This window comes from Spiroplasma endosymbiont of Danaus chrysippus (assembly GCF_902809815.1).
GTDB lineage: Bacteria > Bacillota_I > Bacilli_A > Mycoplasmatales > VBWQ01 > Spiroplasma_E.
Genome location: NZ_CADDIL010000004.1, coordinates 115343 through 173013 on the forward strand (window position 1 = coordinate 115343; position 57671 = coordinate 173013).

General features: G+C 24.3%; 67 protein-coding genes, 8 tRNA genes and 1 pseudogene (2 of these 76 running past the window's edge). 30 read left to right on the forward strand and 46 right to left on the reverse strand.

The genetic code is table 4. The features are described from left to right. A protein-coding gene (locus tag SPIRDC1_RS05815; RefSeq protein WP_174480972.1) for an IS3 family transposase crosses the window boundary here: on the reverse strand, nt 1-310 show its 5' end (the start). It extends 686 nt beyond the left edge of the window; the window shows 310 of its 996 coding nt (coding positions 1-310); the start codon lies at nt 308-310; its stop codon lies beyond the left edge, outside the window. Between the two features lie 94 nt (nt 311-404). On the opposite strand from SPIRDC1_RS05815, the pseudogene SPIRDC1_RS10515 reads away from it, so the two are divergent. Beyond that, nucleotides 405-738: pseudogene (locus SPIRDC1_RS10515) on the forward strand (transposase); the annotation flags it as partial. A gap of 93 nt (nt 739-831) precedes the next feature. Here SPIRDC1_RS10515 and SPIRDC1_RS05825 read toward each other — a convergent pair. Together SPIRDC1_RS05825 and SPIRDC1_RS05830 are read right to left on the reverse strand one after the other, a co-directional pair. Then, a complete protein-coding gene (locus tag SPIRDC1_RS05825) occupies nt 832-1038 on the reverse strand; it encodes a hypothetical protein (protein ID WP_174480974.1) in 207 nt (68 codons plus the stop codon). A 143-nt stretch (nt 1039-1181) separates the two neighbouring features. Beyond that, nucleotides 1182-1583: a hypothetical protein gene (locus SPIRDC1_RS05830; protein WP_174480975.1), complete on the reverse strand. Its 402-nt coding sequence runs from the start codon at nt 1581-1583 to the stop codon at nt 1182-1184. A gap of 882 nt (nt 1584-2465) precedes the next feature. Here SPIRDC1_RS05830 and SPIRDC1_RS05835 point away from each other — a divergent pair. From SPIRDC1_RS05835 to SPIRDC1_RS05875, 9 genes are all read left to right on the forward strand, one after another. Then, a complete protein-coding gene (locus SPIRDC1_RS05835) occupies nt 2466-3461 on the forward strand; it encodes an IS3 family transposase (RefSeq protein WP_174479968.1) in 996 nt (331 codons plus the stop codon). Nucleotides 3462-3692: 231 nt separating this feature from the next. Continuing rightward, the gene (gene rpmE, locus SPIRDC1_RS10520) at nt 3693-4022 is read left to right on the forward strand and encodes a 50S ribosomal protein L31 (protein ID WP_174480976.1); all 330 of its coding nucleotides are present in this window, start codon (nt 3693-3695) and stop codon (nt 4020-4022) included. A gap of 178 nt (nt 4023-4200) precedes the next feature. Continuing rightward, on the forward strand, nt 4201-6171 hold the full coding sequence (locus SPIRDC1_RS05845) for an ATP-binding cassette domain-containing protein (protein ID WP_174480977.1): 1971 nt from the start codon (nt 4201-4203) through the stop codon (nt 6169-6171). A 17-nt stretch (nt 6172-6188) separates the two neighbouring features. Next, on the forward strand, nt 6189-7214 hold the full coding sequence (locus SPIRDC1_RS05850; RefSeq protein ID WP_174480978.1) for a DHH family phosphoesterase: 1026 nt from the start codon (nt 6189-6191) through the stop codon (nt 7212-7214). A gap of 24 nt (nt 7215-7238) precedes the next feature. Continuing rightward, on the forward strand, nt 7239-7829 hold the full coding sequence (locus SPIRDC1_RS05855; RefSeq protein WP_174480979.1) for a thymidine kinase: 591 nt from the start codon (nt 7239-7241) through the stop codon (nt 7827-7829). Between the two features lie 15 nt (nt 7830-7844). Beyond that, nucleotides 7845-8942 carry a peptide chain release factor 1 gene (prfA, locus tag SPIRDC1_RS05860; RefSeq protein WP_174480980.1) on the forward strand — a complete coding sequence of 366 codons (1098 nt, stop codon included), beginning with the start codon at nt 7845-7847 and terminating at the stop codon, nt 8940-8942. Nucleotides 8943-8959: 17 nt separating this feature from the next. Continuing rightward, nucleotides 8960-9352: a hypothetical protein gene (locus tag SPIRDC1_RS05865; RefSeq protein WP_174480981.1), complete on the forward strand. Its 393-nt coding sequence runs from the start codon at nt 8960-8962 to the stop codon at nt 9350-9352. 26 nt (nt 9353-9378) lie between these two features. Next, nucleotides 9379-10218: a peptide chain release factor N(5)-glutamine methyltransferase gene (gene prmC / locus SPIRDC1_RS05870; RefSeq protein WP_174480982.1), complete on the forward strand. Its 840-nt coding sequence runs from the start codon at nt 9379-9381 to the stop codon at nt 10216-10218. Between the two features lie 425 nt (nt 10219-10643). Continuing rightward, nucleotides 10644-11360, forward strand: a complete 717-nt coding sequence (locus SPIRDC1_RS05875; protein WP_174480983.1) for a hypothetical protein — start codon at nt 10644-10646, stop codon at nt 11358-11360. Between the two features lie 456 nt (nt 11361-11816). Here SPIRDC1_RS05875 and SPIRDC1_RS05880 read toward each other — a convergent pair whose 3' ends face one another. The 11 genes from SPIRDC1_RS05880 to SPIRDC1_RS05920 all read right to left on the reverse strand — a co-directional run bounded on the left by SPIRDC1_RS05880 (nt 11817) and on the right by SPIRDC1_RS05920 (nt 17208). Beyond that, nucleotides 11817-13055 carry an IS256 family transposase gene (locus SPIRDC1_RS05880; protein WP_174479940.1) on the reverse strand — a complete coding sequence of 413 codons (1239 nt, stop codon included), beginning with the start codon at nt 13053-13055 and terminating at the stop codon, nt 11817-11819. Nucleotides 13056-13103: 48 nt separating this feature from the next. Continuing rightward, complete coding sequence (locus tag SPIRDC1_RS05885; RefSeq protein ID WP_174480984.1) at nt 13104-13970, reverse strand: hypothetical protein; 867 nt, start codon at nt 13968-13970, stop codon at nt 13104-13106. 3 nt (nt 13971-13973) lie between these two features. Beyond that, the gene (locus SPIRDC1_RS05890; RefSeq protein WP_174480985.1) at nt 13974-14231 is read right to left on the reverse strand and encodes a hypothetical protein; all 258 of its coding nucleotides are present in this window, start codon (nt 14229-14231) and stop codon (nt 13974-13976) included. A 303-nt stretch (nt 14232-14534) separates the two neighbouring features. Further along, nucleotides 14535-14675, reverse strand: coding sequence for a hypothetical protein (locus SPIRDC1_RS05895; protein WP_174480986.1), 141 nt, complete (start codon nt 14673-14675; stop codon nt 14535-14537). Between the two features lies 1 nt (nt 14676). Next, nucleotides 14677-15501, reverse strand: a complete 825-nt coding sequence (locus SPIRDC1_RS05900; protein WP_174480987.1) for a RecT family recombinase — start codon at nt 15499-15501, stop codon at nt 14677-14679. After that, nucleotides 15494-15622, reverse strand: coding sequence for a hypothetical protein (locus tag SPIRDC1_RS10310; RefSeq protein WP_255495922.1), 129 nt, complete (start codon nt 15620-15622; stop codon nt 15494-15496). Before SPIRDC1_RS10310 ends, SPIRDC1_RS05900 begins: the two co-directional genes overlap by 8 nt. 9 nt (nt 15623-15631) lie before the next feature. After that, entirely contained in the window at nt 15632-15823 is a 192-nt protein-coding gene (locus tag SPIRDC1_RS05905; RefSeq protein WP_174480988.1) for a hypothetical protein, read from the reverse strand. Between the two features lie 103 nt (nt 15824-15926). Beyond that, nucleotides 15927-16217 carry a hypothetical protein gene (locus tag SPIRDC1_RS05910; RefSeq protein WP_174480989.1) on the reverse strand — a complete coding sequence of 97 codons (291 nt, stop codon included), beginning with the start codon at nt 16215-16217 and terminating at the stop codon, nt 15927-15929. After that, the gene (locus tag SPIRDC1_RS05915) at nt 16210-16860 is read right to left on the reverse strand and encodes a PD-(D/E)XK nuclease family protein (protein WP_174480990.1); all 651 of its coding nucleotides are present in this window, start codon (nt 16858-16860) and stop codon (nt 16210-16212) included. Before SPIRDC1_RS05915 ends, SPIRDC1_RS05910 begins: the two co-directional genes overlap by 8 nt. Then, a complete protein-coding gene (locus SPIRDC1_RS10315) occupies nt 16853-16975 on the reverse strand; it encodes a hypothetical protein (protein ID WP_255495898.1) in 123 nt (40 codons plus the stop codon). Before SPIRDC1_RS10315 ends, SPIRDC1_RS05915 begins: the two co-directional genes overlap by 8 nt. Nucleotides 16976-16998: 23 nt before the next feature. Then, the gene (locus SPIRDC1_RS05920) at nt 16999-17208 is read right to left on the reverse strand and encodes a hypothetical protein (protein WP_174480357.1); all 210 of its coding nucleotides are present in this window, start codon (nt 17206-17208) and stop codon (nt 16999-17001) included. A gap of 761 nt (nt 17209-17969) precedes the next feature. Between SPIRDC1_RS05920 and ftsY the strand changes: the two genes are divergently transcribed. From ftsY to metK, 5 genes are read left to right on the forward strand one after another with little or no spacing between them, the layout of a single operon-like run. Then, entirely contained in the window at nt 17970-18938 is a 969-nt protein-coding gene (gene ftsY, locus SPIRDC1_RS05925; protein ID WP_174480991.1) for a signal recognition particle-docking protein FtsY, read from the forward strand. Between the two features lies 1 nt (nt 18939). Beyond that, nucleotides 18940-19260, forward strand: coding sequence for a YlxM family DNA-binding protein (gene ylxM / locus SPIRDC1_RS05930; RefSeq protein WP_233214991.1), 321 nt, complete (start codon nt 18940-18942; stop codon nt 19258-19260). 15 nt (nt 19261-19275) lie between these two features. Then, on the forward strand, nt 19276-20103 hold the full coding sequence (locus SPIRDC1_RS05935) for a TIGR00282 family metallophosphoesterase (RefSeq protein ID WP_174480992.1): 828 nt from the start codon (nt 19276-19278) through the stop codon (nt 20101-20103). 30 nt (nt 20104-20133) lie between these two features. Further along, the gene (locus SPIRDC1_RS05940; protein ID WP_174480993.1) at nt 20134-21120 is read left to right on the forward strand and encodes an alpha/beta fold hydrolase; all 987 of its coding nucleotides are present in this window, start codon (nt 20134-20136) and stop codon (nt 21118-21120) included. Nucleotides 21121-21131: 11 nt separating this feature from the next. Further along, nucleotides 21132-22307, forward strand: coding sequence for a methionine adenosyltransferase (gene metK / locus SPIRDC1_RS05945; protein ID WP_438363302.1), 1176 nt, complete (start codon nt 21132-21134; stop codon nt 22305-22307). Nucleotides 22308-22430: 123 nt separating this feature from the next. Here metK and SPIRDC1_RS05950 read toward each other — a convergent pair. The 3 genes from SPIRDC1_RS05950 to SPIRDC1_RS05960 all read right to left on the reverse strand — a co-directional run. Further along, the coding region (locus SPIRDC1_RS05950) for a DDE-type integrase/transposase/recombinase (RefSeq protein ID WP_233214992.1) at nt 22431-23312 on the reverse strand (882 nt) is incomplete at its 5' end. A gap of 43 nt (nt 23313-23355) precedes the next feature. Beyond that, a complete protein-coding gene (locus SPIRDC1_RS05955; RefSeq protein ID WP_174480995.1) occupies nt 23356-24594 on the reverse strand; it encodes an IS256 family transposase in 1239 nt (412 codons plus the stop codon). Nucleotides 24595-24652: 58 nt separating this feature from the next. Then, nucleotides 24653-25378, reverse strand: a complete 726-nt coding sequence (locus SPIRDC1_RS05960) for an ankyrin repeat domain-containing protein (protein WP_174480996.1) — start codon at nt 25376-25378, stop codon at nt 24653-24655. A 225-nt stretch (nt 25379-25603) separates the two neighbouring features. Between SPIRDC1_RS05960 and SPIRDC1_RS05965 the strand changes: the two genes are divergently transcribed. Then, nucleotides 25604-25951 (forward strand): hypothetical protein, encoded by a 348-nt coding sequence (locus SPIRDC1_RS05965; protein ID WP_174480997.1) that lies wholly within the window; start codon nt 25604-25606, stop codon nt 25949-25951. Beyond that, the gene (locus SPIRDC1_RS05970; RefSeq protein WP_174480998.1) at nt 25921-26598 is read left to right on the forward strand and encodes a DDE-type integrase/transposase/recombinase; all 678 of its coding nucleotides are present in this window, start codon (nt 25921-25923) and stop codon (nt 26596-26598) included. Before SPIRDC1_RS05965 ends, SPIRDC1_RS05970 begins: the two co-directional genes overlap by 31 nt. A 207-nt stretch (nt 26599-26805) precedes the next feature. Here the strand turns inward: SPIRDC1_RS05970 and SPIRDC1_RS05975 are convergent, their stop codons facing one another. The 3 genes from SPIRDC1_RS05975 to SPIRDC1_RS05985 form a co-directional block, all read right to left on the reverse strand. Further along, the gene (locus tag SPIRDC1_RS05975; RefSeq protein WP_174480999.1) at nt 26806-27777 is read right to left on the reverse strand and encodes a 3'-5' exoribonuclease YhaM family protein; all 972 of its coding nucleotides are present in this window, start codon (nt 27775-27777) and stop codon (nt 26806-26808) included. Between the two features lie 14 nt (nt 27778-27791). Then, nucleotides 27792-29474, reverse strand: a complete 1683-nt coding sequence (locus SPIRDC1_RS05980; protein ID WP_174481000.1) for a phospho-sugar mutase — start codon at nt 29472-29474, stop codon at nt 27792-27794. Between the two features lie 168 nt (nt 29475-29642). Beyond that, complete coding sequence (locus SPIRDC1_RS05985) at nt 29643-29972, reverse strand: hypothetical protein (RefSeq protein ID WP_174481001.1); 330 nt, start codon at nt 29970-29972, stop codon at nt 29643-29645. 915 nt (nt 29973-30887) lie between these two features. Between SPIRDC1_RS05985 and SPIRDC1_RS05990 the strand changes: the two genes are divergently transcribed. Further along, a complete protein-coding gene (locus SPIRDC1_RS05990; RefSeq protein WP_174481002.1) occupies nt 30888-31115 on the forward strand; it encodes a hypothetical protein in 228 nt (75 codons plus the stop codon). Beyond that, nucleotides 31115-31312, forward strand: a complete 198-nt coding sequence (locus tag SPIRDC1_RS05995) for a hypothetical protein (RefSeq protein WP_174481003.1) — start codon at nt 31115-31117, stop codon at nt 31310-31312. Before SPIRDC1_RS05990 ends, SPIRDC1_RS05995 begins: the two co-directional genes overlap by 1 nt. A 53-nt stretch (nt 31313-31365) precedes the next feature. Here the strand turns inward: SPIRDC1_RS05995 and SPIRDC1_RS06000 are convergent. From SPIRDC1_RS06000 to SPIRDC1_RS06010, 4 genes are all read right to left on the reverse strand, one after another. Next, a tRNA-Gly gene (locus tag SPIRDC1_RS06000) sits at nt 31366-31439 on the reverse strand. 69 nt (nt 31440-31508) lie between these two features. Further along, nucleotides 31509-31976 (reverse strand): hypothetical protein, encoded by a 468-nt coding sequence (locus SPIRDC1_RS06005; protein ID WP_174481004.1) that lies wholly within the window; start codon nt 31974-31976, stop codon nt 31509-31511. A gap of 47 nt (nt 31977-32023) precedes the next feature. Next, nucleotides 32024-32152, reverse strand: a complete 129-nt coding sequence (locus SPIRDC1_RS10320) for a hypothetical protein (protein ID WP_255495923.1) — start codon at nt 32150-32152, stop codon at nt 32024-32026. Between the two features lie 5 nt (nt 32153-32157). Further along, complete coding sequence (locus tag SPIRDC1_RS06010; protein ID WP_174481005.1) at nt 32158-33702, reverse strand: sodium-dependent transporter; 1545 nt, start codon at nt 33700-33702, stop codon at nt 32158-32160. A 486-nt stretch (nt 33703-34188) separates the two neighbouring features. On the opposite strand from SPIRDC1_RS06010, the gene SPIRDC1_RS06015 reads away from it, so the two are divergent. Next, nucleotides 34189-35217: a hypothetical protein gene (locus tag SPIRDC1_RS06015; protein ID WP_174481006.1), complete on the forward strand. Its 1029-nt coding sequence runs from the start codon at nt 34189-34191 to the stop codon at nt 35215-35217. Nucleotides 35218-35290: 73 nt separating this feature from the next. Here the strand turns inward: SPIRDC1_RS06015 and SPIRDC1_RS06020 are convergent. The 8 genes from SPIRDC1_RS06020 to SPIRDC1_RS06055 all read right to left on the reverse strand — a co-directional run bounded on the left by SPIRDC1_RS06020 (nt 35291) and on the right by SPIRDC1_RS06055 (nt 37262). After that, nucleotides 35291-35372, reverse strand: a tRNA-Leu gene (locus tag SPIRDC1_RS06020). A 61-nt stretch (nt 35373-35433) separates the two neighbouring features. After that, a tRNA-Leu gene (locus SPIRDC1_RS06025) sits at nt 35434-35521 on the reverse strand. Nucleotides 35522-35527: 6 nt separating this feature from the next. Then, nucleotides 35528-35602 (reverse strand) — tRNA-Lys (locus SPIRDC1_RS06030). Nucleotides 35603-35618: 16 nt separating this feature from the next. Next, nucleotides 35619-35693: transfer RNA gene (locus SPIRDC1_RS06035), tRNA-Gln, on the reverse strand. 10 nt (nt 35694-35703) lie between these two features. After that, nucleotides 35704-35788, reverse strand: a tRNA-Tyr gene (locus tag SPIRDC1_RS06040). Between the two features lie 11 nt (nt 35789-35799). Further along, a tRNA-Thr gene (locus tag SPIRDC1_RS06045) sits at nt 35800-35876 on the reverse strand. Nucleotides 35877-35883: 7 nt separating this feature from the next. Next, a tRNA-Val gene (locus SPIRDC1_RS06050) sits at nt 35884-35959 on the reverse strand. 307 nt (nt 35960-36266) lie between these two features. After that, on the reverse strand, nt 36267-37262 hold the full coding sequence (locus SPIRDC1_RS06055; RefSeq protein ID WP_174481007.1) for an IS3 family transposase: 996 nt from the start codon (nt 37260-37262) through the stop codon (nt 36267-36269). 227 nt (nt 37263-37489) lie between these two features. On the opposite strand from SPIRDC1_RS06055, the gene SPIRDC1_RS06060 reads away from it, so the two are divergent. The 4 genes from SPIRDC1_RS06060 (at nt 37490) to SPIRDC1_RS06075 (ending at nt 39370) form a co-directional block, all read left to right on the forward strand. Next, complete coding sequence (locus tag SPIRDC1_RS06060; RefSeq protein ID WP_174481008.1) at nt 37490-37681, forward strand: hypothetical protein; 192 nt, start codon at nt 37490-37492, stop codon at nt 37679-37681. 119 nt (nt 37682-37800) lie between these two features. After that, complete coding sequence (locus SPIRDC1_RS06065; RefSeq protein WP_174481009.1) at nt 37801-38118, forward strand: hypothetical protein; 318 nt, start codon at nt 37801-37803, stop codon at nt 38116-38118. A gap of 9 nt (nt 38119-38127) precedes the next feature. Then, entirely contained in the window at nt 38128-38754 is a 627-nt protein-coding gene (locus SPIRDC1_RS06070; protein WP_174481010.1) for a cysteine hydrolase family protein, read from the forward strand. A gap of 238 nt (nt 38755-38992) precedes the next feature. Next, a complete protein-coding gene (locus SPIRDC1_RS06075) occupies nt 38993-39370 on the forward strand; it encodes a hypothetical protein (protein WP_174481011.1) in 378 nt (125 codons plus the stop codon). A 172-nt stretch (nt 39371-39542) separates the two neighbouring features. Here SPIRDC1_RS06075 and SPIRDC1_RS06080 read toward each other — a convergent pair whose 3' ends face one another. The 3 genes from SPIRDC1_RS06080 to SPIRDC1_RS06090 all read right to left on the reverse strand — a co-directional run bounded on the left by SPIRDC1_RS06080 (nt 39543) and on the right by SPIRDC1_RS06090 (nt 42894). Continuing rightward, nucleotides 39543-40853 carry a glucose-6-phosphate isomerase gene (locus SPIRDC1_RS06080; RefSeq protein WP_233214993.1) on the reverse strand — a complete coding sequence of 437 codons (1311 nt, stop codon included), beginning with the start codon at nt 40851-40853 and terminating at the stop codon, nt 39543-39545. 170 nt (nt 40854-41023) lie between these two features. Next, nucleotides 41024-41401: a S1 RNA-binding domain-containing protein gene (locus SPIRDC1_RS06085; RefSeq protein ID WP_174481012.1), complete on the reverse strand. Its 378-nt coding sequence runs from the start codon at nt 41399-41401 to the stop codon at nt 41024-41026. Nucleotides 41402-41898: 497 nt separating this feature from the next. Continuing rightward, nucleotides 41899-42894, reverse strand: coding sequence for an IS3 family transposase (locus SPIRDC1_RS06090; RefSeq protein WP_174479968.1), 996 nt, complete (start codon nt 42892-42894; stop codon nt 41899-41901). Between the two features lie 170 nt (nt 42895-43064). Between SPIRDC1_RS06090 and SPIRDC1_RS06095 the strand changes: the two genes are divergently transcribed. Then, the gene (locus SPIRDC1_RS06095; RefSeq protein ID WP_174480336.1) at nt 43065-43688 is read left to right on the forward strand and encodes a DDE-type integrase/transposase/recombinase; all 624 of its coding nucleotides are present in this window, start codon (nt 43065-43067) and stop codon (nt 43686-43688) included. 53 nt (nt 43689-43741) lie between these two features. Here SPIRDC1_RS06095 and SPIRDC1_RS06100 read toward each other — a convergent pair whose 3' ends face one another. From SPIRDC1_RS06100 to SPIRDC1_RS06110, 3 genes are read right to left on the reverse strand one after another with little or no spacing between them, the layout of a single operon-like run. Further along, nucleotides 43742-44296 (reverse strand): 5-formyltetrahydrofolate cyclo-ligase, encoded by a 555-nt coding sequence (locus tag SPIRDC1_RS06100; RefSeq protein ID WP_233214994.1) that lies wholly within the window; start codon nt 44294-44296, stop codon nt 43742-43744. Beyond that, the gene (gene sufU / locus SPIRDC1_RS06105; RefSeq protein ID WP_174481014.1) at nt 44286-44744 is read right to left on the reverse strand and encodes a Fe-S cluster assembly sulfur transfer protein SufU; all 459 of its coding nucleotides are present in this window, start codon (nt 44742-44744) and stop codon (nt 44286-44288) included. The genes SPIRDC1_RS06100 and sufU overlap by 11 nt, the downstream gene beginning before the upstream one ends. Next, nucleotides 44731-46014, reverse strand: coding sequence for an aminotransferase class V-fold PLP-dependent enzyme (locus SPIRDC1_RS06110; protein ID WP_174481015.1), 1284 nt, complete (start codon nt 46012-46014; stop codon nt 44731-44733). The genes sufU and SPIRDC1_RS06110 overlap by 14 nt, the downstream gene beginning before the upstream one ends. 311 nt (nt 46015-46325) lie before the next feature. On the opposite strand from SPIRDC1_RS06110, the gene SPIRDC1_RS06115 reads away from it, so the two are divergent. The 5 genes from SPIRDC1_RS06115 (at nt 46326) to SPIRDC1_RS06135 (ending at nt 52055) form a co-directional block, all read left to right on the forward strand. Further along, complete coding sequence (locus SPIRDC1_RS06115) at nt 46326-48359, forward strand: hypothetical protein (RefSeq protein ID WP_174481016.1); 2034 nt, start codon at nt 46326-46328, stop codon at nt 48357-48359. Nucleotides 48360-48375: 16 nt separating this feature from the next. Next, nucleotides 48376-50088, forward strand: coding sequence for a hypothetical protein (locus SPIRDC1_RS06120; protein ID WP_174481017.1), 1713 nt, complete (start codon nt 48376-48378; stop codon nt 50086-50088). 51 nt (nt 50089-50139) lie between these two features. Then, nucleotides 50140-50559: an HIT family protein gene (locus tag SPIRDC1_RS06125; RefSeq protein WP_174481018.1), complete on the forward strand. Its 420-nt coding sequence runs from the start codon at nt 50140-50142 to the stop codon at nt 50557-50559. Between the two features lie 23 nt (nt 50560-50582). Then, on the forward strand, nt 50583-50945 hold the full coding sequence (locus tag SPIRDC1_RS06130) for a hypothetical protein (protein ID WP_174481019.1): 363 nt from the start codon (nt 50583-50585) through the stop codon (nt 50943-50945). A gap of 114 nt (nt 50946-51059) precedes the next feature. After that, on the forward strand, nt 51060-52055 hold the full coding sequence (locus tag SPIRDC1_RS06135) for an IS3 family transposase (protein ID WP_174479968.1): 996 nt from the start codon (nt 51060-51062) through the stop codon (nt 52053-52055). Nucleotides 52056-52125: 70 nt separating this feature from the next. Here the strand turns inward: SPIRDC1_RS06135 and SPIRDC1_RS06140 are convergent, their stop codons facing one another. From SPIRDC1_RS06140 to SPIRDC1_RS10725, 8 genes are all read right to left on the reverse strand, one after another. After that, nucleotides 52126-53250 (reverse strand): hypothetical protein, encoded by a 1125-nt coding sequence (locus SPIRDC1_RS06140; RefSeq protein ID WP_174481020.1) that lies wholly within the window; start codon nt 53248-53250, stop codon nt 52126-52128. 276 nt (nt 53251-53526) lie between these two features. Beyond that, entirely contained in the window at nt 53527-54246 is a 720-nt protein-coding gene (locus SPIRDC1_RS10695; protein ID WP_174481021.1) for a hypothetical protein, read from the reverse strand. 43 nt (nt 54247-54289) lie between these two features. Further along, nucleotides 54290-54637, reverse strand: a complete 348-nt coding sequence (locus tag SPIRDC1_RS10700; protein WP_174480563.1) for a hypothetical protein — start codon at nt 54635-54637, stop codon at nt 54290-54292. A 3-nt stretch (nt 54638-54640) separates the two neighbouring features. Continuing rightward, a complete protein-coding gene (locus tag SPIRDC1_RS10705; RefSeq protein ID WP_174480564.1) occupies nt 54641-55120 on the reverse strand; it encodes a hypothetical protein in 480 nt (159 codons plus the stop codon). Between the two features lie 8 nt (nt 55121-55128). Further along, a complete protein-coding gene (locus SPIRDC1_RS10710) occupies nt 55129-56040 on the reverse strand; it encodes a hypothetical protein (RefSeq protein ID WP_174481022.1) in 912 nt (303 codons plus the stop codon). Continuing rightward, nucleotides 56040-56867 (reverse strand): hypothetical protein, encoded by an 828-nt coding sequence (locus SPIRDC1_RS10715; protein ID WP_174481023.1) that lies wholly within the window; start codon nt 56865-56867, stop codon nt 56040-56042. The genes SPIRDC1_RS10710 and SPIRDC1_RS10715 overlap by 1 nt, the downstream gene beginning before the upstream one ends. Then, on the reverse strand, nt 56830-57123 hold the full coding sequence (locus tag SPIRDC1_RS10720) for a hypothetical protein (protein ID WP_174481024.1): 294 nt from the start codon (nt 57121-57123) through the stop codon (nt 56830-56832). Before SPIRDC1_RS10720 ends, SPIRDC1_RS10715 begins: the two co-directional genes overlap by 38 nt. 2 nt (nt 57124-57125) lie before the next feature. Continuing rightward, nucleotides 57126-57671, reverse strand: partial view of a hypothetical protein gene (locus SPIRDC1_RS10725; protein WP_174481025.1) — the 3' end only. 774 nt of this gene lie beyond the right edge of the window; the window shows 546 of its 1320 coding nt (coding positions 775-1320); its start codon lies beyond the right edge, outside the window; its stop codon occupies nt 57126-57128.

Genomic DNA, 57671 nt, shown 5'->3' on the forward strand with positions numbered 1-57671 from the left:
ATGCTGAAAAAATTCGTAAATAGCCATAAATTTGTCCTTTTCTTGTAAAATGAAATTCAAGTAAAAGTTGGCATAATTCTTGATATTTATGTGTACAATTACTAATTTGATTTTTTTCTTTTTTAATAGGGTTTTGTTTGTTTTTTACAAAATAATATGTTGATCGGTTTAGTTGAAGATGTTGGCAAAGATATCTAATTGAATATTGGTTTTTGCTATCATCAATAATTTGAATTTTTTGTTTGATATTTAACTTGTTAATTACTAATGCTATTTGTTTAATTTTATCCATTATTAAAAATCCTTTCATGTCAAAATTAGTGTTAATTGTATAACACAATTGTTTTTCGAATACATTCAAGTTTTTTTTAAATTAATGGTCTAGTAAAAAGGGCTAAGTAGCNAGCTTTAGAATCATTTGAAAGTAAATGAAATAAACAATATCCACAAATTGCTAAATCTTGATATAAAAATTGAGAAAATTTAATGGTTTTTATTAGTTATCCAGCAGAAATTAAAAGGGTAATTTATACTACAAATGCTATTGAATCTGTTAATAGCCAATTACGAAAAGTTATTAGAAATAAAAAAGTTTTTCCTAATGATATGGCAGTTTTTAAAATTTTTTACTTAGCAATTGAAAATATCACAAAAAAATGAACATTGCCTATTCAAAATTGAAATACAGCAATTGCTCATTTTATGATAAAATTTGAAGACAGAATTAATCTGAACTAGTACTTTGTAAAACAAAGAAACACAGATTACTAAAAAGCCTCTCACATGAGTTTATAAATAAGTAAAAATGCCTATTAAAGGCATTTTTTAATATTAATAAATACTTTTTACTTCTGTTTGTTTATTAATAGAATTTAATTTAGTTTGTAATTTATTAATTTTATTTTGTTTTTTTAGTTCTTTTTTATTAGGGTCTGTTAAAGATTTACCAAATGCAACTAATGCTTTTCCAAATTTAATTAAAACATAACCCCCATTAATACATAAATTAGCAACTATAATAATTGTTGTAGTATCCATATTAATCACCACCTTTCTAAAATATTTGATTAATTTTTAATACAATTTTTACTATAATAAATATAATTAAACCGGCAATAGCCGAAGATAATAAAACTCCAATTAAACCTAAAATAATCTTTATAATTTTAAAAAACATAATATTATTCCTGTAATTCTTTTAATTTTAAAAGTTGGCCAAATCTTGTAGGGTCACTAACGATAGCAATGGTATCATTTTGCATTTGTAAAGAAATTATTATTCTATCATTAACTTTATCTCAATCCAAAGTTTGAACCTCTTTATTTAACTCACCATATAAAAATTCTTTACACATAAAAGCAAATTTCTTATTACTTGATTGACTTTCAAAATTATAATAAATTTTATATTTAGTATTTGATTTAAAAGTATATTTAATATGATTTATATTAATTTTTGTTCCTACTTCTTTTCATTTTGGAATACTTGGAATTGGATTATTTTTTAATTCAATATCTCAACAATTTTCTTCAATTTCATTTGTTTCTAAATTATTAGAAATAATTTTTATTGGTTTATTCATATTAATTTTATTTGGTGAAATAATATTTAATGTATTACTAGTAATTTTATAAATATTTTCATTTTTTTCTTCTAATTCTTCTAATTTTCATAAATTACCGTTTCTTGTATTTCCAGCTAATCAAGTAAATATTGGAGTATTTGTTCTATTACAAATTAAATAAGGTTGAGAATGATTTATATCAAATGTTAATTCAGTATTACTTCCTTTTGAATAAATAAATTCTTCATAAATATAAATATCAGATAATATTAATGTTTGTCTTCTAATACCATAATTAAATCATATACGATATCTTTTATTTTCTTTACAATCATATGTAATAGTTTGATTAACTCCATTTATAACACTTGTAGCAACTATTAATCACTTTTCTTTATCTTGCTTTTTATCTAATAAATTATCAACATATTGTTTTGTAGTTGCATCTTTTTCTTGTTCTGGTTCACCTATATCAACAATTCTAGTATTATTTGAAGTAATAATTCTTTTTTCTTTAGGTTGAATAATATTTGGACTATTAGGGTCTACTTCTCATAATGATTCACTACTACCACCAGTAGCACTAATAGTATTAGTTTATTTATCAATAGTAATATTTTCACCAGCAATTAATTTATTTTGTTTTTTATCTAATAAATTATCAACATATACTTTAGTTGTAGCATCACTTAAAAATGTAGGAGTACCAACATCAATAATTCTTCTCCCATTAACATCAATACCTTTATCATCTTTTGGTTTAATAAAATTAGGATTATCTTTATTAACTTCTCATAATGGCTACTTGCTACTTAGCCCTTTTTACTAGACCATTAATTTAAAAAAAACTTGAATGTATTCGAAAAACAATTGTGTTATACAATTAACACTAATTTTGACATGAAAGGATTTTTAATAATGGATAAAATTAAACAAATAGCATTAGTAATTAACAAGTTAAATATCAAACAAAAAATTCAAATTATTGATGATAGCAAAAACCAATATTCAATTAGATATCTTTGCCAACATCTTCAACTAAACCGATCAACATATTATTTTGTAAAAAACAAACAAAACCCTATTAAAAAAGAAAAAAATCAAATTAGTAATTGTACACATAAATATCAAGAATTATGCCAACTTTTACTTGAATTTCATTTTACAAGAAAAGGACAAATTTATGGCTATTTACGAATTTTTTCAGCATTTAAAGAATGATTAAAACAATACAAACATATTATTTTAAATCTAGAATTATCAACAAAACAAATGCGAAAAATTATGAAAGATCACAATCTTCAAGGATTAAAACAAACTAAAAATAACTATCCTAAAAACAAAAAAAATCCAAATAAGTGAATACCTACAATGGATAAAGTAAACAAAGATTATAAAAGTACAACCTCTTCAAATCAAATTTGATCAATGGACACTAAACAAATAAATACTAAAGAAGGTTGATTATATCTTTTTGTAATTATTGATTTTTATTCAAATAATATTGTAAGCTATAATACATGTTCAAACAAATCCTATCAAGATTTAATCCTTCCTGCACTTGAAAAAATAAATCAACAATTCTCTTGAAACCAAGTAAAAAACGTTATTTTACACTCAGATAACGCCAACGAATTTTATTGTCAAGACATCACAAATTGAGCTGCTGATAAGCAAATAATTTTAAGCAAAAAACAACCTTATGATATTGGTGGCAATGTAATATCTGAAAACTGATTTTCTCATTTATCTCAAGAATGACTACCTAAAGGTTCAAATCAATATTTTTCTCTCAATGAAGCTATAAATGATGTAAACCAATATATTATGTTTTATAATTACGAAAGAATACATTCTAAATTTCTAAAACCACCAATTTCACAAATAAAAATTTAAAACTGTCTATCCAAAAGTGGTCCAGTATTTAGGGCTAACCACCTAAAAGAAAAACGTTACTTAATAAAATTCATGATATCTAGTTAATTGAATTAGAACACATTTTTACAATATAATCTATCAAAATAAAAACTTTATCTATCATTAATATTTATTTGCTTTTTTATATTGTTAATGATATTATTTTTAAGTACTTTTTATTAATAGTAATTTTATAAGTGAGGTGAAACCATGGCAAAAGCAAGCATCCATCCAGAGTATTTTCAAACTAAAGTAACATGTATAACATGTATCAATAATTTTATAAGTGGTTCAACTAAGGGTAAAGAAATCCGTGTTGATACATGTTCAAGTTGTCATCCATTTTATACTGGAAAACAATCATTTGTTTCAGCAAAAGGAAGAGTTGAACGCTTTAATACAAAAGCAAGTAAACAAGTTGAAACAAAATCAAAAACTGTTGAAATAAACAAACCAAAACCACAAAATACTAAAACTATTGTATTAGAAACAGCAAAAGATGTTCTAAAACTAACTGATACTAAACAAGTTAAAAAATAATTTTAATTAAACTAGAAACTAATAATAGTTTCTTTTTTTTATACTCTAAAAATAAAATTATTTACAGACATATTTACCATTAATTAAGTTAAAATATTGTATGTATACAACCCAATAAATATAGAATATAATTTTAATAGTATATGAAATAAAAAACTTTAAGGTAGGGAATGGTTTTATGGAAAAATCATCTGATTTTAATAAATTGGTAATAAGTAAAGATATTAGATATAATACTGAGCAAACTAGTAACTTTAATTTTAGTATTATTAATTTATCCGTTGAAAAAGCCGTAAAAGATTGAAGTTTTGAAGGAAAATATCCTAGTTGCTTGGCAATTTTTAGTAATGATGAAGATAATATTGAAAAATTAATTAATGCTCTAGCAGGTTCTTCTGCTATTATGGAGGGTAAAATTTTAATTGATGATATTGATGTTACTTATAATAGTATTGGTTTTGAACGAAAAATGGTTTATGTTAGTATGCATTTACAGAGTTGAAATAAATTATTTAGTATTCAACGTAACTTAGCAAGAACAGCAATTACTAATAAACCCTTTTTACAAGAAATAAGCAATATTAATCAAAAAATTAAGACTGATATTGAAAACTTAAAAAATACAGGTTTAAATTTAGACAGTGGTTATTTTAAAGAAAAATTAATTAATATTATTAAAAATTTTATTAATGAAACACAAAGCACTCGTAATAATTTTATTAAAGAATATCAATATCAAATTAATCATTTTCATAAAAACTTTGCTCAAGAGAAATTTAATTTTGCTGGAAGTGAAAAATTAACAGATATTCTAATTAAAAAATTTACTGCCGAAGAAAAAAATATTACTGCAAATAATAACTTATTATTTTTACAATCTTTGCAAGATCGTATTTCTAGTTTGGAAAGTTTAGTGGGACCATGTTTTTGTGGATGTAATCCACCAAAAGAAAGAAAATGAGAGTTTCAACTACGAGAAATTAGTTTTGTTATTAAAGAAATAAATAATTATTTAAATAGAGAGATTAGTACTACTAGAAGTGAAATTAGAACTACGTTAAAAACTTGTAATAATCATAATCAAAATTTTAATAGCGAACTTAATCATTTAGTTTCATATCAACAAATTAAATGTACTCGTAGTCAAATTGATCAAATTTTAGACCAGTGAATTGACTTAGCAGAAGTACAAAGAATTAAATTTAATATGAAACAAGATTTTGTGGCAATGCAACTTTTACCAGATGAAATGCATTTACTTTTAAAAAATATTAAAGATGAAATTAAAATTTATCATGATAAAATTTTAAAAAATCCACAGTTACAAGATAAAAAAACATATCAACAACAATTACAAACTTTATATTCACAGTTAATTGATGTCCGTGATTTAATTAGTGAAAATATTGTTATGATATTTAAACATTTAGAACTAAGTCATTTATTGTCACTACGTTTAACACAATTAACAATAGTAGAGCGACAAATAATAAAAATCATTCAACAATTAATTGTACCTACTAAAATTTTAATTTTACATAACCCATTTGAACTTTTAAATGTTGATAATAAAGAACAATTAGCAAATTGAATTAAAAAATTACAAAAATTTTTGAAAATAATTATTATTTTTACAACTAATAATCAAGTTGATATTAATTTATTAGCGACTAATGTTACTGTTATTGAAAATGAAATAATTATTCAACAAGGAAATGTTAGTGAAATCACTGATAAACCATTATCTTTAAATTTATTGAAAGAAATAAATGAACAGCATATTAATATTGCAAAGGGAGAATGAAATGCTCATAATTTATATTTTTATAATGTAAATTTAGGTAAGTTTGATGTTAAAACTGCTTCTACTATTGCTTTTAAATCAAATGCCATTTTGTTTAGTGCAAAGAAACCACGATTTACTTTTTTAAAAAATTCAATTATTATTAATGGTGTTATTAAAAATATTACTAAAGTTGATGATAAAAAAGCATATTTATTGGTTGAAACTACTAAATCAGAACAATTTGAAGTTTTAACAAATAATAATGATAATTTAGAAGTGGGAACTGTTGGTTGAATTAGTATTACTAAAAATTCAATTTTTGTTTTTGATGATGAAACAAAGCAATTAATTGGTACATGATAAAAGAAAGGATATATAATATGAATAAGTTTAAAAAAGAAGCACAAGCAATTTATGAATTAATAAAAATCAGTAATCCAATTATTATTCATCGTCATATTAATCCTGATGGAGATGCTTTGGGTTCACAATGAGGATTAAAAAAAATTATTGAAGATAATTTTCAAAATAAAAAAGTACTTGTTCCAGGTGAAACAAATGAACATATGGCATCATTATTTCCACAACCAACTTTTGTTAAAAAAGAAGATTATGAAAATGCACTAGTAATAGTCACTGATACAGCTAATCGTGAACGAATTAGTGGTCAATTTTGAGAAGAAGGAAAAAAGATAATTAAAATTGATCATCATCCAATTGTTGATAAATATGGTGATATTGATTTAATTGAAGAAAAGGCTTCTGCTGCTTGCCAAGTAGTGGCAAAATGAGCACAAGTATTGAATTTAAAAGTTTCAGCTTTAGCAGCTAGAAATTTATTTCTTGGTTTAGTTACTGATTCTGGTAGATTTTTGTATCGCTCTGTTAATGAAGAAACTTTTCAGGTTGCTAGTTTTTTAGTTAAACAAAATTTTAATTTATTAGACTTATATCAAAGTTTATATATTCAAAATTTAAAAATCGCAAGATTGAAAGGATATATATTATCAAATTTTAAAATTACTGATAATGGTGTTGCTTATATAATATTTAACGATAAAATAATTACTGACTTACAAACAAAAATTATTAGTCAAAATAAAATATTAAATATTAAAGGCGAAGTTGTTTTAACTAGAGAAGATTTAACTAGCCAAGTTAATGTAATGTCAAATATTGATGGTATTAAAATTTGATTAATTGCTGCTTATGATCAAATGAATAGTAAAATTAAAGTTAGTGTTCGTAGTGCAAGATGAATAATTAATGATGCTATTGCAAAGTTTGGTGGTGGTGGACATCAGACAGCAGCTGGTGCATATTTACAAAATATTAATGAAGTTGAAAAATTGATTGATAGTTTAGATAAAATTGCTAGTAAATCACCAGAATTAACAAACAATTAAAATTAGAGATGGAGTTGGATATAAATGTATAGTCGTTATAATGAGGGATGAATTGAAGTAATTACTGGTTGTATGTTTGCTGGAAAAACCGAAGAGTTTATGCGACGTATAAATCGTTTACAGTATGCTAAACGCAAAGTGCTAGTTTTTAAACCCAAGGTTGATATTCGTTATGATGCTAAAAAAGTAGTAAGTCATAAAGGAGTATCTATCACAGCGATAGTAATTGATGATCCAATGCAAATATTAAAACATATAGATAAAGAAATAGAAGCAGTTGCAATTGATGAAGTACAATTTTTTAAACCATCAATTATTGAAGTGATTAAAACATTAGCAAATCAAAATAAGCAAGTTATTGTTGCAGGTTTAGATCAAGATTTTCGTGGTGAACCATTTCCTGTTACTAAAGAATTATTAGCTTTAGCAGAATTTGTAACTAAATTAGATGCTGTTTGTGTAAAATGTGGTAAAGCAGCAACAAGAACACAACGTATTATTAATGGCCGGGAAGCTAGATATGATGATGAAATTATTTTAATTGGTGCGCAAGAACAATATGAAGCTCGATGTCGTAGTGATCATCGTGTCTTAACAAATAATCAGAATAGATAAATCAGGTGTGATATTATGAATGAAAAAACATTAGAACAGTTAATGCAACTTACTAAAAAATATAGTGAAATTGAAAAGCAATTAGAAAATCCCGAATTAATTCCTCGTGATAAATACACTGAATTAACAAAAGAACATAGTAGATTAGAACCAATTATTGAACAATATTGAAAATATGAAAAAATTAACAAAGAAATTATTGAAGCAAAAAAGGCATTAGCAACCGAACAGGATCAAGAACTTTGTGAAATGCTTAAAATGGATATTAAAGCAAATGAAATTGAATTAGAAAAAGCAGAAAATGAATTAAAACTAACACTAATTCCTAAAGATATAAATGATGATAAAAATGTTATTATTGAAATTAGAGGAGCTGTTGGTGGCGATGAAGCAAATATTTTTGCTGGTGATTTATATCGTATGTATAGTAAGTATTGTGAAATTCAACGATGAAAAATTGAAACTATTGAAGCAAAAGAAGCAATAAATGGTGGATTTAGTTATATTGCTTTTATGATTAAAGGTAAACATGTATTTGCTAAATTAAAGTTTGAAGCTGGTGGACATCGTGTTCAGAGAATTCCAAAAACCGAATCACAAGGACGAGTTCATACTTCAATTGCAACGGTTGCTGTATTGCCAGAAGTTAATGAAGTTGAAATTAAAATAAATAATTCTGATTTAAGAATTGATACTTATCGTTCTAGTGGTGCTGGTGGTCAACATGTTAATACTACCGATTCAGCAATTAGAATTATTCATATTCCAACAGGTGTTGTTGTAACTTCACAGGACGGACGAAGTCAACATGATAATAAAGATAAAGCAATGCGGGTATTAAGAGCTAAACTTTATGAAAAAAAAGTTGAAGAAGAACAGGGAAGAATTGGTAGTTTAAGAAAAACAGCTGTTGGTAGCGGTGATCGTTCAGAAAAAATTAGAACATACAATTATCCACAAAATAGAGTAACCGATCATCGAATTGGATTATCTTTATTAAAGTTAGATCGTATTATGGAAGGTAATATTGATGAAATTATTATTGCTTTAATTAGTAGTGAACAAAAAGAAAAATTAGAAAATATTGATGAAAATATTACAGTATTAAAGTAAAAAAGGAAGAAATTATTATGGATTTTAAGATTTTAGACTCTAGAACAAAAATTTTGTTTTTAATATCAGTTATTTTTTTATATGCGGCATTAGGAACGTTTATTACATTAACTTTTAGTAGTGGTATTATTCACATTTTATTTTTAGTTTTAACATTATGATTTGCTAGTGCATCTAGTTTAATTTTTCATTATTTATTATGAAAAAATTTAGAATTTTTACGAAATATTAATATTAATAATTTTGGTTTTATTATTAGTATTTGTAGTTACATTATTCTTTTTCCAATTATTTGTTTATTAACAATTAGTTTTTTATTTATTTTTAGTATTATTGTTTTAATTCTCGTTGTTAATAATTTAATAAAAAAAACTTCAAGAAATAATAATTCATCTGTTAATTTTCAATAAAATATTTATTTTTGGAGTATAAATTAATGACTTATAGAGATTATCTTTTATTAGCAAAAAAAATTAATAAAAAAAATGAACAAATTAATAAGATAATTTTATTAAAGTTTATTAATAAAGATTTATCTTGATTATATGCAAATCTTAGTCAAACAATAGCAATAGATTTTTTAGAATCATATTTACAACTAGTTAAAAAATTTGTTGCTGGCTATCCTTTACAATATATTATTGGTTATCAATGATTTCTTGATCATAAGTTTGTTGTTGATAATAGAGTATTAATTCCTCGTAATGAAACTGAAGAACTAGTTAAAAATGTTTTTGTCTATGCGCAAAACATTTTTAATAATGATAATTTAAAAGTATTAGATTTAGGGACAGGCAGTGGTGCTATTGCTATTAGTTTAGCGTTAAAGAAACCTAATTGAAATATAGTAGCAAGTGATATTAGCAAAGATGCATTAACTATTGCTAAGATTAATAACGATAATTTTAACCTAAAAAATATTAATTTTGTTGAAAGCGATATATTTACAAATCTTAAAAATCATAAATTTAATATTATTGTTTCAAATCCACCATATATTGATGAGACAGCAAATACTTTTTCAAAACATAATTTACAATATGAACCAAAATTAGCTTTATTTGCTGATCATAAAGGATTATATTTTTACGAAGTAATTTTTCAACAATGTCATGCAGTTTTAGAAAAATCTTTTTTATTAGCATTTGAATTTGGTTTTGATCAAAAAGAAGCACTAACTATTCTTATTAAAAAGTATTTACCACAATATAATTACAAATTTATTAAAGATATTAATAATAAATGAAGAATGCTATTTATTTGGCGAGCATTATAACATATAAAAATAATTTAAGAACAATAATTTTGTCACTCAAAAGGTGACTATTTTATTTTTTGAAAAGGAAAATTTCATTTAATCTTTCAATTAGGATAACGGGGGCAGTTTTAATGTGGCGTATCATTGAAATATTAAAATATTTTCAGTATTCTTGTTCGGTTAATATAGCATTTCTAATGAAAAAATTTAATGTTACATTTCGAACTTTACAAAGAAATATTACTTTTATTAATACAATGTTAATAAAAATTAGTAATTGTAATATTTCCAGAAAGCAAGATTACTTTGTAATTAATGGTGACAATGAAATAATAGCAATAAATACTTTGCTTACACAGTTTATCCACATATCCAATGAATATCCTTTTGTTAGAATGAGTAATTTGTTCTTAATATGTGTATGACAAAAAAATATTTAAGTAGTGAGTGACTTTATCAATATAAGTAACACAAATAAGTATAATTTAAAAAAAGACATTATTTACTTGAATAACTTTTTCTTTGAACAAAATTTAAGATTAAAATTAAAATTTGAACATAATAAAGGGTTTCAATTAGATGGTTATGAATGACATTTAAGATTTATAACCGCTATTATTATTATAAAACTTATTAGTAAAGATAAAAAAATTCTCTTAACTAATGATAAAGTCCTAACCTATATATACAAAAAAATAGAAATTATAATGATCAATATCGGTTATAAAAAATATTATGATGATCAACTAATATGATTTTTAACAATTCATGTATGAAAGATTAAACTTAATTTTTTTCTTGAAAAAGATGAACAAATTGAATTTAATTTAAACTTAAGTATAAAAAAAGAAGTCGAACATTTTAGATTAATAATTGCTAAAGAGTTTGCTATCGAGTTTGATAAGTTTGAAACCAATTATTTTAATTTCATTTGTTTACTTAATATTAAAGTTGACAGTCAATTATTTCCAAATATAACTTCAGAAATTAGTAACATTACTCAAAAAATATTTTCTTTTATTACTTATGAATATCAGGTGTCTTTATATTCAAATACTTTTAAAAGTATTTGAATAGTTTTCTTAGTGATAATTGATTTAAATTACAATTTAATTATTATAGTGATATTAGTTTTGCCTTGGATGATACTTTTAAAATAGAAAGTGAGTACCAATGAGGGCAACAACTCCTTTTTATTATAAATTCGCAATTAAAAAATAATTATTTTCCCAATCTTAATCTTTTACAAAATAAATTTTTAATAATTACTTTTCATAAAAGTTTTATAGCAAATGAGAACTGAAACATTCCCTTATATATATTCTTAATTGATGACTCCTATGCTAATAAAATTCAAATAACTTCATTTATAAAAGTAAATTTCCCTAATATTTTAATTATTTCCCTAAAAAATAACTTAAGTAATAATTTTAAGCTTCATTTACTAAATCAAAAACCTTGTATATTAATTGAAAAGGTAAATATCTATAGTAATTATAATTTAGATAAATATAAGAATATTTCTGTCATTATTATTAATGAAAATTCATGAAATTATGAATTAGAAAAAAATATGAGGCTTTTTAGTAATCTGTGTTTCTTTGTTTTACAAAGTACTAGTTCAGATTAATTCTGTCTTCAAATTTTATCATAAAATGAGCAATTGCTGTATTTCAATTTTGAATAGGCAATGTTCATTTTTTTGTGATATTTTCAATTGCTAAGTAAAAAATTTTAAAAACTGCCATATCATTAGGAAAAACTTTTTTATTTCTAATAACTTTTCGTAATTGGCTATTAACAGATTCAATAGCATTTGTAGTATAAATTACCCTTTTAATTTCTGCTGGATAACTAATAAAAACCATTAAATTTTCTCAATTTTTATATCAAGATTTAGCAATTTGTGGATATTGTTTATTTCATTTACTTTCAAATGATTCTAAAGCTTGCATTGCTTGTTCTTCACTACATGCTGTATAAATTGGCTTTAAATCGATAACTAGAGACTTTCGATGTTTGTATGAAACATATTTTAAGCTATTTCTAATTTGATGAACTATGCATAATTGATGTTCAGTTTTAGGATAAACTGATTGTATTGCCTCTGACATGCCTGTTAAATTATCACTACAAGCAATAAGAATATCATTTAAGCCTCGATTTTTCATTTCTGTAAAATTATTTAATCAGAATTTAGCACCTTCATTTTCACTAATTCATAAACCTAAAACATCTTTTTTACCTTCTAAATCAACTCCTAAAGCTATATAAACTGATTTGTTAATAATACGTTTATCCTGACGTACTTTAACTACGATACAATCAAAATAAATGATTGGATAAACACTATCTAATGGACGATTTTGCCATGCTTTGACATCATCAATGACATCATCAGTAATTTGACTAATTACGCTTTCGCTAATATCTGCGCCATCATATAACTCTTGCAACTGCATTCTAATATCTGATAAAGTCATACCTTTTGCATATAGTGAAAGAACTTGTTGATCAAAACCATCAAATCTTCTCTGTCTTTTTGTGATTATTACTGGTTCAAAATTACTATTGCGATCTCTTGGTACATCAATTTCAATTTTACCTTGTTGAGTTATTAATTTTTTTGATGTTGTACCATTACGAACATTGTCATTATTACTGCGTTGATTTCTTTCGTGTCCTAAATAATTTTGCATCTCAGAATTCAACATTTTTTCTACCAATCGTTTAGTTAATTCTTTATATAAGCCTCCCTCTTTAAAAACTGTTGTTAAATCCTCAGTATTTTCTAATAATAAATCTACTGCTTTTGATATTGGATCATTGTTATTAAGATTATCTTTTTTAGCCATCTGTAACTCACTCTTTCTAGATATATAAATTATATTTACTAGAATTAATTAAACATAGTTATTTTTGTAAGTCACACAGATTACTAAACATTCCCTCATGTGATTATAATCTCAATTTAATGAAGCATTATCATTATTTAATGGTACTTCGCTCATATTATCACTACCATATTGACTAGTTGTTTCACTATTAATTGTGAATCTATTATCATTAATTAATCTTGTAGTTTCATTATTAAATGGTGTTTCTTGCATTTCTTCAATATGATTAGTTGTTTCCATAGGTAATAAATTATGAATAATTTCACTTGCACCAGCAATTATGGTAGGTACTGCATAAGCATTCATAAAATCATTATTTATACCCATTGCTACACCACTACTAATCAAACAACCACCAGTAGCCATATTACATATCTTTCTTATTGCTTCAAATTTATTAGGTATTAACTCAGTAATTCCAGCAACCAAATTGGCAATACCATATGAATTTAAAGATATATATGTATCTCAATCCATTAAATGATTATCAATAGTATCATGATTACTAAATAATAAATCTGGTGGAAATGGGTCAACAGTAGTAGTTGTTATTACATTTTCTGTTGGATTAGGATTAATATCTGCATTAGTAAATTTTGCATAATTAACTAATCCAATTGTTCCTAACCCTAATCCTATTTTTTTACTTGAATTTAATAATTTACTTTTTAAACTTGGAATTTGATTAATATTTCAAATATCAATTCCAAGTTTTTTACTAAATAATAAAGCATTTATACTTCCTAAAATAGGATTATCTATTAATTGACCATAATATGAAGATGTTCCTATCATTGCACTTAATGGTGCAATTCCAGTTCTTATTAATTTTAATAAAGTATAATTTGAGTTTTGGTTTTCTGTATTTGGCATTTTCTATTCTCCTTTTATAAATTTAAATTGCATATTTCCAATAGTATCTCTATTATTTCCAACTATACTTAAATATCCAGTTTGATTATTTTCTAATATTCATGAATAATAAATATATTGTGGATATAATTTTGGATATAAATTTAATGCTAATAAATAACATAAAGCATCTTCTTTATTTTTTAATAATGCTACTGTTGGACATTTGATTTCTTTTGGACTTTTTTCATTATAAAATCATTCAGTTCTAATATTTCTCATTATTTCACATCCTTTTATGAACTCATCAGCACCGTAACAAACGGTGGACTATAGAATTATAATGTTATCCAAATTTTAATAATTCTATAGTTTCGTTCTGTATAGGTATAAAATTATTAGGACTTACATTGACATATTTTAAGCAAGAATAAAAAATAGGGAATAGGAGTTAGAAAGGATATATGTCAAATGCCTAAATATTAATTATTTTCAATGTTAATATCTTCAATTTTTATATTTATAGTTATTCCATCTAAGTTTTTTAATTCTTTTAATTTATCTATTATTTCTAAAATATCTTGTTTAGTCATTATCAAATTCACCTTTTTCTATAAATTCAAGTATTTTATAATAAGCAGTAAGTTTACCTGCTTCTTTTAAAGAGTCACATAAACAAATATTAATTTGCTTATTTAATCAAATAATTAATTTTTCTTTATTCATACTACACTTCAAAATTTTCTATAATTTCTTCTTCTTTTTCTAATTCTTTTAATTTTGATAAAGTAGAATTTATATCAGTATTATCAATATTATTATTTGAATTAATAATTTTAACTTCATCACCAGTATTATCTTTATAAGCAATAGTTTCTTCATCAATTACTACACCTTGGTCTAATTGAAGTGCTAAATTAATATCATCTTGATTATTTAATACTATAATTGGTGTTTTATTAATTTCACGAATAAGTGCTTTAACTACAGTTTTTAATGCCATTTGGTCAAAACTAGTATTTCAAGGACTATCTTCACGCTTAGTTTTACTAAATTTTTTTCTTCATTCTTGACATTCTTCAACAGTCATTCCTTTATAAAAATTATTAATTTTACCATTTTTATCTAAAAGTGAAATATAACAATAATAACCAATTGTATTAATAGTTTTTCTTTCAAAAATTAATGCTGGATTAATTTCCCATTTATTATTTTCTTTATTAAATTTATGTGCTGATGTTATTTTTTCTCTTTGAAAATCAACAACTAATCCAGTTCTTTGTAATAATGTTAATCAACCATCTTCTTGAATTTGAACTTGTAATTCATCACCATAAGGAATTAATGCTAATTCTTTTTTAATAGGATTAATTGAAAGATTTAATTTATATAAATTAAATAAAGCATTAAATAAACTTTGTTGATTCATATTTCTTAAATCTTTACTAGAATTTCTAATTATTTCATAATAATTTCTAAATTTTAATAATTCTTCTTTATTACTTTTAATAAAATTAGGAATTTTTAATTCATTTTTATTATTATTACTCATTATTTTCTTCTCCTTTTTTATTTAATAATTCTAAAATTTCATCTAATTTTTTATTAATTTTTCCTATATGTTTTAATAAAATTAAAATTGATTTATCCATACCAGAACTTTTTTTATCCATAAGTTACTCCTATCATTTTTTAATTGTTTTAAATCTATTATCTAAATGTACTTCAATATTTTTACTAGGATTAACTATTAAATGACTATTAATTTCAATTCAATTATTTTGATTACTATCTAATTTTTTAGGTAATTTATCAAATTCAATTGAATTACAAGAATAAATAGTTTTTTCTTTAATTGTTTTTTCATTAATCATTTTTATTTCTCCTTATTAATTTATTTTTTTACAATCTCAACATAAATTATTTTGACAACATTCGTATTTTTGATGTTCATAGCAATAATATAAAAAATTACATTTATTGATTATTTTCTTCTTTTTGCATTTCTTTGAATTTAAGTCAGTTTAAATCTTCGCAATCATTATTAAAGTCTATAAATATTCTTTCTCTATAAAGGTTTATTTGACTTTTAATAAACTTAATATCTTCTTGTAAATCTTTAATCATATTTCAAATAAATATATTTTGTTCTGGTTCATTATCTTGAAAAGTAAATAAAAAATATTTATGTAAACACATTTCTTTATATTTTAAATCTTGTTTTAAAATTCTCATTTTTTCTTTATTCTCAGGTATTTTTTTAATCATTTTCATCTTCTCCTTTAAAATATTTTGTTTTTGCATTCATTCATTCGATTATTAATTCATTTGTTATTTCTATTTTTATTTCTTGCTGATTATTTTTATTACTTAAATAAACATAGGTTTTATTAGATGGATTTATATCATTAAAAAGTAACATACAATAATAAGCAGTTAATTGTAATTTAATTCTTTTTAATTTATCTTCATCAATAAAAGCATAAGTTTTATAATCTACTAAATAATATTTATTTTCTTTTTTATCTAAATAAACTAAATCTGGTGTTCCAGCAACTAAATTATCAGCAATAGGTTTTTCTATAATAAATTCATAATAATTTTTATCTTTAAATTTTTCTTTTAAAAACATAAGTGATTTTTTACAATAAAAATAATTTATTGAATTTGTTATTGGTTTTAATTTTTTTAATAAATTATTAATAATATTTTCTTGATTAATATTTTGTAAATATAATTCATTAAGTTTATGAACTCATTTACCACGATTTGAAGCATTTTTTAATACTTCTGGTGATATATGACTATATCCAAAACCTAAATAATTATCAATAATTTTAGAAACTGATATTAATTCTTTATCATCTAAAAAATATTGATGAGTTTCTTTTTTAAAAATTAATTTACTCATATTTTTTTCTACCTATTAATATTCAAAAACATTTATTACATAATCTATTACCAATTGAAGATTGTTTTCTACATCTATCACAAGAACCAACCATTCTATATTCTCTACATTCCATAAATATTTTTACCTTTCATTAATTTAATTAAGTTTTTTATTTAATTCCTTATTATTAAAATTTATGTCTAATTCCATTACTAATATTTCATATTTTTCAATATAAGCATCTTTGAATAAATGATGTTTATAATTTCTATGAAAGTTAGTAGCATTTTCAACTGTAGAAAAAGCCTTATATTTTATTTGACCAGTATAATTAACTTCATATTTTAATAAGTAAATATATTTCATATTTATTTTTCTCCTTTATTTTTTTTATTGTGTTATGATATTGTTAATGAGGTATGTATTTATATATAAAACCCCCTATTTTTTTAAATAATACAAATGTAATTGTTAATTAGATTAATGGGGTATTTACTGAGCCATAGTGAGGCTATTCAAATTAATCTATAATTACATTAAGCGATACAGTGTAACATTTTAACTTACTTAACATTAAATGCTCTTTTATTCTGATATAGAAGTATTTACATAAAGTACTCACTATTAGACTTCTACGACAGTTTTATTAAGTTTTAATCTTNCCCCTATTTTTTTAAATAATACAAATGTAATTATTAATTAGATTAATGGGTTCTTTACTGAGCCATAATAAGGCTATTCAAATTAATCTATAATTACATTAAGCGATACAGTGTAACATTTTAACTTACTTAACATTAAATGCTCTTTTATTCTGATATAGAAGTATTTACATTTCGTACTCACTATTAGACTTCTACGACAGTTTTATTAAGTTTTAATCTTTTAACAAAAAAAGAACGATATAACTATCGTTCTTTTTTATCCAATTATGATTCCAAGGGTTAAAGTTATGCGCCCGAAAAAATTGATTGATATTTTTTGGATTTATTATTAAATTAAAATATAATAAATTACTTATTAAATAAAACTTTTAAATCGTACTATTAATATTTTAATAAAATTAAAGTATTAATGTCATAAATAACTAGTTATTTATTGGTATAATAAACAATGTAGGTGAAAATATGGCATTTTTTAAAAATTTAAAGACAAAATTATTTGGTCAAAAGACAACTAAATATGATCAGGGCCTTAAAAAGTCAAGAACATTATTTGCATCTAAAATTAAAGCATTAGCAGCGCGTTATCATCAACTTGATGAACAATATTTTGAAGAATTAACTGAAGTATTAATTTTAGCAGATGTTGGATACAAAATGGCAGAAACTATTACTGATGAAATTCGTCATGAAGCTAAAATCCAAAAATTAACAAAACCAAAAGATATTAATGATATTATTATTGATAAAATGTTTGTTATTTATACTGATGGTCAGTTAGTTTCTACAAGATTAAATTTTAGTAGTAATAATATTTCGTTATTTTTAGTTGTTGGTGTTAATGGTAATGGTAAGACAACATCAGCAGCTAAACTAGCAGCTAAATTAAAAACACAAGGTAAAAAACCAATTCTAGTTGCTGCTGATACTTTTCGTGCTGGTGCAGTTGAACAATTGCAAATTTGAGCAGAAAGAATTGGTATTCCTTGTTATTTAGGAACACCAAAGCAAGATCCAGCTAGTGTTGTTTATGCTGGAATTGAAGCAGCTAAATCTGAAAGTTGTGATGTTATTATTGTTGATACAGCAGGGAGATTAGAAAATAAAGTTAATTTGATGCAGGAGTTAAAAAAGATTAATAAAATTATTACTCAGAAATTAGGACATGAAGCTAATGAAACATTGTTAGTAATTGATGGTACAACTGGACAAAATGGTATTAATCAAGCGCAAGAATTTATGAAAATTGTTTCTTTGACTGGCATTATTTTAACAAAAATGGATGGCACTGCTAAAGGTGGCATTATTCTTGCTATTAAGGAAGAATTAGATATTCCTGTTAAATTAATGGGTTTTGGTGAAGGTATTAATGACTTGGAAGAGTTTGATTTAGATAAGTATATTTTTAGTTTAACAAGTGATTTGTTTGTGTAGTATGAAAATGAATAGTTTAGAAAAACAAGTTTTATATTATAGTTTATTTGCTTTTTATAATACATTATTAACAGCAAAACAAAAACAATATTTTACAAATTACTTTATTGAGAATTTATCTTTACAAGAAATCGCTGATTTACAAAAAGTATCACGAACGGCTGTTCATGATAGTCTACAAAAAGTTATTATTTTATTAAATAAATATGAAAGTAAGTTGCATCTTTATGAAAAATATAAACAACGACAAGTAATATATGAAAAATATACGGAAAAGTATAATTTTATTAAAGTTTTACAAGAAATTGATAAAATAGAATAAAGCAGGTGGAAATTAATGAAAATTTTAATAATTGGTGATATTTACAGTATTGTTGGTAGACAAATGGTTAAATATTGAATTCCTAAAATAAAAAAGGAATATGAAAATCAATTTAAGATTGATTTAGTAGTTGCGAATGGTGAAAATACTACTCATGGTAAATCATTATGTAAAAAACACTATGATGAATTAAAAAATGCTGGTATTGATATTATTACTACCGGTAATCATATTTTTGGTCATCCTGATGTTGCCAAGTATATTAATACAACTCCCGATTTATTGCGTCCTTTAAATTATAATCCTTATCATCCAGGTAATGGTACAATTTTAGTTAAAGTTGGTAATAAAAAAGTGCGTGTAACAAACTTAATTGGTCGTACTTTCATGGATAAATCTGATAATCCTTATTTTGCTCTTGAACAACTTATTACGATTGATAAACAAAATAGTGAAGAAAAAAGTGACATTCATATTATTGATTTTCATGCTGAAGCAACAGCGGAAAAGTTATCTTTTGCTTGAAATTTTGATGGTCAAGTTACTTGTGTGGTAGGAACTCATACTCATGTTCAAACAGCAGATAATCGTTTATTACCAAAAGGTACTGCTTTTATTAGCGATGTTGGAATGACAGGTCCGTTTTATTCTATTATTGGTGCTAAAGCTGAAGAAGTTATTATTCGTGATAAAAAAAGTATGCCGGCAAAATTTAGTCCAGCTGATGGTGAAGGTCAATTTTCAGCCGTTTTATTAACTATTAATGATGAGACAAATAAAGCACAAAAAATTGAACGTATTTTTATTCATCCACAAGCACCTAATTTTAAAATTTACGAATAATTACAAATATAGGAAGGGACTAACTTTAACATGATATGAAACAATGCTAATTTTTTTACTGATAAAAATGGTTTATATTCGATTTTAATTGGGATTAGTATATTAATAATTTTAAAAATTTTAAGAATTTTATTAATGGCAAAAATTAAAGATAATGTTCATGTACAACAAGCTGCTGAAATACGAGAAAAGGTAATTATTTTACGTGATGGTTATGAAGTAAAATTATTTAAGCAAATGGTTGATAAAAGTACAGTCATTATTATTGGTGCTCATGGCTTGCAAGGTCAAAAAGATGATTTTAAATTATTAAGTTCTTTTTGTAAAAAATCACAACTATCTTTAATTACTTATGATCGAAGAGGTAATGGTAAAAATGGACAAGATTGAAAATTTAAATCATTAGGTACTGATATTAATGATTTAAAAGATATAATAAGTGCAGTAAAATCTAAATATCCTAATCAAAAAATTATTGTTTTTGGTGAATCATTAGGCGCAGCTATTGCTAGTCATGCTGTTAAAAATAATTCACAAGTATCAGCATTAATTACTAGTAATTTAGTAACTAAAAAAAATCTTTATCAATTTTCATTAAGTTTTATTATTTGTTTTTGTTTTGCTTTTATTTTTAATTCTAATATTCAAATGCCAATCTATGTTGAAAATCAAGATATTTCTAGTAATAATGCTCATATTAATAATATAAATCAAAGATATAGTAATCGTCAAAATTGATCATTACGTTTTTTACTACAATTTAAAAAAATTAATAAAAAAAGTATAATGGAAATTAGTAATTCAAAACTTCCAACGTTAATCTTGCAAAGTGCTGATGATGTATTTAGTGATTTTCATCAACTTAAAATTAATAAAAAATATTGGAAGAAACATCATAGTTATGTTTTTATTTTTGATGGTAAACATGCTTTAATTAATGAACCTAATATTAAAGATATATTTGATAATGAAATTATGCCATGAATTACAAAAAAAATTTTATTTGAGAAAGGTTAAAAAATATGAAATTAATACCTAATATTACCCATCCTCTTTTTACTAGTGAGTCTGTTGCTCCTGGTCATCCTGATAAGATTTGCGATCAAATTGCTGATGCAATTTTAGATGCTTTTTTAAAACAAGATCCACATGCCAAAGTAGCATGTGAGGTTTTTATTACTACAAATTTTGTTTTAATTGGTGGTGAAGTTCATAGTCATGCTCAAGTTGATTATCAAGGAATTGCGCGAAAAGTTATTACTGAAATTGGTTATATAAATGATGAAATTGGATTTAATGGTTTTACTTGTGAAATTAAAGTGTTAATTCATGAACAATCACCTGATATTTTACAAGGTGTTGAATTAAAAAATCATCAAATTGGTGCTGGTGATCAAGGAATAATGTTTGGTTATGCATGTCAGCAAACATTAGAATATATGCCATTAGCAATTGTTTTAGCACATGAATTAATTAAACGAGCTACAAAATTACGAAAGGAAAAAAAATTTAAGTATGCACTTCTTGATATGAAAGCGCAAGTTACTATTGATCAAGAAGACCCTAAAAATTTAAAAATACATACTATTTTAATGAGCATTCAACATCAAGCAAATTATGATGAAAAACAATTTAAAACATTTATTCATAAAGAAATTATGCAATATATTGCTAATAAATATCATTTAAATCTTGATTTTAAATATTTAATTAATCCAACTGGTAAATTTGTAATTGGTGGACCTGCTGGTGATACTGGTTTAACAGGAAGAAAATTAATGGTTGATACTTATGGTGGAGCTGCTTGTCATGGCGGGGGAGCTTTTTCAGGAAAAGATCCCACTAAAGTTGATAGAACGGGTGCTTATTATGCTAGGTATATTGCTAAAAATATTGTTGCTGCTAACTTAGCAAAGATTTGTGAAGTACAATTAGCTTATGCAATTGGAACTCCTGAACCAATTGCAATATTTGTTAATACTCATCAAACTATTATTTCCGGTTTAACAGAGGCAAAATTAACAGAAATAATTTATCAAGTCTTTGATTGTTCTGCTAGTGCTATGATTGATAAATTAGAGTTATTTAAACAAAATTATCAACAATTATCAACTTATGGTCATTTTGGTAGAAATGATTTACAATTACCTTGAGAGAAATTAGATAGAGTTAGTTTATTGAAAACTTATTTATCAAAAAAATAAGATGGGGAGAGATATTTTATGTTTTTAGAAGTAATAGCTACATCTTTAAAAGATATAGAAAAAATTAATAATTCTTTAGCGGTGGTTAGCCCTAAATACTGGACCACTTTTGGATAGACAGTTTTAAATTTTTATTTGTGAAATTGGTGGTTTTAGAAATTTAGAATGTATTCTTTCGTAATTATAAAACATAATATATTGGTTTACATCATTTATAGCTTCATTGAGAGAAAAATATTGATTTGAACCTTTAGGTAGTCATTCTTGAGATAAATGAGAAAATCAGTTTTCAGATATTACATTGCCACCAATATCATAAGGTTGTTTTTTGCTTAAAATTATTTGCTTATCAGCAGCTCAATTTGTGATGTCTTGACAATAAAATTCGTTGGCGTTATCTGAGTGTAAAATAACGTTTTTTACTTGGTTTCAAGAGAATTGTTGATTTATTTTTTCAAGTGCAGGAAGGATTAAATCTTGATAGGATTTGTTTGAACATGTATTATAGCTTACAATATTATTTGAATAAAAATCAATAATTACAAAAAGATATAATCAACCTTCTTTAGTATTTATTTGTTTAGTGTCCATTGATCAAATTTGATTTGAAGAGGTTGTACTTTTATAATCTTTGTTTACTTTATCCATTGTAGGTATTCACTTATTTGGATTTTTTTTGTTTTTAGGATAGTTATTTTTAGTTTGTTTTAATCCTTGAAGATTGTGATCTTTCATAATTTTTCGCATTTGTTTTGTTGATAATTCTAGATTTAAAATAATATGTTTGTATTGTTTTAATCATTCTTTAAATGCTGAAAAAATTCGTAAATAGCCATAAATTTGTCCTTTTCTTGTAAAATGAAATTCAAGTAAAAGTTGGCATAATTCTTGATATTTATGTGTACAATTACTAATTTGATTTTTTTCTTTTTTAATAGGGTTTTGTTTGTTTTTTACAAAATAATATGTTGATCGGTTTAGTTGAAGATGTTGGCAAAGATATCTNTGAGGCTTTTTAGTAATCTGTGTTTCTTTGTTTTACAAAGTACTAGTTCAGATTAATTCTGTCTTCAAATTTTATCATAAAATGAGCAATTGCTGTATTTCAATTTTGAATAGGCAATGTTCATTTTTTTGTGATATTTTCAATTGCTAAGTAAAAAATTTTAAAAACTGCCATATCATTAGGAAAAACTTTTTTATTTCTAATAACTTTTCGTAATTGGCTATTAACAGATTCAATAGCATTTGTAGTATAAATTACCCTTTTAATTTCTGCTGGATAACTAATAAAAACCATTAAATTTTCTCAATTTTTATATCAAGATTTAGCAATTTGTGGATATTGTTTATTTCATTTACTTTCAAATGATTCTAAAGCTTGCATTGCTTGTTCTTCACTACATGCTGTATAAATTGGCTTTAAATCGATAACTAGAGACTTTCGATGTTTGTATGAAACATATTTTAAGCTATTTCTAATTTGATGAACTATGCATAATTGATGTTCAGTTTTAGGATAAACTGATTGTATTGCCTCTGACATGCCTGTTAAATTATCACTACAAGCAATAAGAATATCATTTAAGCCTCGATTTTTCATTTCTGTAAAATTATTTAATCAGAATTTAGCACCTTCATTTTCACTAATTCATAAACCTAAAACATCTTTTTTACCTTCTAAATCAACTCCTAAAGCTATATAAACTGATTTGTTAATAATACGTTTATCCTGACGTACTTTAACTACGATACAATCAAAATAAATGATTGGATAAACACTATCTAATGGACGATTTTGCCATGCTTTGACATCATCAATGACATCATCAGTAATTTGACTAATTACGCTTTCGCTAATATCTGCGCCATCATATAACTCTTGCAACTGCATTCTAATATCTGATAAAGTCATACCTTTTGCATATAGTGAAAGAACTTGTTGATCAAAACCATCAAATCTTCTCTGTCTTTTTGTGATTATTACTGGTTCAAAATTACTATTACGATCTCTTGGTACATCAATTTCAATTTTACCTTGTTGAGTTATTAATTTTTTTGATGTTGTACCATTACGAACATTGTCATTATTACTGCGTTGATTTCTTTCGTGTCCTAAATAATTTTGCATCTCAGAATTCAACATTTTTTCTACCAATCGTTTAGTTAATTCTTTATATAAGCCTCCCTCTTTAAAAACTGTTGTTAAATCCTCAGTATTTTCTAATAATAAATCTACTGCTTTTGATATTGGATCATTGTTATTAACAATATCTTTTTTAGCCATCTGTAACTCACTCTTTCTAGATATATAAATTATATTTACTAGAATTAATTAAACATAGTTATTTTTGTAAGTCACACAGATTACTAAACATTCGCTTTATAATAGATAAGATTAAACATTTAACAAGGTTACTGTTCTTTTGTATTAAAAGAACAGTAACCTTTATTGATGGTTTATTATTATAATTAGTTGTATTGATTTCATTTTTATTAGATTCTAAAGAAAATTGTTTTGTTAAAATTTTTTCTACTTTTGTATGTTTTTGTTTTTGTGCTCTTATTAAAGCAGTTTCACCACGTAAATTTATTTGATTAATATCAGCACCATTGACTATTAATAAATCAACTACATTTAAATGGCCATTTTTAGCGGCCTTTGTTAAAGCAGTATTGCCAAATTTTGTTTTATGATTAACATTAGCACCGTTTGTTATTAAAAGATTAACTATTTTTATGTAACCTTTTTTGGTAGCTAATAATAAAGGTGTATCATAATCTTTATTTATATAATTAACATTAGCACCGTTTGTTATTAAAAGATTAACTATTTCTGTGTGACCTTGTTCAGCAGCTAACATTAAAGCAGTATCTTTTGTACTATTTATATGATTGATATCAGTATTATTTTCTATTAAAAATTGAACTATTTCAATGTGACCATAATCAGCGGCTGTTATTAAGGCACCCTCCATATCGAACTTATTGTTATCAGGATTAAGTAGTAAAGTTTTAACTGTTTGTAAGTCACCTTCTTCAATAGCTGTTAAAAATTTATTTTTAGGCATTTCTTTATCTTCCTTTTCTAAATTAAAACAAAAAACCTATTTATTTTGAAATAAAGTAAATAGGTCAAAAACTTATATCAAGTATATAGGGACTTCGTCCCTCGCCACTACGTGGCTCGCTACTTGCTACTTGCTACTTAGCCCTTTTTACTAGACCATTAATTTAAAAAAAACTTGAATGTATTCGAAAAACAATTGTGTTATACAATTAACACTAATTTTGACATGAAAGGATTTTTAATAATGGATAAAATTAAACAAATAGCATTAGTAATTAACAAGTTAAATATCAAACAAAAAATTCAAATTATTGATGATAGCAAAAACCAATATTCAATTAGATATCTTTGCCAACATCTTCAACTAAACCGATCAACATATTATTTTGTAAAAAACAAACAAAACCCTATTAAAAAAGAAAAAAATCAAATTAGTAATTGTACACATAAATATCAAGAATTATGCCAACTTTTACTTGAATTTCATTTTACAAGAAAAGGACAAATTTATGGCTATTTACGAATTTTTTCAGCATTTAAAGAATGATTAAAACAATACAAACATATTATTTAAATCTAGAATTATCAACAAAACAAATGCGAAAAATTATGAAAGATCACAATCTTCAAGGATTAAAACAAACTAAAAATAACTATCCTAAAAACAAAAAAAATCCAAATAAGTGAATACCTACAATGGATAAAGTAAACAAAGATTATAAAAGTACAACCTCTTCAAATCAAATTTGATCAATGGACACTAAACAAATAAATACTAAAGAAGGTTGATTATATCTTTTTGTAATTATTGATTTTTATTCAAATAATATTGTAAGCTATAATACATGTTCAAACAAATCCTATCAAGATTTAATTCTTCCTGCACTTGAAAAAATAAATCAACAATTCTCTTGAAACCAAGTAAAAAACGTTATTTTACACTCAGATAACGCCAACGAATTTTATTGTCAAGACATCACAAATTGAGCTGCTGATAAGCAAATAATTTTAAGCAAAAAACAACCTTATGATATTGGTGGCAATGTAATATCTGAAAACTGATTTTCTCATTTATCTCAAGAATGACTACCTAAAGGTTCAAATCAATATTTTTCTCTCAATGAAGCTATAAATGATGTAAACCAATATATTATGTTTTATAATTACGAAAGAATACATTCTAAATTTCTAAAACCACCAATTTCACAAATAAAAATTTAAAACTGTCTATCCAAAAGTGGTCCAGTATTTAGGGCTAACCACCTCTTTTTTAGCCATCTGTAACTCACTCTTTCTAGATATATAAATTATATTTACTAGAATTAATTAAACGTAGTTATTTTTGTAAGTCACACAGATTACTAAACATTCCCTATTAATTTATGATAAAAAATAAACTCTCTTTAATTAAAAGAGAGTTTTTATTATTTAAACTTTTTTATTTTTTTCTTTTAAATTTTGATGTTTATAGAACATTCTATTTTCAATACTTGCAATACGAGCAGTTGATTCACCAACATTAATATTAACCAATGCTTCATCAATTGCATAGATCTTTGCATCTAAGGTATCTAAATGATGTAAAATTTCTGCTTCTATTGTTTTTGGTAAGACAGGTGAGCCATATTCATATTTACCATGACTAGCTAATATTAGATGCTGTAATAAAACTACGATTTCTTCCTCTAAGTTAATATTTAATTCCTTACAAGCGAGTGTAACTTGCATTGCACCTAATGAAATATGACCAATCATTTTACCTGATAGTGTATATGAACTAATAGGATTATTATTTAATTCAACCATTTTTCCATAATCATGCATAATGATTCCTGCATATAATAGTTCACTATTAATATTACGATCATTATAAAGTGCTACTACTTGTTTTGCCATTCTTAGCATTGTTACTGAGTGTCATAATAAACCGCTTTGAACAGCATGATGCATTTTAACTGCTGCTGGTCACTTTTTATAATCATCAATATTTTTTTTATTAAAACATTGGATTAATATTTTTTTTAAAATTGGATTTTTAAATTCCTTTATTGTTTGACTAATTTCAGTTCATGCTTCAATAATATTAATTGGTGCTTGTGTAAGCAATAAATCATAATATTCACTAGGATTAGTAATAATAGTTCAATTATTAATTTTTAGTTGTATTTCATTATTATAATTAATGCTATTTGCTTCAATTTTAATTACTTGTCCTATTGTTAATTGTTCAATAGTTTCTTCTCTTACGTCTCAAATTCTTGCTGAAATTGTCCCAGTTTTATCTTGTAATTGTAAGTTTAAATAATTAGTATTGTTAGAAGCAACACCTTGAATTACTCGATTAATAATTACTACTAAACTTAAAACATTATTAGGTTTAATATCTTTAATTACAATCATTTTTTAGTTCCTTTCTATCATTTTATATCTTTGATATTTAGATATTTGATAGCTAATTCTTCATACATTTTTCTCATTTTTAATTGTGCATCATTAATGGTTTTATCAACACAAACAAAATAGAATTTAATTTTTGGCTCAGTTCCACTAGGTCTAACAGCAAATCATGAACCATCACTGAAGTAAAATTTTAGTAAATTTTGCGATGGCATTCCATGTAAACCAGTTTGATAATCTTCAACTTTAATTGTTTTAATATTATTAAGTGTTGGTATTTTACTAGTTCTTAATGTTTCTAACATATTATTAATAGTATTTTGTCCTGTTTTGCCTTTTAAAATAAGATTAACAGTATAACAGTAATAATATCCAAATTTTTGATAAATATTTTCTAAAACATCAACTAATGTTTTTTGTGACTTTTGATAATATCAAGCCGCTTCTGCTGCTACTATTGCTGATTGAATACCATCTTTGTCACGAGTAATATCTTTAATAACATAACCATATGCTTCTTCAAAACCAAAAACAAAGTTAATGTTACGTGCTTTTTCTTTTAGCATTTCTGCACCAATTCATTTAAAGCCAGTTAACGTTTTAATAACTTGACATCCATATGATTTAGCAATCATATCAGATAAATTTGAAGTAACAAATGTATTGTACATAACAGGATTTTTTGGCGTTGTTTTATTAAGTTGATAATGGCTTAATAAATATTCTAATAAAATTGGTGCTGTTTCATTACCTGTTAATAATACATAATCATTATTATGTTTTACAGCAATACCAATGCGATCAGCATCAGGATCATTTAAAATAATTAATGGTGCATCATGTTTTTTAGCATGTTTAATTGCTAAATCAAATGTTGGTTTTACTTCGGGATTGGGCGACACTACACCTTTAAAATCAGGGTCATAGTTAGCTTGCTCTGTTACTAAAATAATTTCATAACCGCATTGTTCTAAAATTGGTTTAACTCATTCACGACTAGTACCGTGTAGATTAGAAAATACAATTTTAAAGTTACGATTTTTAACTTGTGGATAAAACTGTAAATTTTTAATATCGTCACGATAATTATCTTCTACTGTTGAAGGCACTTCTTTAATTAGGTTAGTATCATAATCGAATGTTAATTGAAAATCATCAGGCAATTGTTTCATTTTATTGCTAATTATATTGGTAACATTAGGAAGAAATTGACAGCCATATTGATCATAAATTTTATAACCATTATATTCAGGAGGATTATGACTGGCTGTAATAACAATTCCAGCAAGAGCATTAACTTTTCTAATACTATATGAAAGTACTGGTGTTGGTCTTAAATCATTATTTTTAAATAAAAAAACAGGAATTTTATGTTTAGCTAAAGTTTTTGCTGTTAACATTGTAAATTCTCCTGAAAAGTGACGATTATCATGAGCAATAATAACACCACGAAGTAAGTCTTTTTCAGAAAAGGCAGATTTTAAATATTGAATAAATGCGACAGTTGCTTTCATAATAATAATTTCATTAATTCTGCCGGTACCAACTCCAGTAATACCACGCATGCCAGCTGTACCAAATTCTAAAGTTGTAGTAAAAGCATCTTCAATTTCACTTTTAGACATTGTAGTTAATTGTTTTTTTAAGTGTTGTGGTAAGTTTTGCTTTTTTCAAATCTCATATGTTTTTAGTACATTCATTATTATTTCTCCTTTATAATAAAAAATTAAGTTTATAGGTAAATCATACTATAAAATAAGAAGAAAATAAATTTTAGTAGTTAATCTAAACATAAATTTTTAATTAAATAATAAAAAATAAAATTATTAAAAATTTCAATTTCAATCTTTAATAATTTTATTTTATTTTTATATTGATTGTGAATTGGTTTTATTTATAATTGTTATTGGTTGTTTGTCATTTTTAATAGAATTTATTGCTTTAATATTTATTTTTTTATTTGCTTTTGAAGTTTTAATTAGTTTATATAATGGTACTTGTTTGTTATCTTTATTAAGATACTGATCACTAGTAATAGTACCAACAAGTTTTTCATTATTATTTAGTAATATTTCAGCAAGAGATGTTGTTATTGGTAATTGTGGTTTAATTTTTCTTGAATTTGTTGTTGTTTTTTCTTTAAAAACTTGTTTTTCTTTTTCTGTTATAAGATTTTCTGATTTTTTACTATATAGCACTTCTAAATATCTCCTTTTTCAAATTAAAAACCTATTTACTTTAAAATAAAAGTAAATAGGTAAAAACTTATATTAATTTTAGGAAAATTATATCATAATATCTATATTAAATATAGATATTTTTCATTTATTTTTGTACTAGATAACTATTGTTTAATTAGAAATAGTTACCTCCTTAGAAGTTTTATAATTTAATTGTTTATAAAAAATACATGTATATGAAATTAAATATTAATACTTATATAAGTGTTAATTATAATTTTCATCAAAAGTATTATTTTTTATGTTATTATATATTCATAATTTAATAACTGTTCAGTCCTAATATAGATATATCTCTATGTTAGGACTTTTATTAAATTAAAGTTTTAAAGAAAAGGAAAAAAAATTAAAAGAAATTCCTAAAGATAAAACTAAAACAAATTAATTAAAGTAGCAGTAAGCAATAGAACAGTTCTTACTTATGCTTGAGATCCCAGATTAGTTAATAAGAAACATTGTGAGGTTGAGTTACAAATTATGAAACAAATGATTATTTTTGTTTCTATTGTTACACCTGACTATGTAGAGATAAAAAACTTAGTTAAAAAAATGACAAAAACAAGTGAGTGATTTAATAAATAAAACTGAAGTTCCAATCAGTGAATATAAAAAATTTTGTTTTAAAAACAATTTCAGGACAATTATAAATAAAGATTGCATTTGCAATCTTTATTTATCTCTTTATATTAATTTTTAAGTTATTAATTTTTTTATTGATTTTACTTGGAATTTCTTGTAAATGAGTTACAATTGTATTAAAGTTTTAAAGGAACTTTGGAACAAAATATTTTGGTTTTTTTATAGACCTCGTTTAAATTTTTGTATTTAAATTAGGTTTTTTGTTTTATTATATCGTTTAAAGGAGTGAGAAATATGAAATCACAATTTTATAGAGATGGAATAATTTATTATGCAATGAATTTAGAAAAGTGAGCAAATGTTGAAAATAAAACTTACTTTATAAAATATCATGATGTGATTTTAAAATTAACTGATATCATTAATTGTTATGATTTAAAAAATATTTCTGAAGTAAAAGTTTATAAGTTCTTAGCAGATGCTTTTAATAGTCGAATTTTAAAAGAAGTAGGGGATAACTAATGAAAATTAATTTAGAAGAATGCACAAATAATAAAATAAAATATTTAGAATCATTACCAGAAAGAACTAATGGAATGTCTTTAGTTATGTATCCAGTAAATTCATGAGCAGAAATAATTAATAAATGTGCTTGCAGTAATTCTAGTGATGAAGAAACAACAGTAGTACTACAAACTAAAAAAGGTCCTAAAATATAAACCATTATAAAATAAAAAAAGGCGTATTAATTACGGCTTTTATTTTTTTATAATGGAGCGGGTGATGGGAATCGAACCCACGTCTTCAGCTTGGAAGGCTGTAATAATACCATTATACGACACCCGCAGTTATGTTAACCACCATGTATTTATATCATATTACTAAAATTAAAGTCAACTACTTTTGATAAACAAGTTAAAAAAAATTATTTTTTAATCTTTTTTTCAATATGTTTATTTTTTTCTTTTTAAATAAAAGAAGTTTTTCTTTAAAGAAATAAGAAACAATGACAAAAATAATTGAAGCTATAGCAAAAAAATGAGCAATTAATCATATAATTCAGAATTTATTAATATTTAAACTAAAAAGAAAAGTTGTGCACAATATTGTGATAATTAGTGACAATGTTAAAAATACTAATAAAATTTGTTTTTTATTAGTAACTCATATTGGCATAATAAAAATAAATAGAATTATACTAGTAATTGGTCAAATCATAATTTGAATTGAAGTATTCATAATTTTGGCAACAAATGAGTTTTGAGATTTAGGAAAAAAATTATTAGTCATAAACATTAGTCAAACTAAAAATAAAAATAAAGAAGCAATTGTTAAAATTATTTTGCTAATTAATAAAATTTGTTTTAATTTATTTTTTTCCATTTCACTCACCATTTAATAATAAGTATACTAAAATATTTTAAAAAATATTATTCTTTGTTTTTTTCTTTTCTTTTTTGTTTTTTATGACTCTTAAAATCCATTATGACAAAGAAAATAAAAAGACCAATAATACTTACTAAAGAAATTACCATTAAAATAATTGCTCCAACATCCATGTTTTTTAACCTCTTTCAGTTTTTGTTTTTATTTTAAATAATTTATTAAAACCATTATGAATATTTTTATGATAAGTTAAGATAAAAGTTAAAAGTAAAACTAACCCAACACCAAGTGTTAGACCAACTGTACCATAGACAAAATTAGCATTGATAATATTAATAATAAAATCATAGATACCAGTAACAATATTAATTAAAATTAAAATTGGTGCGATAATTAAAATTACTATTTTATATCCTTTTGTTCATTTCATTCATGAATTTTCATTATTATATAATTTTAATGTATCATATAGTTTTCAGCCATATGGACTAATACCAATTAATAAAATAAACCCAATTATTAGTAGTCAAATTTGTGCTACTCAGATTGCTAGCCCATTAAACAGCGCTGGTGAATTACTAAAGGTAAATAATACTGATACTGCCATTGCTCCTAATAATGATATTGCTAATGCTTGTTTGCGCTTTAAATGAATTTCATATTCTAGACCATTTACCATTGATTCAACTTGACCAATTAGTGAGGACATACCCGCAAAGAAAAGTGTAACAAAAAATAATATTGCTAAAATATTTCCTAAAATAGGAACTTGATTATTAATAATAGCAAATAATTGTGGTATTACTTGGAAAATCAAAGCAGGACCTGCTTGAAATACATCTTTAATATCAGTTTTATCTTGATTTTGAGCAATTGCACTTATTGAATTAAAAACAATAATTGTTGTTAATATACCAATAACGCTAGTACCAAAGGCTACTACAAAAGCTTGATTAGTACTATCTTGTTTTTCAGGAGCATGAGCTGCATAAATATAAATGGTTCCTGTACATGTTGATAACATAAAGAATGATTGACCAAAAGCATCTTTTCATAATCCAGGATTTAATAATTCTTTAGCATCTAAATCAAACATTACATTTAATCCAAGTTTAGCACCTGATAATGTACTAGTATAAATTGCTAAAATAATAATCATTAAAAATAAAAATGGAATCATAATTTTATTCGCTTTTTCAATTCCTTTTTCAACACCACCTAGTAGAATGATACCCAAAATAATTCATACACCAATTGTTGCAAGTAAAATCATTCAATTTAAGTTACCTAGGCTATTTAAATTGCTAATATCTTGATCATTTGTTTGTTGTAAAATATTATGATAAAAATAAGAACCTTTATTTAAATTAGAAGTAAAACTAATAATAATATTAATTAAAGTTCATCCTACTAAAACACTATAATAAGTACTTAGTAAAATAACGGTTGTTGAATGCAATCAAGAGAAAAAAGCACCCTTTTTACCTCCAACCTCACTAAAAAATTCAATATGATTTTTGCGATATTTATTACCAATTGTCATTTCAATAAATAAAACTGGTATTGCACAAATTACCATACATATTAAAAAAGGGATTAGAAAAGCACCATGATGGTTATACATTTGAGTTGAAAATCCTCAAATACCACCTAATCCTACTGCCGAACCCATTACTGAAAGTAAGAATCCTAATTTTGAGATATTTAAGCGTTGTTTTTTCATATTAATAAATGACCTCCTTTATAACAGTTAATTATACAAAAAAAATATTTTATTAAAACCAATTTCAGTAAATAAAATTTTGCGATGTTATTTATTAATAATGTCTATTGGAAAATATATAGAAAATCAAAATTTTATTTTATTTAATAAAATGATATTATTACAAATAAATAATAAGAAAAAACAAGGTTTTTAAGTAAATTTTAAAAAAGTAATATTAAAAAATAAAACTCCTCCTTATATAAGGAATAAATAAAAAATTATTTTTAATATTATTAATTTAATTATTTAAGTTATTAAAATTATTTTTCATAATTTCAATATTAATGATTATATTATTTTCATTTATTTAATATAGGGTTATAATACAAGAAGTAATAAATAAAGACTAGAGTTTAGCTCATATTTAAGAATTGTAATTCTTAATATGGGTGTTTTTATATTAATTTTATTACTTTTAATTATTTTTTAGAAAGGATTAAAAATATGGATTCATCACCAGCAATAAGTTATTCTTCTACAGAACAATTATTACCAAGTGATTTAATATCAACTAATAATAGAAATAGGGTAGCACCCACTATAAGAGATGTGTTGCTTACTCTTGGTAATTCAATGGTAACTGGGGGTAACTATTTATTATATCAAGATGGAGTATTATCACTAGTACCAGCATTATGTTTTATGGTGGAAGGAGCAGTTAATTCAAAAATTTCGTTAACTAATTTAATATTAATATATCGAAATATTAATAATGTAAATATTAATAATTTATTAACAGGAGTAAGTTTTGCAACAGCACCGTTATTACCACTAGCAGTAGCTTGACTTAACTGACCAACACCCAATCCAGATACATTACCTATTACATATGCTTTTATTACAGCAGCAGCAACTTCAAGTTTAAATCATATAGTGACAATTAGTAAAAAAATATCAGAATGTTGTGCACCTAATAATGAAGAAAATGCAATAAATCAACAACGTAATATATGACAAAAAATAGGTAATACAGCAGCAAGTTTATTAGCACCAATAACTATTGCTAGTGCAATTACTGGTGTTAGTCTTTTTGCATATCATGAATTAAGTAATCCAAATAATAATAATGATGATCAACCATTTTATAAAAAAAGATCAACGGCTTTTTGAGAAACAATAGCTGGTCTTGCAATAGTTGGTACTGGTTTATTAGTAAATACTGGAATGGAATTATATGAAAATTGATGTGCGGATGTTAATGATTTTGATGAGGAAGATAATTATGAAAATATTTCTAGCAGTACATCTTCACCATCATCATCAAGTTCTGAAGATAGTGATGATAATAATCCATTATTAAATAAACCTTTTAATCCAGAAAAAATTAATAATGTAGAGAAAACACAATCAGTCATGTCAACTTCTCATGTTGTTGAAATAGCTGATCCTAAACCACTTAATACAGCAGTATTAAATTCTGAAGAACGTTTGCCTGTTAAACAACAATCTTCAGAACGTCGATTATCAATTTAATAATATTTAATATTATAAAAATAAAAAGGTATTCTTAAAAGAATACCTTTTTATACTAATAATTTAATATTAGTGGTGCCCAGAGCGGGACTCGAACCCGCATGATTTCTCGGTAGATTTTGAGTCTACTGCGTCTGCCATTTCGCCATCTGGGCAAAATATAACTTACTTATAAAAAATGAGGAATACTTCCTCGTCATTAATAAATATATAAAATGGTGCCCAGAGCGAGACTCGAACTCGCACAACCTGTAAAAGTCATCGGATCTTAAGCCCGACGTGTCTACCATTTCACCACCTGGGCATCAAATGGTGTCCCCGGCAAGGATCGAACTTGCGACACCTCGGTTAAAAGCCGAGTGCTCTACCGCTGAGCTACGAGGACAAATTAATAAAATATATGGCTGAGGTGGTTGGATTTGAACCAACGCATGACGGCGTCAAAGGCCGTTGCCTTACCGCTTGGCTACACCCCAATAAGTAATATGGTGGAGGGGGAGGGAGTCGAACCCCCGAACTCGAAGAGATCTGGTTTACAGCCAGGTGCAGTTGGCCACTTTGCTACCCCTCCATAAATAATAATGGTGCTGATGACAGGAATCGAACCTGCAACCTACGGTTTACAAAACCGTTGCTCTGCCGGATTGAGCCACATCAGCAGGTAAATGGTGGAGTATGACGGACTTGAACCGCCGACCTATTGCTTGTAAGGCAATTGCTCTCCCAGCTGAGCTAATACTCCTTATTTATTGTTTTATTAGAATTATTTATTCTTAAAAAACCTTAATCATTATAATAGATATTTTTCACATTTACAATTATTTTTTAAAGATAATGTAAAATTATTTTATTTTTAATTATTTTTTAAAAGAAAACTTAAAAGAAAAAACCAAAAAAAATAATTTTATGTTAAATATTACTATTTTATACCTATTTTCAGTTTTATATATTTTAAATATAATATTTTTTTAAAGTTTGCTACAATTTTTTGAGCCATATTTATATTGGTGGTTAGCCCTAAATACTGGACCACTTTTGGATAGACAGTTTTAAATTTTTATTTGTGAAATTGGTGGTTTTAGAAATTTAAAATGTATTCTTTCGTAATTATAAAACATAATATATTGGTTTACATCATTTATAGCTTCATTGAGAGAAAAATATTGATTTGAACCTTTAGGTAGTCATTCTTGAGATAAATGAGAAAATCAGTTTTCAGATATTACATTGCCACCAATATCATAAGGTTGTTTTTTGCTTAAAATTATTTGCTTATCAGCAGCTCAATTTGTGATGTCTTGACAATAAAATTCGTTGGCGTTATCTGATTGTAAAATAACGTTTTTTACTTGGTTTCAAGAGAATTGTTGATTTATTTTTTCAAGTGCAGGAAGGATTAAATCTTGATAGGATTTGTTTGAACATGTATTATAGCTTACAATATTATTTGAATAAAAATCAATAATTACAAAAAGATATAATCAACCTTCTTTAGTATTTATTTGTTTAGTGTCCATTGATCAAATTTGATTTGAAGAGGTTGTACTTTTATAATCTTTGTTTACTTTATCCATTGTAGGTATTCACTTATTTGGATTTTTTTTGTTTTTAGGATAGTTATTTTTAGTTTGTTTTAATCCTTGAAGATTGTGATCTTTCATAATTTTTCGCATTTGTTTTGTTGATAATTCTAGATTTAAAATAATATGTTTGTATTGTTTTAATCATTCTTTAAATGCTGAAAAAATTCGTAAATAGCCATAAATTTGTCCTTTTCTTGTAAAATGAAATTCAAGTAAAAGTTGGCATAATTCTTGATATTTATGTGTACAATTACTAATTTGATTTTTTTCTTTTTTAATAGGGTTTTGTTTGTTTTTTACAAAATAATATGTTGATCGGTTTAGTTGAAGATGTTGGCAAAGATATCTAATTGAATATTGGTTTTTGCTATCATCAATAATTTGAATTTTTTGTTTGATATTTAACTTGTTAATTACTAATGCTATTTGTTTAATTTTATCCATTATTAAAAATCCTTTCATGTCAAAATTAGTGTTAATTGTATAACACAATTGTTTTTCGAATACATTCAAGTTTTTTTTAAATTAATGGTCTAGTAAAAAGGGCTAAGTAGCAAGTAGCAAGTAGCGTTAAACTTCTAGCAACTAAAGTTGCTGAAAATCATGATGGGTTTTGAATTTTAAGAAATTCTCATCATTGAACTATTGGAGATTTTATTAAGGGTAGTATAACTAATTTTGGTGTTACTATGTCATTAACTGATTTTTTTGATAATTTTAAAATTGTAATTGCTGCATTAGGTGGAACTGCGACTTTAACAGGTACAGCAGCACAGTTGCAAATAGGAGTAATCTTAGCGGTTATTGCTACTCCGATCTTATTTTTTACAAGTCTTATTATTTTTGGATACAGTTGTTATTTAAAAGTAGTAAAAAAATAAAAATAGCAATTTATTAATTTTAAAAAATTCTTATTTTTCACATTAAAGTAAGAATTTTTTTATTTATTTTATAGCAGTAATATAACAATGATATAATTAAAAAAAAATAGGTGATAATAATGATAACTAAAAATTGATGAAAAAAATTACCTCTTGATGAAAAAATAATTACTATTTTATTTTTTTCTGGTTTTATATTTTTGTTATTAGGGTTAATTATGTTATTAAGTATTAAAATAGAAAACATTTTTAATGGATTTAATTTTATTTATATAAATGGTGTAATTGATAGTTTAACCTATCAAAGTAGTCAGGGAATAACAGTAGATATTTTCTTTTTAAAAGTAGGAATTATTTTTACTATTTTCTTAATGCCAATTTGTTCTGGCTGTAGTATAATTTGATTTATTATTAAACGATTAATTTTTAAAAAATAGAGGTGAATAATGAAAAATAATGATTCATTTATTGAAATTATAAATAAAACTTTGGATAAAACAGTTAATTTAAATTTTAAAACTTTAAAAGGTCATAATATTATATTTATTGTTGATATGGTTAATGGCTTTGCTAAAAAAGGAAATTTATTTTCACTCAATATTAATTCAATTATTAAACCAATTAAAAATTTATTAGCAAAAGTAAACACTAATGAAACTAAAGTTATTGCTTTTAATGATGCTCATAATGAACATAGTCCCGAATTTCATACTTTTCCTAGTCATTGTTTGGAAAATACTATTGAATCAGAGTTAGTAGAAGAATTAAAATTTGACAATATTAAGATTATTAAAAAAAATAGTACTAATGGTTTTTTTGCTTTTGATTTTAAGCCAAATTTACAATGGGATAACATTATTATTGTTGGTTGTTGTACTGATATTTGTATTTATCAATTTGCTATTAGTTGTAAAACTTGATTTAATCAGCACAATAAAGAAGTAAATGTTATTGTTCCAATGACAATGACAAATACTTATGATCAACCAGAGCATCCAGCTCATATTTTAAATCAATATGCATGATATTCAATGCTTAAAAATGGCATTACTATTGTTAAGGATGTTATTTAATTAAAGTAGAATTTTAAATAAAATAAATTTATATAAATAATAAATTTTATACATATTATTTAATAATTTTTCTATTTAGAATAGAAATTATGATAAAATGATAAAATAATTTAATAAATGTTTATACCTAATATAGAAATTATTGTATATTAGGTTTTATTAAATTAAAGTTTTAAAGAAAAGGAAGATTAAAAGATGGCTAGTAAAGTAATCCAATCAGAAAGCGAGTATCAAGAACTTGAAAATAGCAATTAATAATAAATATTTTTGAAAATTTGAATTTAATTTAAATTTTAGAAATATGAGTTATGAAGATTTATCAATATTAAATATAAAATTATTAAATAATGAATTTAATGATATTTATCAAGAGATTATTAAGAATAATGAAATAAATGAAAAATTATCTTTCATTTTTATTGAATGTATTAATCAAGGTTTTTCTGAAGAAAAAGCACAATATTCTATTAAAGAGCAAATAACTAAGCATATAGTAGAAAGTTTTTTAATTAAAGAACAAGAACAAAAAATGGTAAATGAAATAAATCAATTTGATTTTATAAATGCACCATCAACTAGCACTGGTATATATCATTCACCATCATTTAAAATATAATTTAACTTATAATTACATTTATTTAGATTATTATTTGCAAAAAAATGTCATAATATAATATTGTAAATTAATAAGTGAAGAACAACTAAGTAAGTTATATAAAAACCATTCTTTTCAGAATGGTTTTTATATAACTATATTTTAATGTTTTATTAAATTTATTATTAGGAAATTATTTTTTACCTAATAATGTAAACATTTTCTTTTTGTATACTTCAACACCAGGTTGGTTAAATGGGTCAACACCTAATAATTTTGCACTAACAGCACAAGCCTTCATAAAGAAATAACTAGCATAACCAAACATTTTGCTATCCATTGTATCCCATTCTAATAAAATATTTGGAGTTTTTCCTACTATTTCATCACTATGAGCTTCAATAGTTCCTTGTAAGGCAATATTATTAATTTCATGTAAAGAATGTTTTGTTAAATAGTTTAATTGATCATTGTTTTCCTTATCAAGTGGAATTTTGATATCTTCATTAGGTTTTTTGATTTTTATTACTGTTTCAAAAAACATTTTTGAACCTTCTTGAATAAATTGGCCCATTGAATGTAAATCAGTTGAAAAAACAACACTAGCTGGTAATAATCCTTTGCCATCCTTACCTTCTGATTCACCAAATAATTGTTTTCATCATTCACATAACATTTGCATTTGTAATTCATAGCTTACTAAAATTTCAACTGCTTTATTATTAGTTTTATGTAAATGATAGCGAGAAACTGCATATAAATAGGCATCATTAACATCAATTTTATCACTTTTACATTCTTTTGCTGCTAATTGCGCACCAGCAATAATTTCTTCACAGTTAATTCCTGCTACCATCATCGGAAAAATACCAACAGGAGTTAAAACAGAGTATCTACCACCGATATTATTGGGAATAACAAAGCTTTCATATCCTTCTTCTTTTGCCAAATCATGGAGTACTCCTCTTGTTTTATCAGTAGTAGCGATAATTCTGTTATTAACAATATTCTTATTTTTCTTTTGTTTAATTAATAGTTCTTTTAACAAACGAAAGGCAATTGCTGGTTCAGTAGTAGTTCCTGATTTAGAAATAACATTAATGGCAAATTCTTTATCTTTTAAATATGATAAAAGTTGGTGAACATAAGTTGAACTCATGGTATTACCCATATAAATTACTTTAACAGGAGCCGTATTATTAAATAAACCTTGCACCATATCAATTCCTGCTCTAGCACCTAAGTATGATCCACCAATACCAATTACTACTAAAACTTGTATTTCTTTTTGTAGTTTCAATGCTAGAGTTTTCATTCGTTTTCAAGACTCTTGAAAAGTAATGTCTTTTTGGTATGCAAATGGAAAATCAATTCATCCTAATCAACCATCTTCATTTTTAGCATTACTTTCCAGTTCAGCGTTAATCGCTGTTACTTTTTCTTGATATAAAGTTGATAATTCTTTCATATTTAAATTAGTAAACTTTAAATTAGTTTTTATCACTATTCTATAACCTCCTTATAGTATTTAAAATTAAAATATTAATTCGTAATAATACTATTTAATATTTATAATAAAAATATAGTTGTAAAAATTTTAGATTGCAAGAAAAAAATAAAAAATATTGCCATTAAATAGCAATATTTTTTATTATTTGGAAGAAAAATAGTATTTTAATTATTTTCTTCTTTTTTAAATCAATTATCAACAGTTTCTCTTATTGGTGCAAATCCTTTACCATTTTCTTCAATTGAAGAATTATTCTTTGCAACTAATCCTTGTTCTTTTGTACTTAAACTTAATTGTTGTTTAGTATGATCAATACCTGTTATTTCTGCTTTAACTGATGTACCAATTGTAAAATAATCACTAACATTTTTAACAAATTTAGGGGTAATACGGCTAATGTGAATTAAACCAGAAAATCCATTTGGACACTTACAAAAAACTCCAAATTCCTTTATTCCAGTTGGAGTTACAGTAATAATGTCACCAACTTGAAATTGTTGAACATTTGATTCATTTTTTTCATTTTTAATAATTGTACTCATAATAAGTTAATTCCTCTTTCTTTTGTATAATTTAATAATTTAATAATACATAAAAATATTATAACATTATATTTAATCTTGAAGTTAAAATTAATAATATTAATTTTATGAATGTTTAAACATTAGAATGAGAAATTATTAATTGATTTTAAATTTAAAGATTATTAAAATATTAAATTTGTTAGCAATTTCTTTATTTTTAAAGAAATGAATGTTACTTGTAACAATATTACTAATTTTTTTTAATATTTTTCTTTATTTTATACTTAAAATGGTAAGTTAATATAGATATTTTATTTTATAAACATTATTAAAAATATTAGGATTTTATTATAATAATCCTGATTTTTCAAGTAATTCTTCTAGAAAAGTTCCCTTGATTTTTTTTTAATGCACCTCTACGGAAAATTTTTAAGACAAGAGGAACTTGTATATCATTAATTTTTTTCTTATCGGTGGTTAGCCCTAAATACTGGACCACTTTTGGATAGACAGTTTTAAATTTTTATTTGTGAAATTGGTGGTTTTAGAAATTTAGAATGTATTCTTTCGTAATTATAAAACATAATATATTGGTTTACATCATTTATAGCTTCATTGAGAGAAAAATATTGATTTGAACCTTTAGGTAGTCATTCTTGAGATAAATGAGAAAATCAGTTTTCAGATATTACATTGCCACCAATATCATAAGGTTGTTTTTTGCTTAAAATTATTTGCTTATCAGCAGCTCAATTTGTGATGTCTTGACAATAAAATTCGTTGGCGTTATCTGAGTGTAAAATAACGTTTTTTACTTGGTTTCAAGAGAATTGTTGATTTATTTTTTCAAGTGCAGGAAGAATTAAATCTTGATAGGATTTGTTTGAACATGTATTATAGCTTACAATATTATTTGAATAAAAATCAATAATTACAAAAAGATATAATCAACCTTCTTTAGTATTTATTTGTTTAGTGTCCATTGATCAAATTTGATTTGAAGAGGTTGTACTTTTATAATCTTTGTTTACTTTATCCATTGTAGGTATTCACTTATTTGGATTTTTTTTGTTTTTAGGATAGTTATTTTTAGTTTGTTTTAATCCTTGAAGATTGTGATCTTTCATAATTTTTCGCATTTGTTTTGTTGATAATTCTAGATTTAAAATAATATGTTTGTATTGTTTTAATCATTCTTTAAATGCTGAAAAAATTCGTAAATAGCCATAAATTTGTCCTTTTCTTGTAAAATGAAATTCAAGTAAAAGTTGGCATAATTCTTGATATTTATGTGTACAATTACTAATTTGATTTTTTTCTTTTTTAATAGGGTTTTGTTTGTTTTTTACAAAATAATATGTTGATCGGTTTAGTTGAAGATGTTGGCAAAGATATCTAATTGAATATTGGTTTTTGCTATCATCAATAATTTGAATTTTTTGTTTGATATTTAACTTGTTAATTACTAATGCTATTTGTTTAATTTTATCCATTATTAAAAATCCTTTCATGTCAAAATTAGTGTTAATTGTATAACACAATTGTTTTTCGAATACATTCAAGTTTTTTTTAAATTAATGGTCTAGTAAAAAGGGCTAAGTAGCAAGTAGCAAGTAGCTTTAAAGAATGATTAAAACAATACAAACATATTATTTTAAATCTAGAATTATCAACAAAACAAATGCGAAAAATTATGAAAGATCACAATCTTCAAGGATTAAAACAAACTAAAAATAACTATCCTAAAAACAAAAAAAATCCAAATAAGTGAATACCTACAATGGATAAAGTAAACAAAGATTATAAAAGTACAACCTCTTCAAATCAAATTTGATCAATGGACACTAAACAAATAAATACTAAAGAAGGTTGATTATATCTTTTTGTAATTATTGATTTTTATTCAAATAATATTGTAAGCTATAATACATGTTCAAACAAATCCTATCAAGATTTAATCCTTCCTGCACTTGAAAAAATAAATCAACAATTCTCTTGAAACCAAGTAAAAAACGTTATTTTACACTCAGATAACGCCAACGAATTTTATTGTCAAGACATCACAAATTGAGCTGCTGATAAGCAAATAATTTTAAGCAAAAAACAACCTTATGATATTGGTGGCAATGTAATATCTGAAAACTGATTTTCTCATTTATCTCAAGAATGACTACCTAAAGGTTCAAATCAATATTTTTCTCTCAATGAAGCTATAAATGATGTAAACCAATATATTATGTTTTATAATTACGAAAGAATACATTCTAAATTTCTAAAACCACCAATTTCACAAATAAAAATTTAAAACTGTCTATCCAAAAGTGGTCCAGTATTTAGGGCTAACCACCCCACCAAATATTAATTAGTAAAAATATAGTCTAATGGTATATCTCAATTATCGTGATTAATTATATAATGAATTTTTTGAATAGCAAAACCAAGTCCTATTTTACTAAAGTTAAATTTATTTTTAGATAAATAACGATCGTAAAAACCTTTACCATAACCAATACGATAATAATCTTTATCAAAGCCAATCAATGGTACTAACATACAATCAATTTGACTTCCTATAACTTTTTGGCAATTTAAACTTGGTTGTCCAATTTTAAAATCATTATCAAATACGATATCGTTTCAACTATTAATAAAGTAAAATTCCAAATGCTCACCATTCATTCTTGGTAAACAAACTTGTTTTAGATTTTTTCATAATAATTCAATAATTTCTTTAGTTTCTACTTCATATGGTAAGGAATTATAAAGAGCAAATACATTATTTTGTTTAAAATAATGTGATTCATTAAATTTATTGAAAATAATTTTATTTCACTTTTGATAATTATTTTTAGAAACATTTTTTAATTTTTTTAAATAAATGGTTCTTAAACTAATTTTATCCTTAATTTCCATTTCCATTTTTTTCACATTCTTTCTCAATTATTTTATTAATACCATTAATACCAATAAGGGCACATTTAATTCGATTACGCTGTCTTGGTACATTTTTAAAAGCAATCATATTTTCAATTATTTTATCATTAAATTGCTTTTCTGATAACATTGCTTGATAGTTAATAATAATTTCTTTTATTTGTGATATTGTTTTACCTTCAATTAAAATACAAAAAAGATCGGTTGCTGCAGTTGAAATAGCACACCCAATTCCAGTAAAGCGTGCGCTATTAATAACTTTATTTTTAATAGAAATTTCAACATGAAAATTATCAACACATGATTCATTGTTTTGATGATATGTCAAACTATTTGGTAAATTTTTAAAACCTTTATTTTTGGGATTACTATAGTGTTCAACAATTAGTTTGCGATAATAGTCTTGATTGTTATTAAAAGAATTCATTTAAAAAATCTCCTCCTTCATTAATCCCTTTTTTTAAAGCTATTACTAATAAGTCAATATCTTTTTTACAATTGTATATGTAAAAACTAAGACGAATTGTTACTTCAGCGTTAATTATATTAGGTAATAATTTAGCACAATAAGTTCCACTGCGTACGCATATATTTTGTGTTCCTAAAAAATTAGCAACATCTTGTGCAAATATTTTTTTAATATTAAATATTATGTTACTACTATTGCCATCAATATTATAAATTTCAATGTTATTTCCTAACTGCGCTGTTAATTGTTCAATTGCGTATTTTTTTAGTAAAATTTCATGATTTCTAATATTTTCAATACCAATCTTTAATAAATACTTAATAGCTGCACCTAGCCCAAATACACCCGCAATATTTTGTGTTCCACCTTCAAAACGATAAGGACTATCTAATAAGTTAAATTTACCATTTTCATAAATATCACCATTCATGCCTCCACCCAATATTAGTGGATCTAGCATATTTAATCATTCGTTTTTTCCTCAAAAGACACCGATTCCAGTTGGACCAAAAACTTTATGACCAGAAAATCCAAAAAAATCAATATTTCAATTTTTAACATCGGTTTTTATATGTCCTATTGATTGTGCACCATCTATTATTACTAAAATATTTTTAAAAATTCAATTATCACTTTTAACATTTTTTTTACCATATTCTTTAATAAAATTAGTTAATGTTTCAGTATCATTTTCTATTGCTAAAGAATTATTAATATTTGCAAAAGCAACTATTCTAGTTTTAGGTGTTAAAACTTTTTTTAAATTTTCAACAGTAATGACTCCTTGTTTATTTGTTTCAATAAATTTTATTTTAATTTTTTTAGTTTGTATCAAACGATAAAATGGTAAGAGTAATGAGCTATGTTCTAAAGTGGTTAATAAAATTTCATCATTTTCTTGTAAATATTTTTCTAAGCTAAAAGCAATTTGATTATAAGCAAAAGTTGCTGAAGGACAAAAAACTATTTCGTTTTCGTTACTATTAATAAATTTACTAATTGTTTTTCTAGTGTCTTCAAATATATCATTTCCCTTAACAGCAAGTTGATAATCTTGACTATGTGGATTAATACAATATTTTTCATAATAATCCCTAACAGCATCAATAACTATTTGTGGTTTTAGTGAAGAAGCCGCTGTATCTAAATAAACTAAATCAGGATTATTTTTAAAAAAGGGAAAATCAATTTTAAAGGTATTATCATTAATGTTTATTTTTTTATTCATATTTACTCCTATATCATTATCATTACACCAAATATAATATACTTATACTAATGATTATACACTTAATTTTGTGCTAATTTTCTTAAAATTAAAAAATGAATAAAATATTATTTGTGCACTATAAAGTAATAATATTTAAAAAAATTAATATTTTAAATTTTTTAAAATAAATAATTGGTAATTAGTTATTTCATTTTAAAATTAATTAGAAAAAACTATCCCTTAAATATAAATTTTATGTTAAGATATCTTAGTAAAATAAATTAAAAAATCTTTTTTTGCTATAAATTTAATTAAAAGGAGTGAATAAAGTGCGCAATATTCTTGCCTTAGTTGCATCTTTCACGTTATCATCAACATCAACTATGTCTATTATAGCTTGTAATAATTCAAATGAAAGAGGCACAATTAATGTTTTCGACTGAAATAGTGCTTTTATAGATACAAGTACTACGACTGACACCTTTTTTAATTACTTATTAAATAATCCCAATAGTGGATGAGGTAAAACATTATATACTGATATTAATCAATATATTAATCTTTCAATTTTAAAAAATACTCCAGAATATAAAGATGATTATCTTGCTACTTTGACTGCGGCTCAATCTGAAATGGAAAATAAAATAAAATCATTGCAAGCAAAGTATGGTCGTTCATGAGAAAAACAATGAAAGAAAGTATTGGGCGATGATGATGTTAATACTTACATTGATAATATTTTAAAAAAGAGTGCTTTAGGTATTATTCAACGTAGTTATGTTACTAGTAATTATAAGGATTATAAATATTACAATCAAAATGAAATTAATATTTGATTAAAGGATTTATGAGAACAAGTAAAGAGTGAAAACAATCCAAATGGTACTTATGATAGTGTACAAGAATACATTAATGGTAAAACAGGTAGTATCGCTGCTGGTAAATATTCTAGCAAAATTTGAATTGTTGCTAATGCTAATAATTCAGAATCAGATGCTATTGCAAAATTAAACGATAATGTCAAAATTGCTAAAACATGAACTGGTGTTAATATTAGTCTTCCTGTTGTAAAAACTAGTGATGATAAGAATGATAGTAATTATGAAACAGATTCATACAATACTATTGAGGGCTTATTAAGTGATAATCAATCTAAAATAGCTAAAGTAATGTTAAGAAATCAAGAATTAATTTGAACTCGTCAAATTGTTATTCCTTTTGATTCTACTGCTAAACCTTTACAAGAAAAGATTAATGCTTCTCAGTTTTCTCAAAATAAAACTAAAATTAATGAAATTTTAAAGAATATTACTAATAATGGTTTCGATCAAACATTCACTGAAGAAAAAGGTGCCGCAACTACTGATGTTAGTAAAACTGGTGATTTAGGATTAATGGATATTACTAAATCTTCACAAGAGAATAGTCCTTTTTATTATTACTTATATCGTTATGTAACTAGTGCTGAAGGTGTTGGTAAAAATGTTGATGGTATTCAACCATATAAATTAACACAATTTACTTCACCAACTGACAAAGAAAAGGGTTTAGATGACTTAATTCCTTATATAGACCGTGATAGTATTAAAGATAAAGTCAAAGATGGTACTAGTCAATATAATGATTTAGTTTATATGAAAGATATAAAAGGACCACAACTTCCTGATGCTGCAGTTAATAATGGACCTGGAGTTGGCATTTTTATTGATACTGGTGGTATTCATTTTATTCAAACGCCAGGTATCACATATCAACAGCAAGACAAACCTAAAAGCGATGAATCAACTTATAATATAATTAAAGCATTTAAAAATCATAGAAAAGATACTTATCAGTGAAAAGACTTAGCACCGTTATCTGAGCGTCCAGGCGGATTATCTGATTCTCCTTATCTTGATTATTTACAAACTGGTTTTTTATTACAAAAATATACTCCAAATACAACTCCTACTTTTAATTTAAATGATGCATTAACAGCCTTTACTGGAGGTACTGGTAGCCTTGGTGATGCAACTTGATGAGATTATAATTTATACTTTAATGATAATTCGAGTTTAATTCATTGAAATTTACAGGATATATTTGGTTCAAGTCCTCTTGATCCAACTGATAAGAAAATTAATGACTTTGTTGAAAAAATGAAAAGTTGATTTGATAAAACTAAAGAAAATCGCTGAAATAATAGACAAGGTATTAATATTAATGCAACATTTAAGGATAATATTATAAAAACTAATAATACATGAGATGGCTTTACACAAGATGCACCAGTTGCTCGTATGGATACTAATATTGCTAATTATCTAGATGTTGTTGGGAAACGAACATTATGATGATATGATCCAAGTATCATTAGTTCTTAGACGGGAGGTATAAAAAATGAAAAAGATAAAAAAGATTTTACCATTATTAACTTCAGTTACTCTTTTATCTGGTCCTGTATTATTATTAGTTGCTTGTGATAATGAACGTGATATGAGTAATTTACCTAGTGGTAAAATTCCTGATGATTATAAAAATCGTGTATTATTTAATTTTTTAGGAGTAAATTTTAATGAAACGATTTCTGCTCAGTTTAAGAATACTTATTCACAAGGTCTTGATTTTATTTTAAAAGATGTTGAAGGAACAATTGCTCAGCAAAAATTTTATGAATTTTTTCATAAGAAACTTCATTATAGTGAAGACATAAAAAATGCAGATGGTACTACTACAATGGGAGAAGCCAATAAAGCTTTTATAAAAATTAAAGATGATTTAGGATTAAATTTATTAACTCAAAAGTACTTAAGTGGTATTAATACAGCTAATTCACTAGATAAAGTATCAGCAGCAGATAATAATGAGTTATTATTTCAAAATCAAAGTTGACATCAGGATGGTACAAGTAAATTTAATTATCAAAATGTAGATTTTTATAAAGAAAAAAATAAAGATACTGATAAAGTTAATGATCCTGATCAAATATTTACTCCTGATAGTTTATATAAAGATTATGGTGATAAAGATGCTGCTTTTGATGAACAATTAGCTGCCATTGCTAAACATCCAGATGACAATTATAGTAACGAAATTGGTAAATTATTACCAAATGATGCTAAAAAATGAAATAGTAGTGCTGGTATTAATAAAACACAAAAAGGTCTTTCTGGTACTTATATTCCAACTTATTCAAAATATTTAAAACGTTTCCAATGATGATTACGTTTTCGTTATCAACAATATTATCAATATGAAATTTTACCAGCATTAAATCAAACTTTATTTACAATGTCTTATATTTTAGACAATATTGTTGATATTAAAGATAATGAAGCAGGTAAACCTATAATTTCAACCCAAACAAATAACCTTTACATAAGTCAATTACAAGATACTACTGGTTGACAAAAGAGTAACTATAATGTAAATTGAAACTTTACTACTGATTTAGCAAATGCGCAAAGCATTGATCAAAAATGAAATAGTAGTCCTTCTGAACCTCCAAAGTGAGAGTCAATTGTTAAAGATGATGTTTCAAGAAAAGAAAAAACTTTAAATTCTGATTTTTTTACTCAATTAACAAGCGGTAATGCCTCAACTATTAGTGAAATTGATCCTAATTTTGGTGCTAATGGTTTCTTAAGTACCGCTACTACTACCCAAGAAGCTGCAAGTTGAGTAACTAATGGTGGATTACATTACACTACGAATAATAATATTGCTACATTTACTTACTCTGCTCCTATTTATTTCCTAAACCTTCTACAAAATTTAGATTTTAGTTTTTTAAATAATAAAAAGGAAGGCTGAGTTCCAGAAATTAGTAATTTAATTCATTCATGAAACAATAGTGGTAATGCTAGTCTTGAGACAGATTTCTCTAAGTATATAAGGGGTGATGCTAACGAAAGCACTATTACCCAAGAAACAAAGTGAAATATATTTTGACAAATGTTATATTCTATATCTGCTAGTGATTCTGCAACTAAAGATTCACCAGCAGCTGAAAACTTTAAAATCGCTGCTCAAAATTTATTTCCAACATATATTCCAAAAAATAATATATATGAAGAAGGATTTTGAAATAAGGTAAAAGAGTTTTATCCATAATAATAGTTAATATTTTAAGTTATACTTATAAAGTAAGTTGAGATGAAATATATGACAAATAAAGCATGCATTTTTTGTACAATTATTAAAGATACAAATAACTTAATTTTTGAAGATACAAATACAGCAGTATTCATGGATATCAATCCCGTAACTAAAGGACACATTCTAGTAATTCCAAAGCAACATTTTGAAAATTTTATTGATACTACACCTAAAATAGTGAGCGATGTTAGTATCACAACTCATAAAATTGCTAATTTGCTAATAAAAACTATTCCCGAAATTAAAGGATTTAATATTTTAACTAATAATGGTAGCGAAGCATTTCAAGAAGTATTTCATTATCATGTTCATATTATTCCAAAATATATTCGTGAAAAAGGGTTTTTAATTAATAGGACAAAAGAAAATGTTACAATTGATGATATTAATAATCTTAAAAAAATACTAAAATCACAATTAATGTAAAACAAATATTTAAGGAGGAAAAAATGAAAAGTCTTAAGTTATTAACTTTACCTAAAATATTAATGCTAATTGGTGATGTATGAATTATTGTTTTTAGTTTATTGTATGCAGCGGGAGTTATAACTTATAGTTTCTATGGCTGAAATGAAAATGGAGCTACATTAGTTATAATAGGTATTATTTATATTCTAATACCATTTTCAGTTAAACCTGGATTATGATCAAGACTATGAGCACTATTTATATCATTTCTTTCAGTTATAATAGTTATTGGTTTATTTGTTGGCAAAGATGTAGATTATAAGTCAACATGAACTTATATTAATGCTTTACCACATATTATCATGGCGTTTGGTTCTATTTTATGGATATTTAATAGTAAATAAGTCATAAAATAATTATTAATAGCTACTTAGCCCTTTTTACTAGACCATTAATTTAAAAAAAACTTGAATGTATTCGAAAAACAATTGTGTTATACAATTAACACTAATTTTGACATGAAAGGATTTTTAATAATGGATAAAATTAAACAAATAGCATTAGTAATTAACAAGTTAAATATCAAACAAAAAATTCAAATTATTGATGATAGCAAAAACCAATATTCAATTAGATATCTTTGCCAACATCTTCAACTAAACCGATCAACATATTATTTTGTAAAAAACAAACAAAACCCTATTAAAAAAGAAAAAAATCAAATTAGTAATTGTACACATAAATATCAAGAATTATGCCAACTTTTACTTGAATTTCATTTTACAAGAAAAGGACAAATTTATGGCTATTTACGAATTTTTTCAGCATTTAAAGAATGATTAAAACAATACAAACATATTATTTTAAATCTAGAATTATCAACAAAACAAATGCGAAAAATTATGAAAGATCACAATCTTCAAGGATTAAAACAAACTAAAAATAACTATCCTAAAAACAAAAAAAATCCAAATAAGTGAATACCTACAATGGATAAAGTAAACAAAGATTATAAAAGTACAACCTCTTCAAATCAAATTTGATCAATGGACACTAAACAAATAAATACTAAAGAAGGTTGATTATATCTTTTTGTAATTATTGATTTTTATTCAAATAATATTGTAAGCTATAATACATGTTCAAACAAATCCTATCAAGATTTAATCCTTCCTGCACTTGAAAAAATAAATCAACAATTCTCTTGAAACCAAGTAAAAAACGTTATTTTACACTCAGATAACGCCAACGAATTTTATTGTCAAGACATCACAAATTGAGCTGCTGATAAGCAAATAATTTTAAGCAAAAAACAACCTTATGATATTGGTGGCAATGTAATATCTGAAAACTGATTTTCTCATTTATCTCAAGAATGACTACCTAAAGGTTCAAATCAATATTTTTCTCTCAATGAAGCTATAAATGATGTAAACCAATATATTATGTTTTATAATTACGAAAGAATACATTCTAAATTTCTAAAACCACCAATTTCACAAATAAAAATTTAAAACTGTCTATCCAAAAGTGGTCCAGTATTTAGGGCTAACCACCATTAATTAAAAATTATAAATAAAGTTATTAATTGTTCATTATGTTATGAAAATTAATGTTGTTTAATGCAATGTTAACATATGTCATACGACCAAATGAAGAATTTAAAAAGCAATACCATTGAAAGTAAATATTATCATTATCATGTCAAAGATCTAAGTTAAGAGCAATTTCTATTCCTCATCCTCCACCATCTTTAGTATTAATATAAGCAATAAAAAGAACATTAGCATTACCAGGGTTTTTATATTGTTCAATTTTTGCAGTATTAGTTGCTAGTGTTGGACTACTTTCAATTCCTGTTGAAGTTGATACTTTGAAATATGAGTTAATAAAAGAAAAAGTTGGATACATATTAGTGAAGGTATTTCAGTCTCTCGCGTAATTGCTTCACTTAAGAATATTATAAACATTAGAATTATCAGTAGCGATTGATGTTCCATTATGTCAATCTGAAAAAGAATAATTTATTTTATCATTAATAATATTATTAGTGTTTTTTCAATTATTATAATAAATAGCAACTAGATTATTACTTTTATCAAAAATTCAATTTAATGAATAGTTTTTAGTAGTTAATTGATTGTTAATTTGCCCTTTTAAACTAGTTTGATTAATAAAATACACTGCATTAGCACTATCATTAAAGGTTTGTATTTGTACACCAGGAATTTTTTTATTAGTTATAATAAATTCTTGAATAGTATAAACCGGATTATATATACTTCAAGAATAATAAACTCTATAATGTTTATTCTCTTGAAAATCATAAGTAATTTGTCAATTATCTCATTTATTTTTTTCTCTTGTTCCTATTTCTTTTCAATTATCTTTACTTGGACTAGGTTGTGGTTGTTTTTCTAATATTTCATTAATTGCTTGTAATAATTTTTTATTTTGAGTTTTTAATAATTTATATTCATTATTTTCCAATAAATCTTTACAAAGTAATGAATTTTCTTCATCATGTAATGAAATTTCATTTGTTTCAGTATTATATTTAAAATAATCATTTGAAAATTTTTTATCTTTTATTTTTTGTTTTAATTCATTAATAGCACCAGCAACTGTTTTATCAGTAGTTTCTAAATTAGGGATTTCAGTACCAATAGTATTGATAGCAAAAGCATATTGAAATTGGTCTTTATCCATTTTATCTTCTAATTTTTTATCTACTTCTTCTTTTTTATAATAATCAGTTAAATCAGTAGAACCACCAGTAGCACTAATTTTATTATTTTTATCAATAGTAATATTTTCACCAGCAATTAATTTATCTTGTTTTTTATCAACATATTCTTTAGTTGTAGCATCACTTAAAAATGTAGGTGTTCCAACATCAATAAGTCTTCTACCATTAACATCAATACCTTTATCATCTTTTGGAACAATAAAATTAGGATTATCTTTATTAATTTCTCATAATGATTACCCACTACTACCATTAACACTAATAACTTTATTTTCTTGACCTTCTTTACCATCAACTAATTTCATAGTATCATTACTAAAATATTTAGTAAATAATTCAATTGTTGTTAAATTATCAAATGATTTTATACCAGTAGTATCAATTCATACTTCAGTACCAATTAAATGTTTAGGATGTTTAAGATATATTTTTACTCTTGTATCATTTGTCTTTAAATTTATTAATTCTAAATATCTTGTAAAAGGACTATCTTCACCATAATTACTATAAAAATTACTAAAAAAATCATTTCTTTTAGGTAAAACATCTAAATTAAATCCAGTAATATTTGGATATTCTTTAATTTTTCTTAAACAATTAAATACTTCTGGAACAATATAATAAGGTTCATTAGGATTATTTTCACTATAAGTCATACCACCTTGACTAATACTTGATTGACCACGAATATAATTACTATCTTTTGTTAATAAAAACCTAACATAATATGCAGTTGCAGTTTGTATTTCATCAGTAAATTCTGTTAATGTAGTTTCTGGTCATTTTTTTGAAATCGAATGTCCACTTAAATAATCAATATTATTACTTGCAACTGAAATAGCAAATCAAATTTCATTATCTGGTGTTGTAGTATCATCAAATTCTAATTTATTAAAACCTTTTCAATTTTTAAATTCTTCAATTGTAATAAACATTAATGGGTCTTTAATAGCCATAATAATTTACTCCTTAATGTAAAATAAAGGGTATTTAAACCCTTTAAATTCCAACTTTAGTTGCTTTTTTCTTATCTTTTTCTGATAATTCTTTACGTTTTGCTCTTTGACTAATAATAGTGTTTTTAAATACTTCACTTTTTTCATCATCATTATTAAAACTATCAAGTAATTTAGCAATTGATGTAGTTTCTAATTGTAATTGAGAATTTATTTGTTTAATATTTTCAATAATAAATTGAATTTCTTTATCTCTTTTTAATTCTTTTGCTAATTTATTTTTCTTTGATTTTTTAATTTTTTTACTAGATAAAGCTAATCCTCCTGATACAGCTATTCCAGTAGCTATTGCTCCACATATTGCTGATATTCATTCTATTGAAAAATTCATTTTTTATTCCACCTTTTCTTTTTTTATTTTTCTTATTTCTTTTTCTATTTTTGGTAAATATCAAATAATAATTAATATTAAAATTGGTATTATTTTAATTATTAAATTTAATATAAATTTAATTCTTGGTGGTGTTTTATTTGGTAAATGATGTAATCCAAATCCACCAATACTAGGTATAATTGTTAATCAAATTGCATTACCTCAATTATTTTTTCAATCTACATGTTCCATACCTAATTTAGTAAATGATAATCATTTAGGTAATATTATTGTTTGTGGTAATGTACTTCATAAAGTAATAATTAAAGATATTAATATAAATGATAATAAATTAATTGAATCTAATTGTTTTTTTCTTAATTTTTGAATATCATTTAATAAACTAAAATCATATATTTTTCTATCTTTAATATAATCTCTTCTACCACGAGTAAAAGGAATTAAATAACTAGTTTTTCACTCTGGTTTTTGAATTTCCATTCAATCACCTACTTTCATGTTTTATAAAAATTAGAATTTCTTTTAATTTTTATATATTTTCTTTTATGTAAAGAATTTTTTAATAATTGTTTTCTTTCATATCTTCATTGATTACTTCCTATTTCATTTTTAGATAAATTTTTATATTCTTTTAATTTAAAAAAACCTTTTTCTAATCTATTAATAAAATGCATAGTTTTTTGTACATTAATATTATTTGGATAAATTACACTAGTATCTTGAGACCCATAATATTTACCTTTTTTTGCTAATTCACTTTTAACATATTTTCTTAATTGACTTGGTAATCATTTTCTATTTCAAAATTTTCAAAATATAGTTCCAGCACCAGAACCATTTTTACCTTTTGCTTGTGTCATTAATATTCATATTTCTTGTGGAAATGTTGGATAAGTATATGGACCATATCATATTTGTCTTTTATCATTATCACTTTGAAATAATGTTGTTAAAGTACCAACTTTTAAATTTTTATTATCAACAATAAATCTTCCTTTTTTAAATCATGAACTTGATAATACTTCTCATGCATTTTCTGGTATTTGTTCTTCATTTTCTTTAAATAAATTATCAAATTTATTTACATAATTTTTAACTGTTCTAATTTCTGTTGGCATAATAGAATTTTTAAAACTATTTATTGGATTTTTAAATTTATTAATTTCATTTTGTAATATAGATAATTCAGTTGGTTTTAATATACTTATTAATTTTTTAAGTATATTGGGATTAAAAACACTATATGGTTGATGTATTTCTTTTTCACTAATATTTTCATTATCAAATACTGCTTTTAATGATTGATTTTTATAATAAGTTTTTAAAGCATTTATTAATGCTAATTTAATATCATTACTTACTAAAGCATTGTATATTCATTCAATAATTAAAGGATTCATTATAAACTCATGTGATTATAATCTCAATTTAATGAAGCATTATCATGATTTAATGGTACTTCGCTCATATTATCACTACCATATTGACTAGTTGTTTCACTATTAATAGTAAATCTATTATCATTAATTAATCTTGCAGTTTCATTATTAAATGCTGTTTCTTGCATTTCTTCAACATTATGATTTGTTTCCATAGGTAATAAATTATGAATAATTTCAGATGCACCAGCAATAATAGTTGGAACTGCATAAGCATTACTAAAATCATTATTAATACCCATAGCAACACCACTTGAAATCAAACATCCACCAGTTGCCATATTTGCTATTTTTCTAATAGTTTCAAATTTACTTGGAATTAATTCAGTAATACCAGCAACTAAACTAGCAATACCATATGAATTTAAACTAATATATGTATCTCAATCTATTAAATGATTATTATTATTACTAAATAATAAATCTGGTGGAAATGGGTCAATAGTAGTAGTTGTTATTGGATTTTCTGTTGGATTTGGATTAATTGAATTAGTAGTAAATTTTGCATAATTTGCTAATCCAATTGTTCCTAAACCTAGTAATATTTTTTTACTACTATTAATTAATTTAGTTTTAGTATTTGGTCTTTGATTTAAATTTCAAATATCTAAACCTAATTTTTTACCAAATAATAAACTATTAATTGAACCTAATAATGGATTACTTATTACTTGACCATAATAAGCACTTGTACCAATCATTGCACAAATTGGGCTTATACCAGTTCTTATTAATTTAGTTAAAGTATAGTTACTCAATTGTGTAGTCTCAGCATGTTGTTGTGGCATATTTATTTTCTCCTTTTAATAATTGATTAGTTTTTTTAATTTGAATTCTAACTGTTCCTTGACAATTTATATTATTACCAACACATATTGCAAAATTATCATGTACATCACTTACTATAAAATAATCATTTCTTAATTTAGGATATTCATCTAATAAAATTGCTCTAATATCATTACTAGTAGTTAAATCTTCTGGTTTTGGTGAATAAATAGTAATATGTGCTTTTTCATTAAAATATTTATAAATATATTCCATAATTATTTTTTAGTAAATTCTAAATTTACTACTCCATAATATTCAGTATTATTACCAGTCATAGTTGCACTTGTTGATGTAATATTACTAAATGCTGCTTTACCTTTTTCATAACCAACATTACCAGCATTTATTATTACAGTTTCTAATTCATCATTAGTAGGAGTAGTTCCTGCCATAGTAATTTTTCCTAAATTTCTATAATAAATAACATCTTCTAAATTTAATTTATTAATATCATCATATAAAGTTGATTGATAAGTTGCATTTTCATTTTTTGGATTAGTTAAAAAATCTTTTGCTCTTGCTTCTTTAATTTCAGCAAGTGTAGGCATAGTTGGTCTAATTAAATACATTAAATTAGGTCTAATAGCACTAGGTAATGCAAATAAACATTTACCAATAATTTTAATATTATCTGTATCATTATCTAATTTTTGTCTTATTTTAGTAAATGAAATAGGCATACCTCACATATATCTATTAACTACAAAACCATGTGTATTTTTTAAACTATAATCTTTTTCTAAATGCATGGCTTTTTCAGT